49 protein-coding genes and 5 pseudogenes (2 of these 54 only partly in view) are annotated in these 56,654 nt (G+C 65.5%); 25 read left to right on the top strand and 29 right to left on the bottom strand.

The window, feature by feature from the left end; translation table 11 throughout:
- Positions 1-90, top strand: the final stretch of a protein-coding gene (locus ACQCSY_RS23950; protein WP_427136349.1) for a hypothetical protein. Its footprint begins 399 nt before the window's first position; only the last 90 of its 489 coding nucleotides appear in the window; its start codon lies beyond the left edge, outside the window; it ends in the stop codon at positions 88-90.
- Positions 87-1,376, top strand: a complete 1,290-nt coding sequence (locus tag ACQCSY_RS23945) for an ArsB/NhaD family transporter (protein WP_427136347.1) — start codon at positions 87-89, stop codon at positions 1,374-1,376. Before ACQCSY_RS23950 ends, ACQCSY_RS23945 begins: the two co-directional genes overlap by 4 nt.
- A gap of 266 nt (positions 1,377-1,642) precedes the next feature.
- Here ACQCSY_RS23945 and ACQCSY_RS23940 read toward each other — a convergent pair whose 3' ends face one another.
- The 11 genes from ACQCSY_RS23940 to ACQCSY_RS23890 form a co-directional block, all read right to left on the bottom strand.
- Positions 1,643-2,329 carry a haloacid dehalogenase type II gene (locus tag ACQCSY_RS23940; RefSeq protein ID WP_427136345.1) on the bottom strand — a complete coding sequence of 229 codons (687 nt, stop codon included), beginning with the start codon at positions 2,327-2,329 and terminating at the stop codon, positions 1,643-1,645.
- A gap of 48 nt (positions 2,330-2,377) precedes the next feature.
- Positions 2,378-3,040 carry a TIGR04282 family arsenosugar biosynthesis glycosyltransferase gene (locus ACQCSY_RS23935; protein ID WP_427136343.1) on the bottom strand — a complete coding sequence of 221 codons (663 nt, stop codon included), beginning with the start codon at positions 3,038-3,040 and terminating at the stop codon, positions 2,378-2,380.
- Positions 3,040-3,705, bottom strand: coding sequence for a glycosyltransferase family 2 protein (locus ACQCSY_RS23930; protein ID WP_427136341.1), 666 nt, complete (start codon positions 3,703-3,705; stop codon positions 3,040-3,042). Before ACQCSY_RS23930 ends, ACQCSY_RS23935 begins: the two co-directional genes overlap by 1 nt.
- A 103-nt stretch (positions 3,706-3,808) precedes the next feature.
- On the bottom strand, positions 3,809-4,813 hold the full coding sequence (locus ACQCSY_RS23925; protein WP_427136340.1) for an Rv1681 family radical SAM protein: 1,005 nt from the start codon (positions 4,811-4,813) through the stop codon (positions 3,809-3,811).
- Positions 4,807-5,619 (bottom strand): Rv1680 family SBP-like protein, encoded by an 813-nt coding sequence (locus tag ACQCSY_RS23920; RefSeq protein ID WP_427136338.1) that lies wholly within the window; start codon positions 5,617-5,619, stop codon positions 4,807-4,809. Before ACQCSY_RS23920 ends, ACQCSY_RS23925 begins: the two co-directional genes overlap by 7 nt.
- The gene (fadE16, locus tag ACQCSY_RS23915; protein WP_427136336.1) at positions 5,616-6,764 is read right to left on the bottom strand and encodes an Rv1679 family acyl-CoA dehydrogenase; all 1,149 of its coding nucleotides are present in this window, start codon (positions 6,762-6,764) and stop codon (positions 5,616-5,618) included. The genes ACQCSY_RS23920 and fadE16 overlap by 4 nt, the downstream gene beginning before the upstream one ends.
- Positions 6,748-7,158, bottom strand: a complete 411-nt coding sequence (locus ACQCSY_RS23910) for an Rv1678 family membrane protein (RefSeq protein ID WP_427136334.1) — start codon at positions 7,156-7,158, stop codon at positions 6,748-6,750. Before ACQCSY_RS23910 ends, fadE16 begins: the two co-directional genes overlap by 17 nt.
- Entirely contained in the window at positions 7,155-7,691 is a 537-nt protein-coding gene (locus tag ACQCSY_RS23905) for a DoxX family protein (protein WP_427136332.1), read from the bottom strand. The genes ACQCSY_RS23910 and ACQCSY_RS23905 overlap by 4 nt, the downstream gene beginning before the upstream one ends.
- Before the next feature lie 444 nt (positions 7,692-8,135).
- Positions 8,136-8,912, bottom strand: a complete 777-nt coding sequence (locus tag ACQCSY_RS23900; protein ID WP_427136330.1) for a glycosyltransferase — start codon at positions 8,910-8,912, stop codon at positions 8,136-8,138.
- 69 nt (positions 8,913-8,981) lie between these two features.
- Entirely contained in the window at positions 8,982-9,425 is a 444-nt protein-coding gene (locus tag ACQCSY_RS23895; protein WP_427136328.1) for a glycosyltransferase, read from the bottom strand.
- A 142-nt stretch (positions 9,426-9,567) separates the two neighbouring features.
- The gene (locus ACQCSY_RS23890; protein WP_427136326.1) at positions 9,568-10,461 is read right to left on the bottom strand and encodes an ABC transporter permease subunit; all 894 of its coding nucleotides are present in this window, start codon (positions 10,459-10,461) and stop codon (positions 9,568-9,570) included.
- 90 nt (positions 10,462-10,551) lie between these two features.
- Here ACQCSY_RS23890 and ACQCSY_RS23885 point away from each other — a divergent pair.
- From ACQCSY_RS23885 to ACQCSY_RS23865, 5 genes and pseudogenes are all read left to right on the top strand, one after another.
- A pseudogene (locus ACQCSY_RS23885) lies at positions 10,552-10,671 on the top strand (carbohydrate ABC transporter permease); the annotation flags it as partial.
- Positions 10,672-10,707: 36 nt separating this feature from the next.
- Positions 10,708-10,839, top strand: coding sequence for a hypothetical protein (locus tag ACQCSY_RS23880; protein WP_427136324.1), 132 nt, complete (start codon positions 10,708-10,710; stop codon positions 10,837-10,839).
- A 102-nt stretch (positions 10,840-10,941) separates the two neighbouring features.
- Entirely contained in the window at positions 10,942-12,207 is a 1,266-nt protein-coding gene (locus ACQCSY_RS23875) for an FAD-binding protein (RefSeq protein ID WP_427136322.1), read from the top strand.
- A 121-nt stretch (positions 12,208-12,328) separates the two neighbouring features.
- Positions 12,329-12,571 (top strand): annotated as a pseudogene (locus tag ACQCSY_RS23870) (transketolase-like TK C-terminal-containing protein); the annotation flags it as partial.
- Between the two features lie 27 nt (positions 12,572-12,598).
- A pseudogene (locus ACQCSY_RS23865) lies at positions 12,599-12,766 on the top strand (transaldolase family protein); the annotation flags it as partial.
- A gap of 152 nt (positions 12,767-12,918) precedes the next feature.
- On the opposite strand, the gene ACQCSY_RS23860 reads toward ACQCSY_RS23865, so the two are convergent.
- Positions 12,919-14,316 (bottom strand): IS1380 family transposase, encoded by a 1,398-nt coding sequence (locus ACQCSY_RS23860; protein WP_427136320.1) that lies wholly within the window; start codon positions 14,314-14,316, stop codon positions 12,919-12,921.
- A gap of 126 nt (positions 14,317-14,442) precedes the next feature.
- Between ACQCSY_RS23860 and tal the strand changes: the two are divergent.
- Positions 14,443-15,399, top strand: a pseudogene (tal, locus tag ACQCSY_RS23855) (transaldolase); the annotation flags it as partial.
- Between the two features lie 462 nt (positions 15,400-15,861).
- On the opposite strand, the gene ACQCSY_RS23850 reads toward tal, so the two are convergent.
- The 4 genes from ACQCSY_RS23850 to ACQCSY_RS23835 form a co-directional block, all read right to left on the bottom strand.
- Positions 15,862-18,030 (bottom strand): glycogen debranching N-terminal domain-containing protein, encoded by a 2,169-nt coding sequence (locus ACQCSY_RS23850; protein WP_427136318.1) that lies wholly within the window; start codon positions 18,028-18,030, stop codon positions 15,862-15,864.
- 381 nt (positions 18,031-18,411) lie between these two features.
- A complete protein-coding gene (locus ACQCSY_RS23845) occupies positions 18,412-19,239 on the bottom strand; it encodes an IclR family transcriptional regulator (RefSeq protein ID WP_427136316.1) in 828 nt (275 codons plus the stop codon).
- Positions 19,240-19,322: 83 nt separating this feature from the next.
- Positions 19,323-20,579 carry an aminopeptidase P family protein gene (locus tag ACQCSY_RS23840; protein WP_427136314.1) on the bottom strand — a complete coding sequence of 419 codons (1,257 nt, stop codon included), beginning with the start codon at positions 20,577-20,579 and terminating at the stop codon, positions 19,323-19,325.
- A gap of 58 nt (positions 20,580-20,637) precedes the next feature.
- Positions 20,638-21,972, bottom strand: a complete 1,335-nt coding sequence (locus tag ACQCSY_RS23835; protein ID WP_427136614.1) for an MFS transporter — start codon at positions 21,970-21,972, stop codon at positions 20,638-20,640.
- Positions 21,973-22,222: 250 nt separating this feature from the next.
- Between ACQCSY_RS23835 and glyA the strand changes: the two genes are divergently transcribed.
- From glyA to ACQCSY_RS23795, 8 genes and pseudogenes are all read left to right on the top strand, one after another.
- A complete protein-coding gene (gene glyA, locus ACQCSY_RS23830) occupies positions 22,223-23,578 on the top strand; it encodes a serine hydroxymethyltransferase (RefSeq protein ID WP_427136312.1) in 1,356 nt (451 codons plus the stop codon).
- The gene (locus tag ACQCSY_RS23825; RefSeq protein ID WP_427136310.1) at positions 23,575-24,795 is read left to right on the top strand and encodes a sarcosine oxidase subunit beta family protein; all 1,221 of its coding nucleotides are present in this window, start codon (positions 23,575-23,577) and stop codon (positions 24,793-24,795) included. Before glyA ends, ACQCSY_RS23825 begins: the two co-directional genes overlap by 4 nt.
- Before the next feature lie 11 nt (positions 24,796-24,806).
- Positions 24,807-25,100 (top strand): annotated as a pseudogene (locus ACQCSY_RS23820) (sarcosine oxidase subunit delta); the annotation flags it as partial.
- A 17-nt stretch (positions 25,101-25,117) separates the two neighbouring features.
- Positions 25,118-28,075 (top strand): sarcosine oxidase subunit alpha family protein, encoded by a 2,958-nt coding sequence (locus ACQCSY_RS23815; protein WP_427136308.1) that lies wholly within the window; start codon positions 25,118-25,120, stop codon positions 28,073-28,075.
- Entirely contained in the window at positions 28,068-28,703 is a 636-nt protein-coding gene (locus tag ACQCSY_RS23810) for a sarcosine oxidase subunit gamma (protein ID WP_427136306.1), read from the top strand. Before ACQCSY_RS23815 ends, ACQCSY_RS23810 begins: the two co-directional genes overlap by 8 nt.
- Positions 28,703-30,118 (top strand): L-serine ammonia-lyase, encoded by a 1,416-nt coding sequence (locus ACQCSY_RS23805; RefSeq protein ID WP_427136304.1) that lies wholly within the window; start codon positions 28,703-28,705, stop codon positions 30,116-30,118. The genes ACQCSY_RS23810 and ACQCSY_RS23805 overlap by 1 nt, the downstream gene beginning before the upstream one ends.
- Positions 30,119-30,121: 3 nt before the next feature.
- Positions 30,122-31,000 carry a formyltetrahydrofolate deformylase gene (purU, locus tag ACQCSY_RS23800; protein WP_427136303.1) on the top strand — a complete coding sequence of 293 codons (879 nt, stop codon included), beginning with the start codon at positions 30,122-30,124 and terminating at the stop codon, positions 30,998-31,000.
- A 280-nt stretch (positions 31,001-31,280) separates the two neighbouring features.
- The gene (locus ACQCSY_RS23795; RefSeq protein ID WP_427136301.1) at positions 31,281-31,724 is read left to right on the top strand and encodes an SRPBCC family protein; all 444 of its coding nucleotides are present in this window, start codon (positions 31,281-31,283) and stop codon (positions 31,722-31,724) included.
- A gap of 611 nt (positions 31,725-32,335) precedes the next feature.
- On the opposite strand, the gene ACQCSY_RS23790 is transcribed toward ACQCSY_RS23795, so the two are convergent.
- The 3 genes from ACQCSY_RS23790 to hisC all read right to left on the bottom strand — a co-directional run bounded on the left by ACQCSY_RS23790 (position 32,336) and on the right by hisC (position 36,091).
- Entirely contained in the window at positions 32,336-33,424 is a 1,089-nt protein-coding gene (locus ACQCSY_RS23790) for an IS630 family transposase (protein ID WP_427136299.1), read from the bottom strand.
- Between the two features lie 103 nt (positions 33,425-33,527).
- Positions 33,528-34,940, bottom strand: coding sequence for an amino acid permease (locus ACQCSY_RS23785; RefSeq protein ID WP_427136297.1), 1,413 nt, complete (start codon positions 34,938-34,940; stop codon positions 33,528-33,530).
- Between the two features lie 53 nt (positions 34,941-34,993).
- Positions 34,994-36,091 carry a histidinol-phosphate transaminase gene (gene hisC, locus ACQCSY_RS23780; protein WP_427136295.1) on the bottom strand — a complete coding sequence of 366 codons (1,098 nt, stop codon included), beginning with the start codon at positions 36,089-36,091 and terminating at the stop codon, positions 34,994-34,996.
- Between the two features lie 93 nt (positions 36,092-36,184).
- Here hisC and ACQCSY_RS23775 point away from each other — a divergent pair, with 93 nt between their 5' ends.
- Both ACQCSY_RS23775 and ACQCSY_RS23770 read left to right on the top strand, forming a co-directional pair.
- Positions 36,185-36,688, top strand: a complete 504-nt coding sequence (locus ACQCSY_RS23775) for an Lrp/AsnC family transcriptional regulator (protein ID WP_427136293.1) — start codon at positions 36,185-36,187, stop codon at positions 36,686-36,688.
- Between the two features lie 119 nt (positions 36,689-36,807).
- The gene (locus ACQCSY_RS23770) at positions 36,808-38,463 is read left to right on the top strand and encodes a thiamine pyrophosphate-binding protein (protein ID WP_427136291.1); all 1,656 of its coding nucleotides are present in this window, start codon (positions 36,808-36,810) and stop codon (positions 38,461-38,463) included.
- 255 nt (positions 38,464-38,718) lie between these two features.
- Here ACQCSY_RS23770 and ACQCSY_RS23765 read toward each other — a convergent pair whose 3' ends face one another.
- The 5 genes from ACQCSY_RS23765 to ACQCSY_RS23745 form a co-directional block, all read right to left on the bottom strand.
- Positions 38,719-38,976: a hypothetical protein gene (locus tag ACQCSY_RS23765; RefSeq protein ID WP_354184670.1), complete on the bottom strand. Its 258-nt coding sequence runs from the start codon at positions 38,974-38,976 to the stop codon at positions 38,719-38,721.
- A 645-nt stretch (positions 38,977-39,621) separates the two neighbouring features.
- The gene (locus ACQCSY_RS23760) at positions 39,622-40,575 is read right to left on the bottom strand and encodes an alpha/beta hydrolase (RefSeq protein ID WP_427136289.1); all 954 of its coding nucleotides are present in this window, start codon (positions 40,573-40,575) and stop codon (positions 39,622-39,624) included.
- A complete protein-coding gene (locus tag ACQCSY_RS23755) occupies positions 40,572-42,059 on the bottom strand; it encodes a flavin-containing monooxygenase (RefSeq protein ID WP_427136287.1) in 1,488 nt (495 codons plus the stop codon). Before ACQCSY_RS23755 ends, ACQCSY_RS23760 begins: the two co-directional genes overlap by 4 nt.
- Positions 42,060-42,091: 32 nt before the next feature.
- Entirely contained in the window at positions 42,092-43,246 is a 1,155-nt protein-coding gene (locus tag ACQCSY_RS23750) for an alcohol dehydrogenase catalytic domain-containing protein (RefSeq protein WP_427136285.1), read from the bottom strand.
- A gap of 132 nt (positions 43,247-43,378) precedes the next feature.
- The gene (locus ACQCSY_RS23745; protein WP_427136283.1) at positions 43,379-44,821 is read right to left on the bottom strand and encodes a PucR family transcriptional regulator; all 1,443 of its coding nucleotides are present in this window, start codon (positions 44,819-44,821) and stop codon (positions 43,379-43,381) included.
- A gap of 125 nt (positions 44,822-44,946) precedes the next feature.
- On the opposite strand from ACQCSY_RS23745, the gene ACQCSY_RS23740 reads away from it, so the two are divergent.
- From ACQCSY_RS23740 to ACQCSY_RS23725, 4 genes are read left to right on the top strand one after another with little or no spacing between them, the layout of a single operon-like run.
- Positions 44,947-46,314 (top strand): aminotransferase class III-fold pyridoxal phosphate-dependent enzyme, encoded by a 1,368-nt coding sequence (locus ACQCSY_RS23740; RefSeq protein ID WP_427136281.1) that lies wholly within the window; start codon positions 44,947-44,949, stop codon positions 46,312-46,314.
- Between the two features lie 34 nt (positions 46,315-46,348).
- Positions 46,349-47,533 (top strand): CaiB/BaiF CoA transferase family protein, encoded by a 1,185-nt coding sequence (locus ACQCSY_RS23735; RefSeq protein WP_427136279.1) that lies wholly within the window; start codon positions 46,349-46,351, stop codon positions 47,531-47,533.
- Between the two features lie 51 nt (positions 47,534-47,584).
- Positions 47,585-48,787, top strand: coding sequence for an acyl-CoA dehydrogenase family protein (locus ACQCSY_RS23730; protein WP_427136278.1), 1,203 nt, complete (start codon positions 47,585-47,587; stop codon positions 48,785-48,787).
- Positions 48,784-49,017, top strand: a complete 234-nt coding sequence (locus ACQCSY_RS23725) for a hypothetical protein (protein ID WP_427136277.1) — start codon at positions 48,784-48,786, stop codon at positions 49,015-49,017. The genes ACQCSY_RS23730 and ACQCSY_RS23725 overlap by 4 nt, the downstream gene beginning before the upstream one ends.
- Before the next feature lie 481 nt (positions 49,018-49,498).
- On the opposite strand, the gene ACQCSY_RS23720 is transcribed toward ACQCSY_RS23725, so the two are convergent.
- Positions 49,499-50,455 carry an IS1595 family transposase gene (locus ACQCSY_RS23720; protein ID WP_427132201.1) on the bottom strand — a complete coding sequence of 319 codons (957 nt, stop codon included), beginning with the start codon at positions 50,453-50,455 and terminating at the stop codon, positions 49,499-49,501.
- Positions 50,456-51,570: 1,115 nt separating this feature from the next.
- On the opposite strand from ACQCSY_RS23720, the gene ACQCSY_RS23715 reads away from it, so the two are divergent.
- Positions 51,571-52,998, top strand: a complete 1,428-nt coding sequence (locus ACQCSY_RS23715) for an amino acid permease (RefSeq protein WP_427136275.1) — start codon at positions 51,571-51,573, stop codon at positions 52,996-52,998.
- Between the two features lie 536 nt (positions 52,999-53,534).
- The gene (locus ACQCSY_RS23710) at positions 53,535-54,113 is read left to right on the top strand and encodes a recombinase family protein (protein WP_160669421.1); all 579 of its coding nucleotides are present in this window, start codon (positions 53,535-53,537) and stop codon (positions 54,111-54,113) included.
- Positions 54,114-54,554: 441 nt separating this feature from the next.
- Here the strand turns inward: ACQCSY_RS23710 and ACQCSY_RS23705 are convergent, their stop codons facing one another.
- The 4 genes from ACQCSY_RS23705 to ACQCSY_RS23690 all read right to left on the bottom strand — a co-directional run bounded on the left by ACQCSY_RS23705 (position 54,555) and on the right by ACQCSY_RS23690 (position 56,357).
- Positions 54,555-55,007, bottom strand: a complete 453-nt coding sequence (locus tag ACQCSY_RS23705; RefSeq protein WP_427136273.1) for a heavy metal-responsive transcriptional regulator — start codon at positions 55,005-55,007, stop codon at positions 54,555-54,557.
- 312 nt (positions 55,008-55,319) lie between these two features.
- Positions 55,320-55,538 carry a hypothetical protein gene (locus ACQCSY_RS23700; RefSeq protein WP_427136271.1) on the bottom strand — a complete coding sequence of 73 codons (219 nt, stop codon included), beginning with the start codon at positions 55,536-55,538 and terminating at the stop codon, positions 55,320-55,322.
- Between the two features lie 94 nt (positions 55,539-55,632).
- A complete protein-coding gene (locus ACQCSY_RS23695; RefSeq protein ID WP_427136269.1) occupies positions 55,633-56,166 on the bottom strand; it encodes a DUF2269 domain-containing protein in 534 nt (177 codons plus the stop codon).
- Between the two features lie 5 nt (positions 56,167-56,171).
- Positions 56,172-56,357: a hypothetical protein gene (locus ACQCSY_RS23690; RefSeq protein WP_211881625.1), complete on the bottom strand. Its 186-nt coding sequence runs from the start codon at positions 56,355-56,357 to the stop codon at positions 56,172-56,174.
- Positions 56,358-56,437: 80 nt separating this feature from the next.
- Between ACQCSY_RS23690 and ACQCSY_RS23685 the strand changes: the two genes are divergently transcribed.
- A protein-coding gene (locus ACQCSY_RS23685) for a TetR/AcrR family transcriptional regulator (protein WP_427136266.1) crosses the window boundary here: on the top strand, positions 56,438-56,654 show its 5' end (the start). 491 nt of this gene lie beyond the right edge of the window; the window shows 217 of its 708 coding nt (coding positions 1-217); it begins with the start codon at positions 56,438-56,440; the stop codon falls past the right edge of the window.

Raw genomic sequence — 56,654 nt, 5'->3', positions numbered from 1 at the left:
GATGCCCCTATGTTTGTCACGCTTCCCGCCGTCATCAGCGCCGTCCTCGCCAGCGCCGGCGACCCCGGACCCCGGGGTGCGCCACAGTGACAGCCCAGGTCATTCTTGCCCTGGCTGTCTTTTTCGCCGCCTATGTTCTGATTGCCACTGAAAAGCTTCCGCGGATGACCACCGCGCTTGGCGGCGCAGCGGCAATGGTTCTGATCGGTGCCACGAATGACACGGGTATGTTTTTTTCGCCCGCGTCCGGCATCGACTGGAACGTCATCTTCCTGCTGCTGGCCATGATGATTATTGTCGGCATTCTCCGGCAGACCGGTCTCTTCGAGTTCCTCGCGATCTGGGCTGCCAAAAGGGCGCGCGGGCAGCCGTTCCGGATCATGGTGATCCTGGTGGTCATCACCGCCTTGCTCTCCTCGCTTCTGGACAACGTCACCACGGTGCTGCTGATTGCCCCGGTCACGCTCCTGGTGTGTGAACGGCTCGCGGCCCCGCCCGTGCCGTTCCTGATCGCAGAGGTGATGGCCAGCAACATCGGCGGCACGGCGACGCTGATCGGTGACCCGCCAAACATCATCATCGCCAGCCGCGGGGACCTTACCTTTAACGACTTCATGATCAATCTTGCGCCGATAGTCGCGGTGCTTCTCGTTGTCTTCATCGGATTGTGCCGCTGGATGTTCCGGTCGGCCTTCCGGTTTCATCCGGACCGTGCAGCGCGCGTGATGGCCCTGAACGAGAAGGAGGCGCTCGGCGAAAAGTCCTTGCTGATCAAGTCACTCATAGTGGTGGGCCTGGTGCTGATCGGTTTCATCGCCCGGCCGGTGCTGGGTTTGGCGCCGTCCGTCGTCGCGATGCTCGGCGCGGGGCTGCTCGTGCTGCTCGCCCGGCTCGAGCCGCGCAAGGTATTCGGGGACGTCGAGTGGGAGACGCTGCTGTTCTTTGCCGGCCTGTTTATCATGGTCGGTTCCCTGGTCAACCTCGGAGTCATTGACGCCGTCGGAGAGGCCGCGGCTTCGCTGATCGGGGACAGGCACGACCTCGCCGCGGTCGGGATGCTCGCCGGCTCGGCCGTGGTGTCCGGTGTCATCGACAACATCCCCTACGTTGCCACGCTCGCCCCCATTACGCATGACCTTGTGCAGGCAGGCGGCGCCGCCGCCAAACCCCTCTGGTGGGCACTGGCTCTTGGTGCGGACCTCGGCGGCAACGCGACCGCCGTCGGAGCCAGCGCGAACGTCGTCGTCATCGGAATAGCCAGGCGCTATAACCACCCGATTTCCTTCTGGACCTTCACCAAGTACGGGCTGGTGGTCACCGCCGTCACCATCGGGCTCTGCGTCCCGTACCTGCTCATCCGGTACTACACGTTCTAAGAGACCCGGGTTTCACCACCACAGCGTGCAGGGCTGAAGAAAACAGCATCGGGCACGTACGCGCCTGCAATTGACGCGCCCGCGGATTGGAGAAAGATCTCGGTGAGTTCCGCAGCTCACCTGCCGTTCAGTTCAAGACAGCATCGCGGCATACACCCTTCCAGCGGGAGCAGGCAGCCCGTGCAGGACTTCCGGAGTCCACTTCCCGACGACGACCAAAGAACGCAGCTCGGGCTGCCGGCCCTGCGGACGCTGCCTGACGTGGACTACGCCGGCCCGGCCGGAGCCAACGCCCGGGCCAGGCCGCCGAGGCCCGTGATGGTGTGGTCCGGGGCCCTGAAGTAGGCCGGGTACGTTTCTCCGGAACGGTTCAGCCAGGCGGTACCAAGTCCCGCCCGCGACGCGCCGTGGATATCCCACGGATGCACGGCCACGAGCAGCATCTGATCCGGGGCGACCCCGCAGGCCGAGGCCGCGTGCTCATAGGAGGCGCGGGCCGGCTTCCATGCCTGTGCGTCTTCCACGGAGAGCAGCAGGTCAAAATCCTCCCGGATCCCCGCCGTGGCAAACAGTTTTTCCGCGACCTGCGGGGATCCGTTGGTCAGGGTGACCAGCCGGTAGCCTGCCGACTTCAGTGTCCGGACCCCGTCCGCGACATCCGGATGCAGTCCGAGCGCTGCCATGCCACTCATGACATGTTCCACCGCTTGATCCAGGTCCCTGTCCAACGCCGTACGTCCCAACAACCCGCGCAGGACGTCGGCGCCGATGTCAGCGAACCGGGCACTGTCCCCGGCCGCCGCAAGGGCGAATCCGTCCCGCAGCAGTGCGGCAAACCACAGTCTGGCCAACGGAGCCGGAGCACCGACCTCAGCGAACCGGGCACCCATCGGGGACATGTCCGAAAGCGTCTCGTTCACATCAAACACAATGACTGACGGTGCGTTGTTCATATGGTTTCTCCTTCGAAGCAGCCCGCAATGCCGAAGTTCAGTGGGGTCTCAGGGTCTTCCGGCCGGGCGTTGTGCCAGTGCTGCCTGCAGGGCCCGGGTGAATCGGCTGTGGGGGATTTGTGCTGAGACTTGAGCCGCGGTGCCGATGGTGTCCACGTCGGTCAGTTGGGGGAGCAGACGGACCCTGTGACCGGCCTGGAGCAGGCGTTCGAGCTGCCGGGCTCCGGTGGTCGGCGCGGACATGGGCACGCCGCGGGTCAGGTCCCCGTCGGGGTTGCGCAGTGCCAGTGCCCAGAAGCCGCCGTCACCGGCCAGGCCGATCCAGCTGTCGACGCCGGGTGCCGGTTTGAGGCAGGCCGCGAGGTGATCGGGGCGAAGCTGGGGGGTGTCCATGCCGATCAGGACCGTGGTGCCCCATCCGTATCCGCGGGCGGCGTCGAAGACGGCGGCGAGGCGCTGGTCGAGGTCGCCGTCGGGTTGCCGAAGCAGTTCAAAGCCTGCAGCCAGGGCCGGGCGTCGGTCGGTGGTGTAGGCAAGGACCCGGCGTGCCACGGGCAGGGCCGCGACGGTGGCCAGTGTGTCATCCAGGCTCGCGGCGGCTACGTCCGCGGCCAGGGCATGGCTCAGGGGCGGTGTCAGCCGTGTCTTGACCTGTCCGGGTATGCATTCCTTGGCCATGACGACGAGGGTGAGCGGGGAGGCCGGGTGCATTACCTGCTCCGCAGCTGGCGTGACATGTCGATCACGGCCGTGATGGTGCCCCGCACGGTGCCGGTGACCTTGGACCGTCCGGTGCGTGGCCGGTAAGCAACCGGGATTTCCTCAATCCTCCACCCGGCGCGCGCGGCCTTGAGGACCATTTCCAGTGGGTACCCGCTGCGCCGGTCCTGCAGATCCAAGGCCAGCAGGCGTTGGCGCGAGGCCACGCGCATGGGGCCGAGGTCATGAATGCTGATATCCAGGCGCCGGCGGAGCCGGCGGGCCAGGACGGCGTTCGCCAGCCGGGCGTGAAAGGGCCAGGAGCCCCCGGCGGGCCGTCGTCGTCCCAGCATCAGGTCCGTCCGTCCCGCCAGCACGGGTGCGGCAACGCGGAGCAGGTCCTCCCCGCCCATCGACCCGTCGCAATCGCAGAATGCCACATAATCCGACGTTGCGGCGAGCAACCCGGCGTGGGCTGCCCACCCGAAGCCCGTCCGCGGCTCGAACACCACGGTGGCCCCGAGTGCGCGGGCAATGGCGGCGGAGCCGTCGGTGGACCCGTTATCCACCACGATGGGGCGGAAGGTGGCAGGCAACCCGGCCAAAACACGCGGCAGCGCGGCCGCCTCATTCAGGCAGGGCAGGACAACGTCGATGCCCGCCCCTTTTTCGGTCATGTTTTAACCCCGGTCCCTGAAGGGCGCGGCGGGGGCGCGGTGCCCGCGGCATCCCCGGCCCGGGGAGGGGGGCGCCGGGTGGCCCGGCGCATGGCTGGTGGGTTCAGGCGCAGGGGAACCATTGGCTGGCGGCGTCGGCGCGGGCCCGTTGGTCTGCGAACCGCCGGCGCACCTCGTCGATGGCCGTGGCCAGGGGAAAGATCTCCGCAGTTACCAACTGGTCTGTATCGTCGGCTCCGATCGGGTGCCAATAGACGCCCTCGGCGGTGACCGTGACTTCCGGGACCAGGGATTCAACCGTTAGTTCGATGCCGGTGTCGGCGTTGCCGCGGTGGGCCAGTGCCCGGATGACCTGGTCGACGGGGTCGATACCGAGTGAGTCGAGGTACTTGTGGAACGGCTCGAGTTCGTGGGTTTGGGCGGCGGGCAGCGTCGCTGCCACCCTGACGCGGAAGCCCTCGTCCTGGGCGATCCGGATCCCGGCGACGGCGCGCTCCCACGATCCTTTGCCGCGGTGGCTGTCATGAACCTCCGGAGTAGTTGAGTCAAGGCTGATTTGCAGCGTCAGCCTGGTGCGGTCCATCCGGCGCAGCCGTTCGAGCCGGTGCCCGCGGAAGAGCATCCCGTTCGTCAGCAAGGTGGTCGGCAGCGCCGCGGTGCAGACGGCGACGAGTTCGTCAAGGTCCGGCAGCAGGAATGGCTCACCGCCGGTCAGGATGAGTTCGCTCACGCCCGATTCAACGGCCTCCGCCGCCAGCCGGCGGATGCGGTCGATTCCGAGGGCGCGCCGGGCGGTCTGTGGTGAGGATCTGGCGCAACAATAGTCGCAGGCCAGGTTGCAATCGAAGTTCGTGTACATCCACAGCCGGGTCCCGGGCAGCCGCCCGTCCTCCACTCCCGCGAGCGGGTCGGGGGCGCGACCGCGCCGGACGGTGACCGCACCGTCGCGGATGCCAACGAGTTCGTTGCCGGTCCGTGCGCACCAGGCAGACAGAGTGTGCGTTGCCTCGTCGTGGCCGCCGGGGCCAAGGGGTACGGTGACGGTGGAGCCGGCGGGCACGGCGGCGATCCGTTCCAGGATTTCCAGTATGACGGCGGGATCTACCATCGGGACCCGATCCTTTGCTCCTGGACGGCGTCGAACAAGATCTCGTATCCTTCCAGCCGGGGGGCCACCCAGCGGCGGAGGCCTTCCAGTTCCAGGATCGTGCGGTGTGAGGGGATGTCCCAGTCCATCGCGAACAGGTGCTCGGCCCATGCCGTGGCACGTTCCTCCGAGAGCGCGGGCAACGCCGTGAAGTTGCAGTGGCTGTAAACGGGCGACAGCCACAATGCTTCGAAGGCGCCGGGCATCAACTCGTCGCGCCCGATCGACTCCCAGGTGTTGATGCCGATCGCGGCGGCGTCGGCGCTGTCATCGAGGACCGCGCGCAGGGCATCGAGCTCGCTGCGGCCGGTGTCGCCGTGCTTTCCGACATCGCTGTCCAGGCGCAGCAGGTCCACCGATCCGTCGCCGAGCCCGGCCTGGGCAAGGAAGTGGACCGGCAGGATCGCGGCCTGGGCGGAGTCCCGTGAGCCCAGCGCCAGCCGGCGTCCTCGCAGGTCCGCCAGCCCTGACAGCCCGGAACCTGCACGGGTGACGAAAACGGTCCGGAAGACGGCATCCGTGTCCCGCATGGCCAGCGCACGGCACCGGCCTTGGGTCTGCGCGACAGTACGCACCCACGCCAGGTTGGTGTTCCAGGCGATGTCAATGGTGCCCGCCAGCAAGGCGTCCACCTGGCGCCCGTAATTGGAAAACAGCATGAAGTCCATCTCGGCCGGTGTCCCGGCGAAATAGTCCCGGATTCCTTCCCAGATGGTGACGACGGTGGGGGTGTAGGCGACCGAACCCACGATCAGCGGAGCGCTCACGCCCGCTCCTTCGCTGCGGAGGGAGCGTCGAAGAGCGGCTGGCCCGTGATTGCCCTCCCGTAGAAGTCGTACAGCACATCGGCCGTCGGGGCCATCACGTGTCCGGCCCGGGCATCGCGAAAGTAACGGTCAATCTGTAGATGCTCGGAGAACGCCGCACCCCCGCAGACCCGCATCGCGGCGTCCGTGATACCGAGGGCCGCGTCGTTGGCCGCGGCCTTGACGCCCAGCACGTGCAGCATGGTGTCGTCCTGTGGCTCGGCCATCCGGCCGGCGGCCTGATGCAGGTAGGCCGTTGTGACGGCCAATTCAATCGACATTTTTGCCAGCCGCGCCCGGACCGTCGGCAGCGACGACAAGCTTTCGTCGAGGTGTTCGAAGCGGGCGGCGCTGGTGTGCCGGATTGCGGCTTCGACGGCGGCGCGTGCCAGCCCCACCGACACGGATGCGTTGCCAAGGTTGAACCACGGCAGCACAGTCTGCAGCATCAGGTCCATCCCGCCGCCTTCCCCGCCCAGCCGCGTGTCCTCGGGCACTTCGGCCGCGAAACGCATCGGCGTCGAGGCATTGCCCCGCAGCCCCATGCCCCGCCACGCGCCGGCCACCTCGACGCCGGGACAATCGGCGGGGACCGCGAACAAGTCCACGGTGTCCGCGCCGGGCGTCCGGGTCGAGGCGATGTACACATCGGCGTATCCTGCCGAGGTCACCCAGCTCTTACGCGCGTCGAGGACGATGCCGGCACTGTTCCGGCGTGCCCGCGAGACGGGGGCCCAGAAATGGGACCGGGACCCGGCTTCGGAAAATGCCAGCGATCCGAGGACCCGGCCGCTCGCCATGTCGGCCACCAGGCCCGGTGAACCCGGCGGCGGTGCGGCCGCCACGGGCATCGCGGCGCTGATATGCATGAGGTAGATCATTGCTGTTGAACCACAGGCGCCGGCGAGGGCACTCAGGACCTCAACCAGCTCGTGCGGTCCGCCCCCAAGGCCACCGGATTCCGGCGGGAGGGTCAGGCCGAGTAACCCGGAGTGGCGCAGGGCCTCGACGGCCTCGGCCGGGAACCGGGCCGCGGCGTCGACGTCGTGGGCGTTGGCGCCGGCAATGGCGAGTACCGGTTCAAGCCGCTCAGTCAGGTTTAGCATTTGCGGTCCTCTTCTGGTCACTAGACCCGGGATGTTCGGCAGATGAGGTTCGCGGCGTCAGCGTCACGGCCAGCAAACCGATTCCCAGGCCACCCAGCAGCGCGACGGTGGAACCGTCCCCGGCGAGCCAGTTGATGCTCTGGTCGGCCTGCAGCAGTTGAACCAGCGCGCCCGCCAGCAGAGCGGCACCGGACGCGATCGCGAGCCAGCGCAGGCGCAGGATTCCGGCGATCACTGCGGCAACTCCGCAGATGAGCAGCAGGACGAGTCCCGTCCCCCGGATGTGGACGAATTCGACCTGCGCCGGGCCGCCACTGGAGAAGGTAAACACGGAACTCAGGAGGGCGGCGCCGCCCAGGGCGAGCACGGGCAGATCGATGTGGCGCCCGGTCACGAGAGCCTCGCGAGGAGCTTGTCGAAGCGTCGGGTCGATTGCTCCCAGCGGGGCCGGAGGACTCCGTCGACCCCGTAACAGCGCCCGGCCGCAGTCGCAAAAATGGCTATGTGGACCAGGATCATCAGATAGTAGGACCAGTGCCATTCATTCGGGGCGTTGAGGACGGACATGGTGATCGCCAGCGACTGGATCACTCCAACGACCGCCCAGAACCGGGTGGCAAGGCCGATCAGCAGGAACGCACCCAGACCCGCTTCGATGAGCAGCGTCATCCACCCGAACAACGGGAAAGCCGGCAGAACTGTGTGTTCAATGAACCAGGTAAAAGGCGGAAACACCGGGTGGTCTACGGCGAAGCGGGTGAAAAGATAGAGTCCGGTGTTCTCGCGTTCGCCGAAGTCCGGCGGCACCTTCCAGGCGACGTTCTGAATCCACAGCAACGCCACGCCGACCCGGACGACGAAGATCCCGCTGCGGGCCAGCCGTGAGTCCCCGCCCGCCTCAACGGGGGCGGCCGTCGCAGCAGCCATGACCGGCTCCGTTCCCATGGCTCCCATTAAGGACCCGCGGCCGGGGACGCGCAACATCAAAGTCCTTACATATCCCGAACGGCCTCCATTACATACGGCAGTCAGGGTGCCGGGGCGTATGGGCGTACGGCGGCCGGATCGACCAGGGTTCGGGGACCAAGGCGCGGCAAACTGGGCGCTAAAGCCGTAAGAGGGCGTCCGGTATCGATCGTTACCGGACACCGCGGGAGACCTCGAGGCTCATGCCGGTGGCGGCGACGTCGTTGAATTCGGGTTCCCGCGGGTGCGGGTGCCGTCGACTCCGACCAAGACGGCATCCCGGATGTCTACGAGACCGACCAACGCACTTGATTCATTCCCGACAGGGACGAAACGAGGCCCATTCCCGGACGGAAGGAACCTCTTTTCCGGTGCCAGTTGGCGGGCCGGCGGTTACGGGACGGATCAACCCCGTTGGGGTGCCGCGGCAATGTGCTCCAGGGCAGTCACCGCTGCCGATACGCCGTCCTCGGCACGTACCCGGAGGCCCAACTGTTCGGCGGCGCGTGCCGTGCCGGTATCTGTGGTGGCGGCGGTGATGGCGGCAGCGAGGCCGGCTGCCGTGAGGTGGCGTTGCGGCTGTGGCGCGGGAGCGACACCGCGGCGGAATGCCAGCCGGGCCCAGAACGGCTGGTCGGCGACGAACGGGCACACCACTTGCGGGCGCCCGGAGGCGAATGCGGCACCGCATGTGCCAGCGCCGCCGTGGTGCACCACGGCAGCCATGTGGGGGAACAACTGCCGGTAGTCCACCTCCTCCACGGACAGAACGCCATCACCTCGCGTGCTGTTCAGTCCGCCCCATCCTGCACCGATCACCAGGCGCTTCCCTGCCAGGCGTGCGGCCTCCAGGACCAGAGCGGTGCTGCGCGCGGGGTCACGGCCGGACATCGAGCCGAACCCGACGAACACCGGCGGGTCGCCGGCACCGAGGAAGTCCGCGACGTGCGGCGGCAGCGGCTCTTCCGGGGACGGGAGGATCCAGTAACCGGTGGTGTGCACCGCGTCCGGCCAGTCCGACGGCCGGGGCAGCACCGCGGGACTGAACGCGTGCAGCACCGGGGCCCGGCCGTTGTCCGGCCGGCGCAAGGGGTCGTGCCGCCCGCGGCGGCGCGGGAGACCGAGGGTGTCCTCGCGCCACCGGTCGACGACCCGGCCGAAGATCGCAGCGGGGGCCTTCATCCCCAGGAACGTGGCCCGATTGACCACGGCAGGCAGCCACGTCGGCAAGCCCACCCCTGGCCAGGCAAACTAGGCAAACTCCCGGGTCGGCACGTACATCGGTATCGGCACCGCCAGCACCGCCGGCACACCAAGCGCCTCAGCCACATGCTGCCCGGCGATGATCTGGCCGTTGTGCACCACGACATCCGCACCAGCGCCCGCGCCATACGAAGCGACGGCCCAGCAGTCAGCCAGCACTTGGGTGAACATCGCCGGCATAGTCCGTGCCTGCCGCAGCCGGACCCGGATCCCGCCCTCGATCAGCGCACCGGCACCTGCCGGGTCGTCCATCAACCGCATCGGGCCGTCGTCCACGCCCGCGAACGGCACACCATGCGCAGCGGCGAACCCGGCGAACCGGTGCGGCGCCGCGAGCACCACTTCGTGCCCCGCAGCGAGCAGTCCCCGTGCCAGCGCTATGAACGGTTGGACGTCACCACGCGTCCCCAGTGTCATGATCAGGACTTTCATTGGTAAGTCTCCTCTCGGGTGCGACGGCGGCGTGTGCCCGCCGGCAGGGCCGAAGCAAGCTGGACAATGGTGCCGGCCAGGCTTCCCGGCCCACCTGCATCCGGTGCACGGGAGGCGAAGCGTCGCGCCGGCAGCGCATGTGTTAGGCGGTGAGGTCCCGCTGCCGGATCAGATAAGCGGCCAACCCGGTCCCGGCGGCTGCGATGATGGTCATGCCCACAGCCCCGGCCGGGTTGAAGGATTCTATGGGCATGGCGGAGGAGTGGCGGAACGGGCTCAGGTCCTGCAGCCACACCGGCAGGCCAAGAAGATCGCCGAACTCGCCCAGGATCAGGCCAGCGGCGAGGAATCCCCATCCCAGCGGAATGCACAGGCGTGGCGTGGCGGCGAACACGACCGCGGTCAAGGCCAGGAAGACTGCCGCGGCCGGGACGTGCGCCAGGGCCGCCGGCACCAACAATCCAGCCGGTCCGTTTCCTGCCCCGGACAATCCGATGCCGATGGCGGCCGCAGCGCCGGCCGTTGCCGTCACGGCCAGCACGGAGGCAACCGCCACAACCAGGGTCGCGTTCAGCCACCGCGCCCGGGACCTCGGTGCGGCAAGGAGCAGTTCGGCCCGGCCCTCCACCTCCTCGGCGCGCAACCGAAGTACCGTCTGGATGCCCGCGGCCGCCGCGAGCACGCCCGCGATACCGAGCATGGCGGTGATGAACAGATCGAGCACCACCGCCCTCGTGCCGGGCACGAGCCGGCTGATCAGCTCCTGCAGCGACGCGTTGCCGGCCACCGCCTCACTGGCCAGCGGCCCCAGACCTCCCGCTACGGCACCTATGGCCGCGGCCCCAACGCACCAACCGGTCAGCGTTGAGCGCTGCAGACGGAAGGCCAGTCCCAGAAGCGACATGCCGCCCACCCCGGCCCGGGCCCTGCCCACGCGCGGGGGCAGCAGGCTGGCGCCCAGATCCCTTCGGTTGCGGACCAGCACCGCGCCCGCGCCCAGGATTGCTGCCGCGGCAACCAGGGCCAGCACGGGCATCGGGTCGGCTGTAACAAACGGCCGGGACCGCTGGCCCCAGCCGATGGGCGAGAGCAGTGAGGGCCAAGCCGGCGTGACGTGCAACAGATCGGCATCTTCCTCGCCAAAGTCTGTGCCGCATCCGTCGCCATCTCCCTGCCCGTGCTGATCGCGGGATTCGCGGCCCAGGACAAACTCGTCCAGGGACTCTCCCTCGGCGCCGTCAAATAACACCGCCACCACCCTCCCCGGGACAGGATTGCCCGCATGAGCACTCTCACGCAACAACCGGCGCCGCCGCCGGCAACGGTGCGCGCTTCGCTTCTCCAACGGCAAGGCAAGATCAGCCTCAAAACCGTTGACGTGCCGCGCGCGGAAGACGACCCCGCTCTGCCCTGAAGCCCTGAGGCCGTCAGCAGTCAGCGGCTCGCGGCGGTGAATAAGCAAGCGCAGATTTCTGCACCAAATACCTTCATTTCAAGCTAGGCAAGGACGCGGACCGTGAGTGAAGAACGTAACTGGGCAGGCAATTACAGTTACAGGGCTCAGACTATCCACCGCCCGGGCACCGTTGAACAGGTTCAGGAACTGGTGGCCGGGGCCGCGAAAATCCGCGCCCTGGGCTCACGCCACTCATTCAACGACATTGCCGACTCCGCCGGGGCGCTAATCTCGCTGGAAAACCTCAACCCTGCCATCTCCGTCGACGCTGCAGCGAGCTCCGTCACCGTGAACGGCGGGATGAAGTACGGAACCCTGGCGGCGGAACTGCAGGGCCAGGGGTTTGCCCTGCACAACTTGGCGTCCCTTCCGCATATCTCCGTCGCCGGCGCCATCGCCACAGCCACGCATGGTTCCGGGGACCGCAACGGCAACCTGGCCACCGCGGTATCCGCCCTGGAGATCGTGACTGCCAGCGGAGAAATTCTCACAGTCTCCCGCAGCAGCACACCGGACTTTGCCGGGATGGTGGTCGGGCTCGGTGCACTGGGCATCGTCACCAGGGTCACACTGGACATTGAACCAACATTCGACGTGCGGCAGGACGTGTTCGAAAACCTGCCGTGGTCCCAGGTTTTGGAAAACTTCGACGATGTGACCTCCAGCGCCTACAGCGTCAGCCTGTTCACGGACTGGCGCGGCGACACCGTCGGGCAGGCCTGGTTGAAGAGCCGGATAGCCGACGGCGAGGTTCCTCTGAGAGGCCGGTCGGAGTTCTTCGGCGGAACGCCAGCCACCGAGGCCCGACACATCTTGCCCGGCGTCTCTGCTGATAGCTGCACCCAGCAACTCGGGGTTCCGGGTCCCTGGTCCGACCGGTTGGCGCACTTCCGGATGGCGTTCACGCCTAGCAGCGGCGAGGAGCTGCAGAGCGAATACATTGTCCCCCGGCAACATGCTGTGGAGGCCATCGAGGGCATGCGCGCCCTCTCCGATCAGATCTCCCCGCTGCTGCAGGTGGCTGAAATCCGAACCATGGCCGCCGATGACCTGTGGCTCAGCCCCAACTACCAGCAGGCCGGGATCGGGCTGCACTTGACCTGGAAGCAGGAACAAAAGGCTGTGGAGAAGCTGCTACCGCTGATTCAGGGCAAGCTGGCCCCCTTCGCTGCCCGCCCGCACTGGGGAAAGCTGTTCCACGCCGAAGCCGCGGCCCTTGAACCCCTATACGCCAGGCTCGGGGACTTCCAGTCTCTGGCCGAGCGGCTGGACCCGAAGCACAAGTTCCGCAATGACTTCCTGGCCCGCAACATCTTCGGCGCCTGAATAGGAGGCCCATTGCACGGGAAGCGACACCATACACACGCTCAACGAACAACGCCGCCTACTGTTACCGCCACAACGATCCTTAGCGCTACTTTTCCGCCCAATGGTCCCCGACCCCCGGTTCCACGCCCACGACGCCGCCTACCGCGAGCAGGTCCTGCCCGCCGCGGTCAAGGCCAGGGTCTCGGTCGAGGCCGGAATCGCCCAGGGCTGGCGGGAATGTGTCGGGGATGCCGGACGCTCGGTGTCCTTGCAGCACTTCGGCGCCTCCGCGGACTACAAACGCCTGTTCCAGGAATTCGGCATCACCGCGGACGCTGTGGTCGGCGCCGCCAAAGACTCACTCGCAGCAGCAACCGCATAGCGGGAACGACAGTAAGGACAGAGCATCATGACAAATTCAACGCCCACCTCCCGACTTTCCCAGGCCGGGGTCTCCATCTGGCTGGACGACCTCTCCCGGGAACGGCTGACCTCCGGCAGCCTGCAAAAGCTCATCGATGAAAAGAACGTCGTCGGCGTCACCACCAACCCGAGCATCTTCGAAGCCGCCATCACTAAGCCTGAATCCACCGGTCGGCTGTCGCTGATGGCCGGATTCTGATTCAGTCTTGTTTTCGGGCCGGGGGCAGGGTGGATGGCAGGACCTCGCTGTCCGGTGGTGTTCCACTGTTTCTTTCGGTTGCGCCGTATCGGCTGGATTGACAGGGTTCAGGCCGGTTTGGGCGGCGGGAAGATCGTGTCGAAGAGCTTTTCCCAACCGTCCTGCCACGGCCAGTTTTCGGGCAGATGCAGTCTGATACGCCGGGCCGAAGATGCGGTCCGGGCGGCGACGTTGATGATTTTGGTCCGGATCGTCACGGTGGTGGCTTTGGCGAAATGCCCTCCGGCGAGGGTGCCCGCGGCGCGGGTGAGGTTGAACGCCATGGCCGCGGCGGCGAGCCAGGCGGCGTTGGCGTTGAACTTTCCTGAGGGTAGGTGGGCCAGCGGACCGGCGCGCAGATCGGAATGGACCTGCTCGATCACCGCGTGGGCGCGGTGGGTCTTATCCGCCTTGACGGTGTCCAGGACGTCTGCGGCGACGGTGGTGAAGAACGCGTGAAACCGGTGGGTGTCGAACAGGGTTTCCTGACCCGTGACGGCCTTGGGGTTCAGTTCCGGAACCCTGCGGACCACCAGCCTGCCGGTAACGCGGTCTTCCTTTTTCTTGGAAATGAACGCGGTGAACCCGATTTCGGCGACCTCGGCATCGGAGATCCAGGTGTTGGATTCCTCGTCGAAGATCGCATTGGTGTATTTGATCTTCTCCCACGCGGAGTCCGGGATCTTCGCGATGGCTTTCTTCACGTGCGGGTCCATCCGGGCCGTGATCGAGACTTTCGCGCCGGCCCGTGCCGCGGCGGTGACGACCGCGTGGTTGTAGAACGCGCTGTCCGCGCGCAGCAGCACCATGCCGTCCGCGTCCGCCGGGCGCAGCCGATTCACGTTGGCGAGGGTGTCGGCCACGAATTTGCCGGCCCCGCGCGCCGAACTGGTGGCGCCTTTGCGCAGCCGCGCCCCGGTGATGACCGGTGCGGCCTCGTTGGTGGTGACGGTCCCGATCAGCGCGTTCAGGCCCTTGACGCCGTTGTACCCGTAACCGGTGCCCTGTTTCTGATAGCCGTAGGTCGCCTTGACCGTGTCGTCGATATCGACCAGTGCCAGAGCGTCGATCCCGGCCGTGACCGGGGCGGCCCTGGCCAATGCGGGCAGCCAGCGGGAGGCGACCGCGTCGAGCTGGCGGACATGGCCGAAAGTGAACGTCCGCAGAAACGATCCCAGCGTCGAAGGCGCGTAGGTGCCCTTGAACAGTTTCCCCATCCCACCGTGGCGCAGCAGTCCCATGTCATCGATGGAATCGGCGCCGGCAACCATCCCGGCGACCAGGGCCGTGATCTTCAACCCCGCGTTGGCACCGAAATAGTCCGGCAGTTTCAGATGCTCATCGACCAGTTCCCCGAGCCCGGTTTTCCCGGCCAGACCCATGACCGGGACCAGCCCCGCGGCCGACACGAGATTCGGATCATCAAAAGCGCTGGAAATAGCCGACTGGGTATGGAAAAGTTGCATCTACGGAATGCTCCTCTGCAAGGCGAAAACGGAACTCTAGACAAGTCCTATTTTCCCTGATCAGAAGGGCATTTCCGGTTTAAAACGCCGGACCGGCCCAAACCCAACCGGTGGATTCAGGCTAAGGGTGAGGCCTACAAGGAGCAGCTGGCCGCACTTGCCGGCCGCGGCGCCGACGCCGCAACGGCCGTATTCGAAATAACCACCGAGGATGTGACCAACGGCTGCGATCTGTTCGCGCCCATCGCCGCAGCAACCCAGGGCGTTGATGGCCGGGTCTCCATCGAGGTTGACCCGCACCTTGCCAGAGACACCGCGGGCACCATCAAAAACGCCAAGAAGCTCGCCGCAAAGGTCAACCGGGACAACGTCCACGTCAAGATCCCCGCCACGGTGGAGGGACTCGAGGCCATCTCCGCGACGCTGGCTGAAGGCATCAGCGTCAACGTGACCCTGATCTTCTCGCTGGAACGCTACCGCGCCGTCATCAATGCGTTCATGAACGGCCTGGAGAAAGCCAAGGACAACGGCCACAATCTGTCCAGGATCCATTCGGTCGCGTCCTTCTTCGTATCCCGCGTGGACACCGAAATCGACAAGCGCCTGGATGCTCTGGGAACGGATGAGGCAAGGGCCCTCAAGGGTAAGGCAGGCCTCGCGAATGCCCGCCTCGCCTACCAGATGCACGAAGAGCAGTTCTCCTCCGAGCGCTGGAACGAGCTGGCTCACGCCGGCGCCCATCCGCAGCGTCCGCTCTGGGCATCCACCGGCGTCAAAGACCCGGCCTACCCGGACACCATGTACGTGACCGAACTCGTCGCCCCCGGCGTCGTGAACACCATGCCGAAGAAGACCCTGGACGCCACCTTCGATCACGGCGTGGTCACCGGCGACACAATCACCGACAGCTACGACGAGGCGAACACGGTCCTGAACGACCTCAAACAGCTCGGCGTGTCCTACAAGGACGTCGTCGCCCAGCTGGAAACCGAGGGCCTGGACAAGTTCGTCGCCAGCTGGAACGAACTCCTGGACCATGTTCAGGATGCCCTGGACACAGCCGCAACCGGGGTTAAGGACTAATACGAAAGTAGAAGGTGATCAGGCTAGGGGGTCCTGGCCCACGGTGCTGATCCGGGTGTATCCAAGATGTGCCATGACGGCAGTCTGCCCTATAAATCCCTACAAATGCGCCTGAGACACTCCCGGGCTAGGAGACGACTTATCGAGACACGACGGCTTGGTGGAATGACGGGGGAGTATGTCATTTTTCGAAGTCGTCTGCACGGCAATTCCTTAGCCGCAAAGGGAACGATTATCGGACGATCGTCACAGTTGGCCGCGATGGTACGACACGGAGCGAGTTGCCTGTGACTGTTAGCTTCGTTTGACGGTTCTGGGGCCGTTCAGGTCTGTAAGTTGGCTTCCACTCGGGTTTGGCCCTTCAGGAAAGACTGCGGACAGCATACGGGCAGCGGCAGGGCCAAGCCGGGATGTGGGGAGCGGCAGGCCTAAGTATGCACAGCCAGTGTTCCGGCAGAGGGCCTAGCTATCCTGCCTTGGCTTCGGGTGCGGCCTGGCTTGCTCCACGAGGTCGGTCATCCATGGCCGGTGCCCGCGATGAAACGTCATGTCCTCGGGCAGGCCTTGGACCGAGGCTGTGGAACCGGCGACGTCGATGGTGATGCGGCCGCGGCCCATAGGTGCGTTGGTGATGTGCAGGTGGCCGAAAGACTCCGGCAGCACCGGATCCATCCACAAGCCGCCTTGGGAAACATGCGCGTCGTACTGCATCAAGCTCGTTACCAGCAGGATCGGGGCGGTTGCCGCCCATGCCTGCGGTGAACACGCCGTCGGATAGGGCACGGGCTGGGCGATCTGTTCCCGGCTGAAACCGCAGAATAGCTCCGGCAACCGTCCGTTCGAGTACTCGGCCGCCTCCAGCAATGCTGTGGCGATCCGTTGCGCCTCCGCCACGAAGCCGTAGCGCATCAGGCCGGCCGCAATCAGCGCGTTGTCATGTGGCCAGACGGACCCATTGTGGTAGCTCGCCGGGTTGTAGGCGCCCATGTCGCTGGCCAGGGTCCGCACGCCCCAGCCGCTGAACATTTCCGGGGACATCAGGCGTTCGGCTACGAGCGGCGCCTTGTCCGTGTCCACGAGGCCGAACCACAGGCAGTGCCCCATGTTGGATGCGCAGGCGTCGACCGGACGCTTCTTGGCATCCAGTGCGACGGCGTAGTAGCCGCGCTCGGGCAGCCAGAACTGCTCGTTGAACTGTTTCTTCAGCCGTTCCGCGCGTTCCGCGAGCTCGGCCGCCAGAGACGCATCACCGGCGTCGTACGCCATCCACGCGCGCGCCATGTACGCGCTGTAGACGTAGGCCTGCACCTCGCATAAAGCGATCGGCGGTTCCGCCAGGGTGCCGTCCGCGAAGTTGATGCCGTCCCATGAATCCTTCCAGCCTTGGTTGATCAGCCCGCGGTCATTGAGTCGCTCATACTCAACAAACCCGTCGCCGTCTTTGTCCCCGTAGTCCCGGATCCAGGCCAGTGCACGGTCTGCATGGGGCAGCAGGGCGGCGATGGTATCGGCGGCGAAGCCCCAGCGGCTGACGGCCCCGAGCACGCTCACGAACAGCGGTGTCGCGTCGACACTGCCGTAATAGGCGGACTTGCCGCCCAGGGACAACCCGCTGGAGACATCGAGTCTGACCTCGTGCAGGATCTTGCCCGGTTCCTCCTCGCTCATTGGGTCCACCACTTTTCCCTGGCGGTCCGCCAGCGTCTGCAGGGTGCCCAGGGCCAGGGACGGGTCCACGGGCAGCGCCATTTCTGACGCCCACAGCGAGTCCCGCCCGAACAGGGTCATAAACCACGGCGCCCCGGCGGCAACAACGACGCGCTCCGGATGTTCCGGATCCTCGATCCTTAGGGCGCCCAGGTCGTCGTAGCTGCGTTGCAGGGTCCGCTCAATGGAGTGGTTGCCCATGCGCAGCACCGGAATCCTGGCCACCCACTCCTGCCGGCGCCGATCGCGCGGCGACAGTCCACCCGCATCCGGATGCATGAACGGTGTCACCGGACCAGGCCCCTCAACGGCCGGCACCACCGTGAGCACAGTTTGCCAATGAGCCTGCGGCGCCACCACCGCCCGGTAAGTCAGAGAATCTGCCTCGACGTCGGCGCCACCGGCCGCGATGACGACCCCCTTGCGGACATCCTCCCAGGCGGCCCGGATGGTGAGCGAATCACCATCCGGCTGGCGGATTTCATCCCAGTGCCGCTGGATCCGCGCCTCCTTCACTTCGAACAGATCGGCGAAATCCGCTTCGACGCTGAGGCGGATCACGCATTCGACCGGATCCAGCGAATAATTCCGGACCGTGATCTGCTCCACGAGGCCGGCTCCCACTTCGCGCAGCCGCTCGACAATCAGCGGGCTGTCCGCATAGCCGTCCGAGCGGGGAACCCGGCCGACAAACAGTGCCCGGTACGGTTCCTTCGTCTCCGCCGCCAGCGGCTCCAGTGACTGGCCGTTGATAGTCAGGCTCCAGCAGGAAAGGATGCGGGTGTCCTGAACGAAAACCCCATGCGGATGGCCTGGACGGATGTCCCCGTTCGGCAAAGAGATACAGAAGGACGATCCCTCCACCAAAGTGACCGCCCCGGTCCCCAGCGGCCCTGCGGCTGTATCGGCATTCCATCCCGCCACGTCCGGTCCCTTCAACGGGTTGGCACGGTGCGGCAACGCGGGCCCCGGTCCGACTGCCGACCCCCGTATTCGTTGGTTCAATCGACGCTACGCTCGTCTGCTGCCCGATGCCAGAGCCGACGCCGGCAAACGTCTCGATCCCGCGGCTGCTGTTTGGCCACAGCACCTCCTCGGTCACCGAGCCGTGAGGTGGTTGGTCCAGGGATGTCGAACCATTGAAAAGCCGTCGACAGCAACGGCTACGGCATTCTTGATCTGTCCGGATCTGTCGCCGCGCTAACTGGAGCTCCGGCGCCAGGTTTCAGCTGGTTTTCCCGAGGCTGTTCAGCCTTAACGTGGTTGGCAGGCACTCCGGCGACAGTAGGCCGTTGCGAGGCAACCCTAGCTTTGGTTCCGGATCTCAGAACTCCCGGGTGCCAGTCCGCCCAGGCGCGCGGTGACTCGGTGCGCCGCGGCTGCGCACGATTCTCCCAGGCTTTGCAGTCTGTCCCGCGAGACTCGGAATCGGGGGGCCGGGATGAGGACGGCCGCAACGATATCGCCGCGGTGGTCATATACCGGTGCGGCCACGCCCACTTCATCGATGGAGGACTCGCCGTAGTTGATCGCCCAGCCCCGTCGGGCGTTATCTTTGAGCCGGATCAGGTAGGCCTCGACGCCGGTGTCATCCAGACCCGGATACGTGATCGCGCCGCTGCGCAGCAGGGCCACGACCCGTTCGGCGGGTTCCGCCGCGAGGAAGACCTGCACGGAGGAGCTCATGGCATCGTTGTAGCGGGCACCTAACGGCGTTGTGTGTTTGATCTGATGGTGGCTGGCGATCTGCTCCACGCACATCGATTCGGTGCCGTTCCACACCATCAGTGCACTTGTTTCGCCGGTCTGTTCGGCGAGTTCACGCAGGACAGGATAAGCAACGCGGCGTTCTTCCAGTTCGGCCAGCAGCGGTCCGGCGACGGCGATCAGCCCCAGGCCCAGGCGGAAGCGCCGCGTCTCCGGATCACGTTCCACCAGGTGCTCCTGTTCGAAGGTGGAAAGGATCCGCGAAACGGTGCTTTTGTGCAGCCCGACTCTGTTGGCGATCTCGGTGACTCCGAGCAGCGGTTCATCCGCGGTGAAAGTTCGCAGGACGGCGATGGCGTTGACGATGACGGACGTGCCCTTGGTGTCGCCGTTTCCGTTGGTGTCAGGAGATTCTGCTGGGGTCATGGTGTTTACCATCATTCCGTATGAGGGCCGAAAAGCGGCGCCGCGTTGGACGTGGCGCCGCTTCTTTGCAGGTCATGGGACGGTCAGGCACCCACGATGTTGTACTCCGGGCCGAACGGGAACTTGGTGATGTTCTCGGCCCCGTCTTCACCGACCACCAGGATGTCGTGCTCGCGGTAGCCGCCTGCGCCGGGCTGGCCGTCCAGGACCGTGATCATCGGCTCCATGGAGACCACCATCCCGGGTTCCAGGACGGTGCCGATGTCCTCGCGGAGTTCCAGTCCGGCTTCGCGGCCGTAGTAGTGGCTCAGGACGCCAAAGGAGTGGCCGTAGCCGAAGGTGCGGTTGGCCAGCAGGCCGTGGCCCACGTAGATCTCGTTGAGCTCGGCGGCGATGTCCTTGCAGACCGCGCCCGGCTTGATGAGTTCCAGGCCGCGCCTGTGGACCTCGACGTTGATGTTCCACAGTTTCAGGGAGCGGGCGTCGGGTTCGCCGTAGAACAGGGTGCGTTCCAGCGCGGTGTAGTAGCCGGATGTCATGGGGAAGCAGTTCAGCGACAGGATGTCGTGCTCCTGGATCTTGCGGGTGGTGGCCCAGTTGTGCGCGCCGTCTGTGTTGATGCCGGACTGGAACCAGACCCAGGTGTCGCGGATCTCGGAGTCCGGGAAGGTCCGGGCGATCTCGTGGACCATGGCCTCGGTCCCGATCAGGGCCACCTCGTATTCGGTGATGCCCGCGGTGATGGCGTTGCGGATGGCCTCACCGCCGAGGTCCCCGATTCGGGCTCCGTGCTTGATGACCTCGATTTCCTCGGCCGATTTGATCATCCGCTGGCGCATGGCCGCCTGGGCCACGTCCACCAGGGTCGCGGAGGCGAAGGCGGCCTGGATCTTGTTGCGGTTCTCCAGCGGCAGCGAGTCGTCCTCGACGCCGATCCGGCGGGCGTTGATGCCGCGGGTCCGCAGCACTTCCTGGATGGCGTGGATGTAGTTGTCCCGGCGCCAGTCCGTGTAGACGAGGTTGGCGCCGTAGCTGCGGCGCCATGGCATGCCGGCGTCGATGTTGGCCGTCACGGTGACGGTGTCGTCCCTGGTGACCACCATGGCGTAGGAGCGGCCGAAGTAGGTGAAGAGGAAGTCGGAGTAGTACTTGATGGAGTGGTAGCTGGTCAGGACGACAGCGTCCAGGTCCTTCTCGACCATGATGCGGCGCAGCCCTGCCAGGCGCCGCTTAAACTCGGCATCGGAAAACGTGAGGCTGACTTTCTCGCCGTTGTTCAGGATTTTGAGGCGGTCCAGCTTGGCGACGTCGTTGACGGCTTCGGTTTCGGTGCTGGTCATTGTGGTGATGCCTTTCTTTGGTGCGGTTCTGTAGATGAAGATTTTGGTGCCGGCCGGACTATTCGTGGCGCAGCGGCTCTTTGCTGGTTTCACGGGAAAGGATGACGGCGACCAGGGAGATGACTGCGGCGCCGACCAGGTACCAGGCCGGAGCCAGATCGCTGGCCGTGGCCGCGATCAGCAGGGTGGCCATGAACGGGGCGGTGCCGCCGAAGAGAGCGTTGGAGAGGTTGAAGCTGACCGCGAAGCCGCTGTAGCGGACGCGGGTCGGGAACATTTCCGCCAGGAAGCTGGGCAGTGTTCCGTCATTGAGGGTGAGCATGGCGCCCAGCAGGATCTGGACGAGGACGATCACCAGGAAGTTCCCGGTTCCCAGCAGGGCGAAGGCGGGCACCGTCAGCACGATGAACGTGATGGATGCGGCGATGAGGACCTTTTTGCGCCCATAGCGGTCGGAGAGCATTCCGGTCAGGAAGATGAACCCGATGTACGTCAGCAGGGCGATGGTGGTCGCCAGATAGGATTCGGTTGCGCCGAGGCCCAGCTCCGAGGACAAATAGGTCGGCATGTAGCTGAGAATCACGTAGAAGCCGACGGCGTTGAGCAGTACGGCTCCGACTGCCTGCAGCAGCTGCCGCCAGTGGTTCCGGAACAGGCTGGAGATGGGAGCCTTGATGGCCTCGCCCTCGGCTTCCAGTTCGCGGAACACGGGGGTGTCCTCGAGCCTGGTCCGGATGTAGCGTCCGATCAGGCCCATCGGGGCGGCCAGGAGGAACGGCAGGCGCCAGCCCCAGCTTTGCATGGCCTCGGAGCTGAGCAGAACGGTCAGCAGACCAGCGAGCAGTGAACCGAGCAGCAGGCCTGCTGCGGTGCTGGCGGGAACGACCGCGGCGTAGAGTCCGCGCTTGTTGGCTGGCGCGTACTCCACCAGGAAGGCAGAGGCGCCGGCGTATTCACCGGAGGCGGAGAAGCCCTGGGCCACCCGGACGATCAGGAGCAGGATCGGAGCCCAGACGCCGATGGCGTTATAGCCCGGGATCAGTGCGATGCAGAACGTCGCCGCCGACATGATCAGGATTGACACGGAGAGTGCGTTCCGCCGGCCGACCCGGTCGCCGATACGGCCCCAGACGAAGCCGCCCAGCGGCCTCACCATGAACGAAATGGCGAACAGGGCGAAGGTCAGCAGAAGCCCGGTCTGAGGATTGGATTGGGGGAAGAAGACCGCGGAAATTGTCGCGGCCAGATAGCCGTAGACGGCGTAATCGAACCACTCGACGAAGTTGCCGATGAAGCTTGCCATGATGACCCGCCGGCGGGTGTCCTTGCTGACCCCGTCACCGTTGACGTGCAGTGGCTGGCCGTTCGCCGGCAAGGGCGGGCCCGCCGGCATTGAGGTTGTTTCGTTACTCATATGTCCACCAATGATTTGGGTTGCATTCAACGCAACGCTGTTGCATCAGACTAGGCGTGACGCAGACCACAGTCAAGACATTTTTCTGTACGCTGCGTTAATTTATCCGTGAAGAATGAATTGCCGAAAGTGATTGACCCAACACTCCAGGTGGCTCTAGAGTTGCATTCAACGCAACACGGTTGCAAATTTCATCCGGTTGTTTCACTTTGAACTGAAAGAGGTCACCATGACGGGCACCGTCAATGAATCCCTGGCCGGAGTCGACACGGAGGTTGCGCAGGCCATCGGACAGGAACTCATCCGCCAGCAGTCAACTCTGGAGATGATTGCCTCCGAGAACTTCGCGCCGTCCGCTGTCATGGAGGCACAGGGCTCGGTCCTCACGAACAAGTACGCGGAGGGTTACCCGGGCAAGCGGTACTACGGCGGCTGTGAGCACGTGGACGTGATCGAACAGCTCGCCATCGACCGGGTGAAGGCCCTGTTCGGCGCAGAGGCCGCCAACGTCCAGCCGCACTCGGGCGCGCAGGCCAACGCCGCGGCCATGTTCGCCCTCCTGGATCCGGGCGACACGATCATGGGACTGTCCCTGGCCCATGGCGGCCACCTCACCCACGGCATGCGCATCAACTTCTCCGGCAGGCTCTACAACGTCGTCCCTTACCACGTGAGCAAAGACGATCATCTGGTGGACATGGCAGAGGTGGAGGCCCTGGCTCTGGAGCACCGCCCCAAACTGATTGTGGCCGGCTGGTCCGCCTACTCCCGGCAGCTGGACTTCGCCGGGTTCCGCCGGATCGCCGACCTGGTGGGCGCCTACCTGATGGTGGACATGGCGCACTTCGCCGGCCTCGTGGCCGCGGGACTGCACCCGAACCCGGTCCCGTACGCGGACGTCGTCACCACCACCACGCACAAGACCCTGGGCGGCCCGCGCGGCGGAGTGATCCTCAGCAAGGAACAGTACGCGCGCAAGATCAACAGCGCGGTCTTCCCCGGACAGCAGGGCGGTCCGCTGGAACACGTGATCGCGGCCAAGGCCGTCGCCTTCAAAATCGCCGCCTCCGAAGAATTCAGGGAACGCCAGGAGCGCACCCTGGAAGGCGCCCGGATCCTGGCCGCCCGGCTGTTGAAGGACGACGTCGGAGCCGCCGGCATTTCGGTGGTGAGCGGCGGCACCGATGTGCATCTGGTCCTGGTGGATCTCCGCAACTCGGAGCTGGACGGCCAGCAGGCCGAAGACCGGCTGCACCGGATCGGCATCACGGTGAACCGCAACGCGGTGCCGTTCGACCCGCGCCCGCCGATGGTCTCTTCCGGCCTGCGGGTCGGTACCCCGGCGCTGGCCACGCGCGGCTTCGGCGCCCAGGAATTCACCGAGGTGGCGGACATCATCGCGACAGCGCTCACATCCCCCGCGGTGGATGACCTGCCCGGCGAGGCGACCGAGGCCGGCCTCCGCCGCCGCGTCAGCGCCCTGGCGGCACAATTCCCGCTCTACCCGCACCTTTCTCTTGACGGCGCCGGCAGCGGCGCAGCGGCAACAGGGCTTGAGGCAGAACTGATTGGAGCAGCACAATGAGCACGGACCAGCTTCCGGAACACCCGGACTTCCTCTGGCACAACCCCGAGCCGAAATCCTCCTACGACGCCGTGATTGTCGGCGGCGGCGGGCACGGCCTGGCCACCGCCTACTACCTGGCCAAGAACCACGGCATGACCAACATCGCCGTCCTGGAAAAGGGCTGGCTGGCCGGCGGGAACATGGCCCGGAACACCACCATCATCCGCTCCAACTACCTCTGGGACGAGAGCGCCGCCATCTACGAGCACGCCCTCAAACTGTGGGAGATCCTGCCCGAGGAGCTCGAGTACGATTTCCTGTTCAGCCAGCGCGGCGTGATGAACCTGGCCCACACCCTGGGCGATGTGCGCGAGAGCATCCGCCGGGTCGGGGCGAACAAGCTCAACGGCGTCGACGCCGAATGGCTGGACCCGGCCCAGGTCAAGGAACTCTGCCCGATCCTGAACATCAACGACAACATCCGCTACCCCGTCATGGGCGCCACCTACCAGCCCCGGGCAGGGATCGCCAAGCACGACCACGTCGCCTGGGCCTTCGCCCGCAAATGCGACGAGCTCGGCGTGGACATCATCCAGAACTGCGAAGTCACCGGCTTCCTCAAGGACGGCAACCGTGTGACGGGCGTCAAGACCAGCCGCGGCACCATCCACACCGAAAAGGTCGGCCTGTGCGCGGCCGGCCACAGCTCCGTGCTGGCCGAAATGGCCGGCTTCCGGCTGCCGATCCAATCCCACCCGCTCCAGGCCCTGGTCTCGGAGCTGCACGAGCCGGTCCACCCCACGGTGGTGATGTCCAACCACGTCCACGTCTACGTCTCCCAGGCGCACAAGGGCGAACTGGTGATGGGCGCCGGCGTGGATTCCTACAACGGCTACGGCCAGCGCGGTTCCTTCCACGTCATCGAGCACCAGATGGCCGCCGCCGTCGAACTCTTCCCGATCTTCGCCAGGGCCCATGTGCTCCGGACCTGGGGCGGGATCGTGGACACCACACTGGACGCCTCCCCGATCGTGGGCACCACGCCGGTGGAGAACATGTTCGTGAACTGCGGCTGGGGGACCGGCGGCTTCAAGGGAACCCCCGCGGCGGGACTGACGTTCGCGCACACCATCGCCACCGGAACCCCGCACACGCTCAACAAGCCCTTCGCGCTGGAACGCTTCGAAACCGGTGCCCTGATCGACGAACACGGCGCCGCCGCCGTGGCCCACTAGAAAGGCCGGCCATGCTGCTGATCCCCTGCCCCGACTGCGGCCCCCGGGACGAAACCGAATTCTCCTACGGCGGCCAGGCCCACGTGGCCTACCCCGACAACCCGGCCGCCCTGAGCGACCGCGAATGGGCCGAGTACCTGTTCTACCGGGCCAACACCAAAGGCGCCTTCGCCGAACGCTGGCTGCACAGCACCGGCTGCCGGCAATGGTTCAACATGCTCCGCGACACCGTCAGCTACGACATCCAGGCCGTCTACCGGATGGGCGAACCCCGCCCCGACACCGGCACCACCACCCCCGCTTCCCCGGAAGGAGCACTCAAATGACCGCTCAGCCGCAGCCCGCCCGTCTTAGCACCGGCGGCCGCATCGACCGAAGCGTCACCTGGCGGTTCACCCTGGACGGCCGCGAATTTACCGCCCACCCGGGGGACACCCTCGCCTCCGCGCTCCTGGCCAACGGCCGCCTCCGGGCCGGCAACTCGCTGTACGAGAACAGGCCCCGCGGGATCATCGCAGCCGGGGTGGAGGAACCCAACGCCCTGGTCAAGGTGGCCGCCCGCTTCCCCGGTCACGTTGCGGAGTCCATGCTGCCTGCCACCACCGTGTCGCTCGTGGACGGCCTCAACGCCGAACTGCTCAACGGCCTGGGCCGGCTGGACCCGAACGAGGACCGTGCCGAGTACGACAAGAAGTACGTCCACACCGACGTCCTGGTGGTCGGCGGCGGACCCGCCGGCCTGGCCGCAGCACGGGAGGCCGTCCGCACCGGCGCCCGGGTCATCCTGATCGACGACCAGCCCGAACTCGGCGGGTCCCTGCTGTCAGGTTCCGGGCTCTCCGGGTCCACCGATCCGGCACGTGGTGAGACGATCGAGGGCCGGCCGGCACTGGACTGGGTGGCCGACGTTGAAGCCGAACTGATCTCCGCGGCGGAATGCACCGTGCTGAACCGCACCACAGCCTTCGGCTCCTACGACGCCAACTACGTCATCGCCGCCCAGAACCGCACCGACCACCTCACCACCCCGGCCGCGCCCGGCGTGTCCCGCCAGCGGATCTGGCACATCCGGGCCGCACAGGTGGTCCTCGCCCCCGGCGCCCATGAACGCCCGCTGGTCTTCGAGAACAACGACCGCCCCGGCATCATGCTCGCCTCCGCGGTCCGCAGCTACCTCAACCGCTACGCGGTCAAGGCCGGGTCCCGGGTGGTCATCAGCACCACCAACGACAGCGCCTACAGCCTCGCCGCCGACCTTCTGGCCGCGGGCATTACCGTCGAGGCAGTCGTGGACGCACGCGGGCAGCTCAGCGAAACCGCCGCCGCAGCGGCAGCCACCGGCACCCGGGTGCTGATCGGCAGCGCCGTCGCCAACACCACAGGCCAGGAACGGCTCCTGGGCGTCACTGTCCGCAGCATCAACGACGACGGCGAACTCACCTCAGGCATCGAACAGCTCTCCTGCGACCTGCTGGCCGTCTCCGGTGGCTGGAGCCCGGTGGTGCACCTGCACAGCCAGCGCCAGGGCAAACTGCGCTGGGACGAGGACCTGGCAGCCTTCGTGCCCGGCAGCGTGGTTCCCAACCAGCACGTGGCCGGCTCGGGCCGCGGAAGCTTCGAACTCGACGACTGCCTGGCCGAAGGCAGCTCCGCCGGGGCCGCGGCAGCCATCGCCGCCGGCTTCAGCTCCGCCGTCGAACCCTCAACGCCGGAGGCGCCGCGCCCTTCCGCCCCGATCCGCCAGTTGTGGCTGGTGCCCGGGCAGAACGGCGGACCGGAGGACTGGCACCACCACTTCGTGGACTTCCAGCGCGACCAGTCCGTCGCCGACGTCCTGCGCTCCACCGGGGCCGGGATGCGCTCGGTGGAGCACATCAAGCGCTACACCTCGATCAGCACCGCCAACGACCAGGGCAAGACCTCCGGCGTCAACGCCATCGGCGTCATCGCCGCGGCCCTCAAGCACGGCGGCGGCGGAACGGCCGGGATCGGGGAGATCGGCACCACCGCCTACCGGGCCCCGTTCACGCCGGTCGCGTTCGCGGCCCTGGCCGGCCGCCAGCGCGGCGAACTCTTCGATCCCGCACGCGTGACCTCCCTCCACCCCTGGCATGCGGCACGGGGCGCCCTGTTTGAGGACGTCGGCCAGTGGAAGCGGCCCTGGTACTACCCGCAGGCCGGCGAGGACATGGACTCCGCGGTGCTGCGTGAATGCGCCGCCGTCCGGGATTCGGTGGGGTTCATGGACGCCACCACGCTGGGCAAGATCGAGATCCGCGGCAAGGACGCCGGCGAATTCCTGAACCGCATCTACACCAACGCGTTCAAGAAACTGGCGCCGGGTTCGGCCCGTTACGGCGTGATGTGCACGCCGGACGGAATGATCTTCGACGACGGCGTGACCCTGCGCCTGGATGAGGACCGCTACTTCATGACGACCACCACCGGTGGCGCCGCGAAGGTCCTGGACTGGCTGGAGGAATGGCTGCAGACCGAGTGGCCGGAACTGGACGTGCACTGCACCTCGGTGACGGAACAGTGGTCCACCATCGCTGTCGTCGGACCGAAATCCCGTGCGGTGCTGGCCAAGCTGGCCCCGCAGCTTGCGGCAAACGGCGGGTTGGAGGCTGAGGCTTTCCCGTTCATGACCTTCCGGGAAACCACCCTGGCCTCCGGCGTGCGGGCGCGGATCTGCCGGATCTCGTTCTCCGGCGAGCTCGCCTACGAAATCAACGTTCCGTCCTGGTACGGGCTCAACACCTGGGAAGCCGTGGCAGCGGCCGGTGCGGAATTCAACATCACCCCGTACGGCACCGAAACGATGCACGTGCTGCGGGCCGAGAAGGGCTACCCGATCGTCGGCCAAGACACCGACGGGACCGTTACCCCGCAGGATGCCGGCATGGAATGGATCGTCTCGAAGGCCAAGGACTTCATCGGCAAGCGCTCCTACTCCCGTGAGGACGCCCAGCGCCATGACCGCCGACACCTCGTCAGTGTCCTGCCGGTGGACGGGACGCTCCGGCTGCCCGAAGGCACGCAGCTCGTGGAAAAGGGCATCACCGTGAACCCCGCCTACGGCCCCGTGCCGATGCAGGGGTTCGTGACCTCCAGCTACCACAGCGCCGCCCTGGGAAGATCATTCGCCCTCGCACTGATCAAGAACGGACGCAACCGGATCGGTGAAACCCTGGTGGCCGCCGCCGGAAACCAGCTGGTCGACGTCGTCGTAGCAGAAACAGTACTTTTTGACCCTGAAGGGAACCGCAAAGATGGCTGATACAGCAGCAATCGCAAATTCAAAAAAAATCCGGACTATCCGACAAAGCCCGGCGTCAGTCCTGAGAGAAGCCTTTGAAGCAGGGTCTGTTGCGGGCATCGTGGAACTGCAGGAGCTTCAGTTTCTGACCATGGCGGGCGTCAGAGTGGATCCAGACACCGAAGCCGGGACGCGGGTTGCCTCCGTGACAGGAGGCCTGCCGCCGCGTTCAGGTGAAGTACGTAGCACGGGCGACACCGCCGTGCTGTGGCTCGGTCCCACCGAATTCCTGGTCGTGGCGCCCACAGATGCCCACGAGTCCCTCGGCGGCGACCTGCTCCAGGCACTGCGTGCAGCGCTGTCAGACGGCGAAGGCCAGGTGGTTGACCTCTCCGCCAACCGCACGACGTTCGAACTCAGCGGCCCGCGGGCGCGCGCCGTGCTGGAAAAGGGATGCTCCCTGGACCTTCACGCCCGGGTCTTCAGCTCCGGGACCGCGCTGTCCACTGAAATCGGCAACATCCCCGCCATCCTCTGGAAGACCGGAGAAGAGGTCTACCGAATCTTCCCCCGGGCTTCCTTCGCTGAGTTCCTGGGCCGCTGGCTCCTCGATGCCATGCGCGAATATGCCTCTCCCGAGGTCCCCTGATGGCACTCAGCGTCCTGGACCTCTTCTCCGTTGGCATCGGGCCCTCGTCCTCCCACACGGTCGGCCCGATGCGGGCAGCGAAACGGTTCGCCGACGGGCTGAGCGACGAGGGCCAACTCCCGGCCACCGTCCGGGTCCAGGCGGAGCTGTTCGGTTCCCTCGGTGCCACCGGCCGGGGCCACGGATCGGACAAGGCCGTAGTACTCGGGCTCCAGGGCCAGGACCCAGAGACTGTGGACACCGGCACGGCCGATGACCAGGTGGCGGCAGCCGCCCTGGACGCCGAACTCCGTCTCGCCGGCCACCACCGCGTCGACTTCAACTGGGACGAGGACGTGGTGCTGCACCGGCGCAAGTCCCTGCCGGCGCACCCCAACGGCATGACCTTCCGGGCACTGGACTATTCCGGGGCAGTGCTCCGGGAACGCAGCTACTACTCGATCGGCGGCGGCTTCGTCGTGGACGGCGACGCACAAGGGGCGGACCAGGTGGTGGCAGACGACACCGTACTGCCCTACCCTTTCACCACCGCCGATGAGCTCCTGGACATCTGCCGCCGGGAGGACCTGTCCATTTCCGATGTCATGCTCGCCAACGAACTGGTCTGGCGCAGTGAGGCCGAACTCAGGGAAAAGCTCCTGGCACTGTGGGCGGTCATGCGCCAATGCGTGGACAACGGCTGCAATGCCGAAGGCATCCTGCCCGGCGGGCTGAACGTCAAACGGCGCGCTCCGTCTCTGTTCCGGACACTGGCGGCGTCCGCCGCCAGCGCGGACGCCGCAGCCGGCAGCCCGTCCCTCGCCCAGGTGTCCGCTGACCCGCTGCTCGCCATGGAATGGGTCAACCTGTTCGCCCTTGCAGTCAACGAAGAGAACGCCGCAGGCGGCCGGATCGTCACCGCCCCCACCAACGGCGCGGCCGGGATCGTTCCCGCCGTGCTGCACTACTACCTCAAGTTCGTCCCCGGAGCCAACGACGACGGCGTCATCCGCTTCCTCCTGGCCGCGGCAGCCGTCGGGATCCTGTTCAAGACCAATGCCTCCATCTCCGGCGCCGAAGTCGGCTGCCAGGGCGAGGTCGGCTCGGCGTGCTCCATGGCGGCCGCCGGGCTCTGCGAAGTCCTGGGCGGTACCCCTGCGCAGGTGGAGAACGCCGCGGAAGTCGGCATCGAGCACAACCTCGGCCTGACCTGCGATCCCGTCGGCGGGCTCGTGCAGATCCCCTGCATCGAACGCAACGCCATCGCCGCCGTCAAAGCCATCAACGCCGCGAGGCTGGCGCTGCACGGGGACGGCAGCCACAAAGTATCCCTGGACAAGGCCATCAAAACCATGCGTGAGACAGGAGCCGACATGAAAACCAAATACAAGGAAACCTCCCGCGGAGGCCTCGCGGTGAACGTGATCGAGTGCTGAGCCGTGGAAACCACGAACAACAGCACCCCTGAATACGTTCTGACTCTCGATTGCCCGGAACAGCCGGGAATCGTGCACGCCGTTTCCGGCTTCCTGCTGGAACACAGCTGCGACATTGTGGACAACCACCAATACGGACAGCGCGGAGATGGATCGGAGGGCCATTTCTTCATGAGGATGCATTTCGCGTCCAACGGAGTCGACACCTTGGAAGAATTACGGTCCGCGTTCGCGCACCTAGCGGAACGGTACGGCATGAGCTGGCAGCTGGAGCGCCACGGGTCCCGGCGCAAGGTGCTGATCATGGTCTCCAAGTTCGGCCACTGCCTCAACGATCTGCTCTTTCGTGCCAGGATAGGCGAGCTCCCGGTGGATGTCGTCGCCGTCGTGTCCAACCACACGGACCACCAGACCCTGGTCGAATGGCACGGCATTCCGTTCTTCCACATCCCCGTCACCCCCGACACCAAGGCCAACGCGGAGGCAAGACTTCTCCAACTCGTGGACGACCTGGACGTCGAACTCGTGGTCCTGGCGCGCTACATGCAGGTCCTCAGCGATAATCTGACCCGGAGACTGGATGGTCGTGCCATCAACATCCACCATTCATTTTTGCCCAGTTTCAAAGGCGCAAAACCATACCACCAGGCGTATGCCCGCGGCGTGAAAACGGTCGGCGCCACCGCACACTACGTCAACAGCGAGCTGGACGAGGGGCCCATCATTTCGCAGCAGGTAGTGGAGGTCGACCACACCTACGGCCCCGAAGACCTCGTCGCCGCAGGCCGGGACACCGAGTGCAAGGCACTCAGCAATGCCGTGCGTTGGCATTGCGAGGGACGGGTGATACTGCAGGGGAACAGAACCGTGGTGCTCAGGTAGGCACCCCGGAGCGTCCCGGGCTGCCGACCCACGACCGCGGGAGGCGGAGGCGATTACGGCCCGAGGGAACAGGCTCGCTCCGCCCGGTTTTGTCGGATACCAACAACGGCGCCAACGCCTTCCAGATCCTAGGAAAGTAGACGCCCAGGGCTGCACTTCGAGAAGGCGCGACACGCCGCCGATTTTCGTTCCATAATTGTTCCCCTTAGGGCGTCCCGCGGAGACCGTTCAGAACAACTTTCGGGACGGTGAAGACCCGCTCGGCTGTCATACTCTGACGATGGCTGTCTCCTTCGAATGCACTACCCGGTCGCGCATACCCAGGCCGGAGTTTTTTGATCTTGCCCGCAGCATCGACGCGCACAAGGGCTCGATGGCGCGGTCACGTGAGGAGGCCGTCGCTGGGGTCAGGACCGGCCTGATCTCGTTGGGGCACGAGGTCACCTGGCGGGCCTGGCACTTCGGTGTCCCGATCCGGATCACCGAGATGCGCGCCCCGGACTATTTCGTCGATGAACAGGTCAGGGGCCCGTTCCGGCGCTTCCGGCACGTCCATGAATTCCGCGAGGATTCCGAGGGGACCCTGATGGTGGACCGGATCGAGTTCGCGGCCCCGTTCGGTCCAGTCGGGCGGGTGGTCGAGAAGCTGGTGCTGGCCGGCTACCTCCAGAAACTCATCGAGACAAGGAACCGGTACCTCACCGCGGACGCGAAGCACGGATAACGCCTCCCTTCTACCGGGTACGGTCCGCCTGGCAGTCAGTTGCCGATTTGGGAACTGGGGGACCCTGGCCACGGCGCCCGCCGGTCATCTCAGCAAAGGATCCTTTACTGAGATGGCAGCGGACGAAGTGGCTGGAGTCCACATTTCGTCAATCGGCAACTCACTACCGGAGGTTGGTTGTCACATTCAGAAGTCGCGTGCACGTTATGTCAGAAGCCCTCTGCACCGTCGATCCGGGATGCCGTTTCCAGATCTGGCTCCATGATCGGGTGGTCTTGGACGAGCCAGACGCTGACTTCGTCACCCTAATGGACGGCCCCCTTCCCGCCCCTCTTCGAGCCAGACCCAAAAAATCGAGGCATCCGCGGCAATAGCGTCGATGAAACCGATACGGGCGGACTCCTCTTCCCGTCGAATACCAACCCTGTCTCCCTGTCTCAGCTGTGTCCACGCACTGGTCCCGGATGTCCGAGTGGGCGAAGGTGGTCCTAGGACGCCATTGTGCCTTTGGCTCTCAAGTCGACCCCCTTACCAGCCGCGGTCGGCGAGGCGGTGGGGCTGCGGGATTTCGTCGACGTTGAGACGGTGTGGACAACGGCTAGTGGTGTGTCTCAGTTTTGCTTAACGGCTTCGAGTGCGACACGGCCGCGGGCTACCTTTGCAAGGATGCTGTCGGCGGTCGCGGTCCAGACCAGGGGCTTGGGCTCGTTGTTGTGGGAGGCGAGGTAGTCCTCGATCGCTGAGATCAGATCCGGTACGGAGTGGAAGGCGCCGCGCCGCAGGGCCTTGTCGGTCAGCTCGCGGAACCACCGCTCGACCAGGTTCAACCAGGACGAGGAGGTCGGGGTGAAATGCAGGTGAAACCGGGGATGTTTGTCCAGCCAGGCTCTGACGTTGGCGTGTTTGTGGGTGGCGTAGTTGTCCAGGATCAGGTGCACGTCCAGTTCTGCCGGCACGTTCTTCTCAACCGTTTTGAGGAACGCCAGGAACTCGCCGTGCCGGTGTTTGGGCAGGCAGGATCCGATCACCTTGCCGGTGGCAACGTCCAGGGCGGCGAACAGGGTCGTGGTGCCGTTGCGCTTGTAGTCGTGGGTCATCGTTTCCCCGCGGCCCTTCTTCATCGGCAGCGAGGGCTGGGTCCGGTCCAGCGCCTGGATGGAGGACTTCTCGTCCATGCACAACACGATCGCCTGCTCGGGCGGATTCAGATACAGGCCCACCACATTGATGAGTTTCTCCTCAAACCTCGGGTCCGTGGAGAGCTTGAACGCCTCAACCCGGTGCGGCTTCAGCCCCCGGGCCGCCCAGATCCGCTGCACCTGCGCCGGGGAAACCCCGGACCTGGCGGCCATGGTCCGCACCGACCAGTGCGTCTGCCCGTCCGGCTTCGAGTTCCGCGTCAGCTCGACGATCTCGTCGATCTTGGACTGCGGGATCACCGGCTTCCGGCCCCGTCCGGCACGGACCCTGCCCAGCTTCGCCAGCCCCTCCTCCTCGAACCGGGCCCGCCACGCGCGCACCGTCCCCGGGGTCACACCGGCAACCTTCGCGATCCACTCGTTCGCCAGCCCGTCCGCGGACATCAGCAGCACCTGGGCCCGCTGCACCTCGCGATGGGAGGCCGTCTGCGACTTCGACAACACCTCCAACGCGGCACGCTGACCATCTGAGACCGAAAGGGCGGGAGCAGGATTCGTCATGCCATCAGATTAACAGACCACCCATTATCTATTTTGGAGACACACCACTAGGAGCAGGACAACTGTATGTGCACCGAACCCCAAAGTGGTTACAGCACCCGATTCAGTCGACGAGCACCGAAGCCTTGGCTTTCTCCGATGCTTCGACACGGCCCGCAATCTTCCTAGAACGGTGGTGCAGCCAGTTCGCCACCGCCAGCACCCCCACAAGAAGAAAAGTGCTCAGGAGCTGGGGCCGGGAATCCTCTCCGATGAAGCCCACCGTGAAGATCGCCGCGAGGATGAGGAGGCCAAAGCCCGTCAGCCACGGGAAGCCGGGCATCCGCAGGGGAAGCTCCGTTCCTTCGCGGTCGGCGCGAAGGCGCAGCGCGAGCTGGGCCAGGAGCGCGGACGTCCACACCAGCAGGCAAGTCGAGCCCACAATGTTGAGCAGGACGGGAAGGACCTTTTCGGGGAAGGCCAGCTCCAGCACAACCGTGACCACACCGAAGGCAACGCTGGCCAGGACCGCGACCACCGGTACCCGGGCCTTCGACACGGAGGCAAGCAGGCGCGGCGCCTCGCCCCGCTCAGCCAGGGAGAATGCCATCCGGGAGGCACCGTAGAGGTTGGCGTTAAGGGCGGAGAGCAGTGCTGCCACGGCTACCAGGGTGATGGCGGTGGCTGCGCCGGGCATGCCCGCGGCGTCCAGCACCGCTGCGAACGGGCTCTTCAGCCCCGCCGAACCCACGGGAACCACAGCCGCGATGATGAAGATCGCGCCGATGTAGAAGATGAGGATGCGCCACAGCACCGTCCGGACTGCCTTCTTCACGCTGCGGGCCGGCTCGGCGGTTTCAGCTGCCGCCACCGAGACGATCTCAGTGCCGCCGAACGCGAAGGCCACCACGAAGAGTGCCGTGGCAATCCCGGCGAACCCGCTGGGTGCGAATCCGGCACCCGTGAAGTTGGACAGGCCCGGCGACTGGACGCCCGGCAGCCAGCCGAAGAGCAGGGCGGCGCCCACCAGGAGGAAACCGACGATCGCCGCCACCTTGAGCAGCGCAAACCAGAACTCGAACTCGCCGAAGTTCTTGACGCTGGTGAGGTTGACGGCGGTGAGCACCACGATGAACACAAAGGCCATCAGCCACACCGGCAGGGCGGGGAAGATGGTGGCCAGCAGGCCTGCCGCACCGAGCGCCTCGGCGGCGATGACAACCACCAGCTGCAGCCACCAGAGCCAGCCCACCGTGGCACCGGCCACCGGCCCGTAGGCCTTGGCGGTATAGACGGAGAAGGCACCGCTGTCCGGATTGGCGGCAGCCATCTCGCCGAGGGCCCACATCACCAGGATGATGAGCGTGCCGGCCACGAGGTAGGAGATCAGCACCGCCGGGCCGGCAGCCTGGATGCCCGCGCCGGAGCCGATGAAGAGGCCCGCGCCAATCGCGCTTCCCAAGCCCATCATGGTGAGCTGGCGGGGTTTAAGGGCCGCGCCGAGGGCGCGGGCAGACGTCTTTGTCTGTTGTTCCATTGAGGATTCCTCTGGTTGTAGGTGGAACGGGTTGGTAAAAGCTGAGTCAGTTGTCAGGCTGCGTGGGCTTCCAGGAGCCTGAGCACGCGGTCGTTGGAGGCGGGATCGGCAACGGTGATCCGCACGCCGTCGCCCTGGTACGCGCGGACCAGGATGCTTGCGCGGTCGAACGCGTCCACCAGCCCCGCGAGGAGGCTTTCATCCGCGCGGATCCACAGGAAATTGCCCTGGCTCGGCTGCAGTTTCCAGCCCTGGGCTTCCAGCTGCGCTGCCATCCGGGCGCGCTCCTCCCTGACGGCGGCCACCCGCGCTTCCATCTCCTCGCCCGCGTCCAGCGAAGCGATGGCCGCCTTCTGGGCCAGCGCGCTCACCGCGAAGGGAAGAGCGGTCCGGCGCAGTCCTTCCGCAATGACCGGCGCCGCCACGGCGTATCCCACGCGCAGACCGGCGAGTCCGTAGGCCTTCGAGAAGGTCCGCAGGATGCAGACGTTCGGGTACCGGCGGTAGAGCGCCAGGGAATCGGGGCCGCTGCCCGCTGCGGCGTATTCCACGTAGGCCTCGTCGATCACCACGAGGATGTCGGAGCGGACGGATTGCAGGAAGGCCTCGATGCGTTCGTGGCTGATGGGCACGCCGGTGGGATTGTTGGGGGTGCAGAGCAGGATGACCTTGGTGCGGTCAGTGACGGCCGCGGCCATGGCATCGAGGTCGTGGCCCTCAGCCTCGTCCAGCGGGATGCGGACCGGCCGGGCGCCTGCCAGCTCAACCAGGATGGGATAGGCCTCGAAGGAGCGCCACGCGATAATTACGTCATCCCCGGCGTCGCACAGTCCGGTGATGATCTGCTGGAGGACGCCCACACTGCCGGGCCCCACGGCGATCTCCCCGGCGGTGACGCCCAGGTGCCGGGCGATCCGTTCGCGGAGTTCGACGGCGGCCGAATCCGGGTAGCGGTTCATGGTGCCCGCCGCTTCGGCCACCGCAGCGGCGGCGGCAGGCAGCGGTTCGTAGTGGCTTTCATTGCTGGCAAGGGCTGCGACGTCCGCCCCGGCGCTGCGCCGGCCCGGGACGTAGGGCGGAAGTCCGGCCACCGCCCCACGAAGGGTGGGGAGCGCGGTGTCCGGTGCGGTCAGGAGCTGATCACGGGTCATGAAGATTGATCATGATTGTGACCCCGCCCACAATGCAAGATACCCTCAACCCATTGGGACTTCTGCTCAACTTCAAGTGACTGTGGTGAAAATATGACCATTCCCAACTCCCGCACCCTGGATTCCCTCGACGGCAGGATCATCCTGGCCCTCGACAAGGATCCCGAAGCCAGCGCCCTGGCACTCTCCCGGACGCTCGGCGTCGCACGCAACACGGTCCACGCGCGGCTGGCTAGGCTCGAAGGCAGCGGCGCCCTCCGCTCCTTCAGCCGGAGACTGGACCCCGCCGCGCTTGGCTATGACCTGATGGCCTTCCTCTCACTGTCCATCAGCCAGACGCGGACAGGCGCAGTGGAAGACGGGCTCGCCGCAATTCCGGAGGTCATCGAGGTGCACGCCACCACCGGGGACGCGGACCTCATGGCCAAGGTGGTGGCACGCGGCACGGCCGATCTCTACCGCATCACCAACCAGATCCTGGAAATCGAGGGAATCCAACGGACCAGCACGGCCATTTCCGTACTGGAACTCATGCCGCCCCGCTACGACGGCCTCCTGAGCCGGCTGTCAGAGCAGGAATCCCGCGCTTCAACCTAAGGATGGGTGATCCAGGCCACAAGTGGTCACATTTTCACTTCCTACCGGTTCCGCTGCCAAATATCCCAAACAGAACCGGCTCTCTTGCCTATCCGTGAGTCACGCCACAAGCTTCCTGCATGACTACACTTACCGTCTCCGGCCGCGTGGCGCAGGTTCTCAGCAGCTACCTCACCGATGTCTTCGGCGTCATGGGCAACGGCAACGTCTACTTCCTGGACGCCGCGGAGAAGCTGGGCCTTCGCTTCTCCCCCGTCCGGCACGAAGGCGCCGCCATCGCCGCAGCCGACGCCTACTACCGGGCGTCGGGACGCCTCGCAGCAGGCACCACCACCTACGGCCCTGGCTACACCAACGCGCTCACCGCCCTGGCCGAGGCGGTCCAGGCGCAGATCCCCGTTGTGCTGGTCACCGGGGATGCTCCGAGCAGCGGCGCCCGGCCCCAGGACGTGGACCAGGCGGCAATCGCCGCGGGCCTCGGCGCGGCCACCTTCACCGTCACCCGCGAGTCCGCGGGCTCCATCACCCGGCAGGCGGTGGAGTACGCACTCACCAAGCGCACCGCCGTCGTGATTGCCATCCCCTACGACCTCGCGGCACTCAAGGCGGCAGATGAAGAACTTCCGGCGCCGTTGGCACCTACGGTGACGCACGACGCCGGCGACCTCGGGCAGGCAGCCCGCCTGCTCGCCGGGGCCAAGCGGCCGCTGATCCTCGCCGGCCGCGGTGCGCACCTCGCCGGCGCCGCCCCGGAACTCCGCGAGCTCGCCGACCGCCTGGGCGCGCTGACCGCCGGAACCGCCCTGGCGCTCAACCTTCTTCAGGGCGAGGGATACCTCGGCGTCGCCGGCGGCTTCGGCACGGACACCGCGGCCGGGCTTATGGGCGAGGCTGATGTGGTTCTCGTGGCCGGGGCAAGCCTGAGCCCCTTCACCATGCGGTTCGGGCACCTGCTTGGCCCGGACAGCACCGTCATCCAGATCGACACCGCCCTGCAGCCAACGCACCCGCGGGTGGACCTTTTTGTCAGCGCGGACGTGAAATCCGCGGCGGGACGCATCCTCCGAATGCTGGATTGCGGACCTTCGGGCAACGCGTGGCGCGCGGAGGCCCGCAGGCGCCTGGCCGAAGGACCGGCCCACCACCCAGGCGCCGACGAGACCACGGATGGCCGGCTGGACCCGCGCACCCTTGCCACAGCCTTGGACGCCGTGCTGCCGGAGCGCCGCACGGTGGTCCAGGACGGCGGGCACTTCCTCGGCTGGGCACCCATGTACTGGCGCATCCCGCGGCCCCAGGACCTGGTGATGGTGGGGACCGCCTACCAGACCATCGGGCTCGGCCTCGCCAGCGCCGTCGGGGCAGCCCGTGCGGTGGAGGACGGCCGCACCCTGGTGCTGGCCTCGGGCGACGGCGGCTTCCTGATGGGCCTGTCCGACCTCGAATCGCTGATCGGCGCGGCGAGCAGCGCCGTCGTCGTCATCTACAACGATGCCGCCTACGGAGCCGAAGTCCATCAGTACGGCTCCCAGGGCCTGACCGAAAAGCCCATGCTGATCCCCGAGGTGGACTTCAGCGGCATCGCCCGCGCACTCGGTGCCAAATCCGCAATCATCCGCTCACTGGCGGACCTTTCTGCGCTCAGGGACTGGATCGACGCCGGCGCCAAGGGAACCTTCGTGGCCGACTGCCGGATTACGTCGAGTGTCCGGGCTCCGTGGCTGAGCGAGTGGATGGAGGCCTCGCAGGCTGCGAAGGCGGCGGTGGCGGGCTAGCCCCGGGCTTAGTGGCGACACTGCGATCTCATTGCGGACTGCGAGGTGCCAAATAGCGCTGCGAAAAGACCGCCATTTATCGCTGCAAGTCACACCGCCAAACAGCGATCAAGTTCAAATTTGGCCCCGCGCCGCTTCCATCCGTCTCAGCAAGGGATCCTTTCCTGAGACCCAGCTAGCGGCCCGGGAAACGTACGGTTGGCCCGGTCCATGGCGGGAGTCACCGCCAGCGTCGAATCGATGACCGGGTGCCCTTTAGGAAGCGGCCGACCCCTGGCCGGGAACCTCCGTGGCGATGCCGGCCCGGGGGACACGGACGATTTCAAGATCGGCCATGTCCAATAAACGGCGGCCGCCGGTTAGTTCGTCCATGATCCAGAACAGCCCGTGCTCCGGGATCCTCTCTGTCACCCGCCCCTGGTGAACGAGGGCGGCCCCGTACCGGGCCGCGATGAGGTCCCCGGACGCGAGGTCATGGCAGTTCTTAACAACAGTCTCTTCACTCATGGTCATGTGGCCGCTGCCTTTCTAAAGGGTTTCCGTTCTCACAGAGTGCACGTTCAAGGCTGCACGAAAGTTTCCGCCGTGTGAGTTTTTCCGTTCTCACCCCGGGCATCGCCTTTACCCGTTCGGTTTGCGCGGTGCGGCCGGGGGCCACCCAGCAGCAGCACTTTCCTCCCCGGGAAACCACGATCAGAGCCTACGGGAGGAAAAGCCGTGAACGAATCCTCAACCTTGGGCTTCGCCCTGACTTACGCCGTCCCGGGACGTCACGTTCGCCGAGGATGATTCTCAAGCGGCACAGGAAACGCGCCTCGCTGCGAAACCTAGCCATCAGCCTCTGCCAGATGGCCAAAACAACCAACATAGCCAAAGCCACCCGACACGCCGCCAGAAAAGCCCACCGGGACCTAAAACTCACCGGAATCGACCCGCGCCCATGGCCGCGGCGAACTTCTGCGTGAATTCGGCAGCCACGGACTCCTGGACGGACCTACGAGGAAAGTAGTCATAGAGTTTTTTCCTAAATAACGTGAAGAACGGTGAGGGCCCGTCAAGGAATTGACGGGCCCTCACCGTTCTTCGATTGATCAGCTCGATTGGCGGGGCCCGGCTGGCCCCGCCGGTCCTGGGCAGGGAGTATGCCCCCCACCTCAGTCAGGCTGTGCGGTCCCTGATGAAGCCGGCGATGTCGTCGACTGTTTGTTCGCCGCGCTGGATTCGCCCGGCGGACGTGAGCAGTCCGTGGGCGTACCCGGAGAGGTGCTGGTACCGGACCTCGGTTCCGGCCTGGGCCAGCGCTGCGGCGTAGTTTGCCCCCTCGTCAACCAGCGGGTCGTTGTCCACTGTGATGACGTAGGCCGGTGGAAGCCCGGCAGGGAGCTCCGCCAGGGCGGGGCTGATGTCCGGCCGCGTCCGGTCGGTTCCCTGGGGCAGATAGTGGTCCGCGAACCAGGCGATGGTGTCCGCAACTAAGGGGAAGCCATGAGTGACCCGGTTATACGACGGAGCAGACATCGTCAGGTTGACCATCGGGTAGATGAGGACCTGCGCCGCGATCGGCCTCGGATGAGCGCTTTTCGCGTTTTCGATTGCCAGGACCGCGGCCAGCTGCCCGCCTGCACTGTCGCCGACCAGGACGGCCTTGGTTATCTCCAGGCCGTGAACCGGCCCTGCGGTGAACAGCCAGTTCAGCGCAGCCCTGCTGTCGTCAATTGCCGCGGGGTATAGGTGCTCCGGGGCGAGCCGGTAGTCCACCGCCACGACCGGCAGGCCCGTGAGAGCAGCCAGACGCCGGCACAGCCCGTCATGGGTGGAGAGACTTCCCATGACCCATCCGCCGCCGTGGAGGAACAGCACGACGGCGGTGGGCCCACGCTGGGCCCGCGGCTCATACACCCGTACCCCAAATTCCTGCACCCCGACGTCGGACACCGAGGAAAGCGAATCGCCGTCGAGACCGTTTGCGGCACAGCCGCGCTCGTACATCTCACGCACCTCGTCCACGGGGTAGGTGTGGAACGGGCGTCCACCGGAGGCCCGGAACCTCTCCAGAACGGCTGTTGCGTCCTCGGCTACGGGCCTTCCGCTGAACAGATCCTGGCTGGTCACTTGCCCGAACCGGCCGCGGCCAGCTGGAGGTAGTCCTCGAGCTGGAGGTCCTGTGTGTGGGTCCGGTATTCGTTGACGGTCCCGGACCAGTTGTTGATGACGCGGCCCTCCTCGTTCTTGTACCAGGAGGAGCACTCGGAAGAGAAGGCGGACTTATCGAGCTCTTGCTGAACGTGGGTGTTGAAATCGTCAAGCACGCCGCGGTCAACTTCCAGTACCCTCGTCTCGTCGGCCGCGATGTACTCAACAGCCTGCGCGATGTAGCGGTGCTGGGCTTCGAGCATGGACACCACGGAGTTGTGGTTCAGGTTGGTGTTCGGCCCGTAGACCATGAAGAGGTTGGGGAAGCTGTCGACGGTGATGCCGAGGTATGCCTCGGGGGCGTTGCCCCACCTCTCGTCCAGGCGGAGTCCGTCGCGTCCTGCAACGCGCATAGAGCCCTGGAAGGCGTGGCTCTTGAACCCGGTGGCGTAAACGATCACATCGAATTCGTGCTCGACGCCGTCTGCCGTCCGGATGCCACGGGGCGTATATTCGGTGATCTTCTCGGTCACGAGGTCCACGTTGTCGCGGGTCAGTGTGGGGTAAAAATCATCGCTGCGGAGGATGCGCTTGCAGCCGAAGTCGTAGTCGGGTGTGAGCTTGGCTCGCAGGGCAGGGTCCGCCACCTGGCTTTCGAGGTGCTGGCGGGCCTGCTGGACACCTTCCTCGGACGCTGCACTGTGGCGGCGGGTACGTTCGAATCCGGCTTCACGGAGCTCATGGATTTCTTGGCGCTTCGTCAGGTAAAGCTCCGGGTCCGCCAGGAACGCGGCGGTCTCTTCTGCCGTAAAGACGTACTGGTCGCGGGGGAGGATGTAGTTGGCGGAACGCTGGAACACCGTGAGGTTCGAGGCGATCTTGGCTACCTCGGGCACATACTGGACGGCGGTCGCCGCGGAGCCGATGGAGGCGACGCGCTTACCGGTCAGATCCAGGTCGTGGCGCCAGGAGGAGGAGTGGAACACCTCTCCTTCGAAGGACCCAATGCCCGGGATGTCCGGGATGTTTGGCACATTCAATTGGCCCCAGGCTGCCACGACGGAACGGGCCAGGAACTGGGAGCCGTCTGCGGTATGCACGGTCCAGAGACGGCGGTCCTGGTCCCATTCGGTTGCTGTGATGTTCTGGCCGAAGCGGATGTGTTTGCCCAGGCCGAATTCCTCCACCATGGACCGCAGGTAACCCTGCAGTTCTTCCTGGCCGGCGAACAGCCGGGAAACTTTCAGGTTGAGGAAATAGCTGTAGCAGTACACGAGCGCCTGGGTGTCACAGGCGGCGCCCGGGTACGTGTTCTCGCGCCACACACCTCCGACGTCGTCGCCGCGCTCAAGGATCAGGAAGTCCTCGACGCCTTCCTGCACGAACTGGGCTCCCTGGCCCAGGCCTCCGAAGCCGGCGCCGATGACGATGGAGCTGTAAATGTGGTCGTTGGTGATTGACATGGTGTTCTCTCCTCAGGGGAATGTCTGGTGTGTCAGTAAAAGGTGATGATTTGGCGCAGCGCGTGGCCGCCGTCGAGAGTGTCCATGGCCCGGTTGATTTCCTCGAGCGGGATGGTGTCCGAAACAAGGCCGTCAACGGCCAGTTGCCCGGAGCGCCACAGCTCTTCGTAAATCGGGATGTCGTGCTCCGGAACGGCTGAGCCGAGGTAGCTGCCGACGATGGTCCGTGCCTCAGCCGTCAGTGCGAGCGGGTCGATGGAGACGGGCTGTCCAGGGGCCGGCAGCCCTACCGTCACGGTGATACCGCCGGACTTTGTCAGGGCGATGGCAGCTTCCAGTGCGCGGGGGTGTCCGGCGGCTTCAATGACGGCGTCGAACTTCTCACCGCATTCCAGCGCTGCCGCGGAGGTCATGGCGTCACTCGCGCCGAGACTCATGGCGGCTTCCAGCTTGGCCGGCAGCGTGTCAATGCCGACCACGTATTCGACTCCGGCGGCCTTGGCGGTGATGAGCGCGGCCATGCCGACACCGCCGAGCCCGACAATGGCCACCCGGGCGGAAGGCCCGGGCTTGGCGACGTTGAGAATGGCTCCGCCGCCGGTGAGCAGAGCACAGCCCAGCAGCGCAGCGACGTGCGCCGGAACGTCCGAGCCAACGGGCACAACGGAACGGCGGGAGACCACGGCGTACGTGGCGAATGCGGAGACTCCAAGGTGGTGGTGCACGGGCTCTCCGTCTCTGGAGAGTCTCCGGCTGCCACCGAGCAGCGTGCCTTCCGCATTGGAGGCGCTGCCCTGCGCGCACGGGGTCTTGCCGTTCGAGTGGCATCCGGCGCACTCTCCACACCGGGGGAGGAAGGTCATCACGACTCGCTGACCCAGTGAAATGTCAGTGACACCCTCACCCAGTTCCTCCACGATTCCGGCGGCCTCGTGACCGAGCAGCATCGGAACCGGCCGCGGCCGGTTCCCGTTCACCACGGAAAGGTCCGAATGGCACACCCCGGCGGCCTCGATGCGGACAAGGATTTCGCCCTGGCCGGGACCTTCCAGCTCAAGTTCGGCCACACGGATCGGAAGCGTGTCCTGGTAGGGCCGGTCCGCCCCGATGACTTCAAGCACGGCCCCGCGGATGGTCCTCGTGCGGCCGGCTGTCTTCGTGGTTGGCTTTGTGTCTTCGATCGTCACGATCGTCCTCTCAGTGATGCAGTGGAGCTGTGCATTGAGAGTAGGCAACCTGACAACGCCAGTCACCGTGCAGAACGTCGTGACTTGGCATTCTCTTTGTACGATTCGTCAAAAGGCGTGACGGTAGGGCCTTTATTCTTTGTGGGGGGCCTGGGTGCGGCCTCTGAGGGCCAGCCAGAGTTGGGCTGCTACGTCGGGGTCGCCCAGGTCCACTCCCAAGAGCTCCTTGGCCTGGGCAATCCGGTACCGCACCGAGTTCCGGTGCACGCCGATTTCGCGCCCGGCGGCCTCCCATTGCCCGCGGTGGGCCAGATATGCGCGGACAGTCTCGAGAAGGTGGCCCGGGTGCGCCATGAGCGTGTCCACCCATTCGTCGGCCGGCAGATCGAGTCCGTGTCCCACGCGTATGAGCTGTCCGGGAGGGGCGGAGTCCGCAATCTCGGCGACTTGGGCCCGGAGCTCGTGCAGGCGCCGCAGCGGCATCGGGCCGCCCCACGCGCCGCGGGCACCCTTGGGCAGCTTCGGGGAGGGGCTGGACGCTGCCTGAAGCACGAACATAACACCTGAACGTTCGAGCACGAGTCCGTCCGGTTGAGGCTGGGTTGCCAACTCTTCAAGGTCCGGAAGCACCACGACGAATGCTGTCTCGGGCAGCGGATCGGAGTCCATTTGCGTGGCAAGGAGGCGCGCGGCATCATCATGTCCCTCCAGGACGAGCGCTGCGAGCATCCCCTCGGCGCGGCGCCGTTCAGCCGCCGCGCGGCGTTGTCCCGCCGCCCTGGCGGCAAGGAGCGTGGACGCGGTCAGGAACAGGTGGCGCTCCGCAGCACCAAGTTGCCCGCTTCGGCCCAGGGCAAGGTAGCCGGCCCCCGCCGGACCGTCGGATACCGGATAGAGGGAAGCCGTACCGGATGCGAGTTGAATATTGCCCGTCGCCCCTCGGCGGGCGGTCCGCAGCCTGGCAGATTCGCGCGCCAGTTCCGCCAGCAGCCCGGCCGGCAGTTCATCACCGCTGGCAGCCGCCGACGACGGAGTCCCGTCACCTTCCGGCAGGTAGGCAACCCAGGTGCTGAGGGCACGGGAGAGCTCACGGACGATTTCGGGCTCTGCGTCCTCTTCCGCGGCGGCGCGGGTCAGTGCCACCTGAAGGCCCAGCAGGGCAGTCAGTTCGGCCTCGCCGCCTTGCCTGACAAGCTCCCAGTAGGCCCGCGATACGGCCAGGAAAGGGGACTCCCGGGGAACGGTCAAAAGGGGAAGGCCCGATTCCACGCAGGCCGCCCGCAACTCGTCGGGCACCATGGCGTGGCCTGAGCCCAGGCCCAAACCCAGAGCCGCCACGCCGCCCTCGACGAGCCGTCGCACGTAATTTCGCGCTGCCTCCGCCCGTGCATCACCGCTCAGGCCGCCGAGCTGCAGTCCCACGGTCAGAAGCAGTTCGCCTCCATAAAGGAACACGGTCGGATCCTCAAGCTCGGACACATGAACGCCCGTCAGCTCAACGCGGGGGAGCGGGACCGGCCAGTAGGGCACCAAGTCAGGCTTTGCAGCCTCGACAAGCCGAGCGAGGGTGATCATGGCTAAATCATAGGGTACAAACCTTTGTACAATCCGGCTCCTGTGCACTTTCAATAGGATGAATTATCTAAAGACAGCAGGCTCCGCCGTCCTTATCGTGGGATCCAAACACACGAGGAGGACCCATGACCGCCACACCAGAACTCGCCCCCAGCTGCGTCACTGACCCGGCCAGCGTCACAGTAACAGCCCGCCGCCTGCTCACGGAGCTCCCGGGCCCGCGCTCCCGCGAGCTGGAAGCCGAACGCCGGAAGCACGTCACCGACGCATTCGGCATCACCATGCCAGTGTTCATCGACCATGCGCTGAATGCGCTGCTCGTGGACGTTGATGGCAACCACCTGATCGACTTCGCCTCGGGAATCGCGGTGACCAGCGTCGGCGCGGCGAACCCGAAGGTGGCCAAGCGCGCCGCCGCCCAGCTCGATCGTTTCACGCACACCTGCTTCATGGTCACCGAGTATGCGTCCTTCGTCGAGGTGTGCCGGTGGCTCAACGAACACACCCCCGGCGACTTCGAGAAGCGGACCGCGCTGTTCACCACCGGTGCCGAGGCTGTGGAAAACGCGGTCAAGGTCGCACGGGCCGCAACCCGGCGCCCGAACATCCTCGTCTTCGACGAGGCCTACCACGGACGCACTCAGCTCACGATGGCGATGACGGCAAAGGAGAACCCGTACCGGCTCAACTTCGGACCTTTCCCGGGTTCCGTATTCCGCGGTCCGACGGCGCCCGCGCACACCTCACCCGACGGACCCGGGGATGCCCTCGGGCGGGTCGAGGCCCTCCTTGCACAGAACGGACCGGAGACTTTCGCAGCGATGGTCATCGAGCCGATCCAGGGCGAGGGTGGTTTCATCGTCCAGGCTCCAGGATTCCTCATGGGGCTGCGCGAGATCGCAACGCGCCACGGCATCGTCCTGGTCATCGACGAGATCCAGTCCGGCATGGGCCGCACCGGAAAGCTATTCGCGTCTGAGCACGAAGGCATCGCCGGGGACATCACGTTGACCGCGAAGGCGCTCGGCGCCGGCCTGCCGCTCTCGGCCGCAACCGGGCGGGCGGAGCTCATGAACGCCGTGCACACCGGCGGTCTCGGCGGAACCTACGCCGGTAACCCGGTCGCCTGCGAGGCCGCTCTGGCGGTATTCGAAATTCTCGAAGAGGGCACCCTCCTGGAAAATGCCGCCCGCATCGAAGCCGCCGTTCGGCGCCGCTTGGAGCCTCTGGTGGCTCTGGTGGCTCTGGACGGTGTAGCCGACGTGCGCGGCCGGGGCGCCATGATGGCAATCGAGTTCCGCGACAGCTCAGGACCCCGGGGGGACCTTGCCAGCGCAGCCGCCAAGGCAGCAAACGCCCACGGTGTCCTCACCCTCACCTGCGGTACAAACGGAAATGTGATCCGCCTGCTGCCCCCGCTTGGGATCGAGGCCGACGTCCTCGACGAGGGCCTGGCCGTGCTGGAGGCATCTATTCGCTCGGTGCTCTCATGAGTGTTCCGGGAACGCGGCCCGTTCGGGGTCAGTCATGAGGCCGGGAGCGGAGTCCGGGGCGCCGCTGGAGGGGATTCTTGTCGCGGACTTTTCCCGCGTGCTCGCCGGGCCGCTTGCGACGATGACCCTGGCTGATCTTGGCGCCCGCGTCATTAAAGTCGAACGGCCCGGAACGGGGGACGACACCCGCCAGTGGGCTCCGCCTTCCTCTAAGACGGGGGCCACCTACTTCGAGAGCGTCAACCGGAACAAGGAATCCATCACTCTGGACCTGAGCGACCCTGAGGACCTGGGGCTTGCCCGGGAGCTCGCTCGCCGCGCGGACGTTCTGGTGGAGAACTTCAAGCCAGGCGGGCTCGCCGGACTCGGGCTCGGGTATGAGTCGCTCGCCGTGGAAAACCCGGGACTGGTGTACGCATCGATCTCAGGCTTCGGCTCTGCCGGCGGCCGGGATCTTCCCGGGTACGACTTCATTGTCCAGGCGCTCGGCGGGCTCATGAGCATTACCGGTGACCCGGAGGGCGACCCCTACAAGGCGGGGGTCGCGCTGGTCGATGTCCTGACAGCGAAGGATGCCACGATCGGCATCCTGGCAGCCCTTTCCGAGCGTGCCTCCACAGGACGGGGCCGTCGGATCGAGGTCAACCTTCTGTCAAGTTTGCAGGGCGCACTCGCCAATCAGGGGCAGGCGTATCTGGGGGCAGGTGTCGTGCCCAAGCGGAGGGGCAACGATCACCCCTCCATCGTCCCCTACCAGCTGCTGGCCACAGCCGACGCCCCCCTGGCCGTAGCCGTGGGCAACGACGCGCAGTTTGCGCGGCTTTGTAAGGCCATCGGGGCGCCGGAGCTTGCCGTGGACCCGCGCTTCGTGACCAACTCGGCGCGGGTCAGGCACCGCCGCGACCTGGTCCCGCTGCTTGAGTCCGGTCTGGCAGGGGCAGGGGCGGAGGCGTGGCAGGACACCCTGGTCGCCGTGGGGGTACCCTCCGGGCGTGTATCCAGCATCGGAGAGGGCATTGCCTACGCGGAGTCCCTGGGTCTGGCGCCCACCATCGAAATTCACGACGTCGGCGGCTCAGTCATCGGACGACAAATCCGCCACCCGATTACCTGGACACCGCCGCTGCCGCCGCGGACCCACGCACCACCGGCACTTGGGGAGCACACCGAGGACGTCGTGGACTGGCTGCGGCACCCGCAAAATGAGACTTTAACCTAAACCCACCACCCCCCCATTCCCCAGCCGTTCAGGCCCTGGAAGGACCGCCCCATGAGTCTTGCCCACAGTTCAGCCGACCGCGAGGCGGCCGCTGCCGTGGACCCCTCGGACCTGATCTCATTCGACTCCCTCCTCAGCACTGAGGAGCTTGCCCTGCGCGACCGGGTCCGGACGTTCGTACGGGAGGAAATCAAGCCGAACATCGCCAAGTGGTATGAGGAGGCCAGGTTCCCGATCGAAATCGTGCCGAAACTTGCCAAACTCGGCCTGCTCGGCATGCATCTTAAGGGCTACGGCTGCGCCGGCGGAACCGCCGTCGAGTACGGCCTCGCCGCCGCCGAACTTGAGGCCGGCGACTCCGGCATCCGCACCCTCGTGTCGGTCCAAGGTTCCCTGGCCATGTCCGCCATCGCCAAGCACGGCTCCGACGAGCAAAAACAGGAGTGGCTCCCGCGAATGGCGGCAGGGGAGGCAATCGGATGCTTTGGCCTCACCGAGCCCACCGCCGGGTCAGACCCGTCAGCCATGACCACATTCGCCAGCCGTGACGGCGCTGACTGGGTCCTGAACGGCGCCAAGCGTTGGATCGGACTCGCCAACGTCGCCCAGGTGGCCGTGATTTGGGCCCAGACGGACGAGGGCGTGCGGGGCTTCGTCGTGCCCACTGGCACTCCCGGCTTCACAGCCACCCCGATCGAGCCGAAACTCTCGATGCGCGCCTCGGTCCAGTGCGAAATATCGCTGGAGAACGTGCGCCTCCCCGATGACGCGGTCCTGCCCAACGCCTCCGGCCTCAAGGGCCCGTTCTCGTGCCTGAACGAGGCGCGCTATGGCATTGCCTGGGGCACGATGGGCGCCGCACGCGACGCCTTCGAGGACGCTCTCGCCTACTCCAAGGAGCGCCTTCAGTTCGGCCGCCCGCTCGCCGGGTACCAGCTCACCCAGCAGAAGCTCGTGAACATGGCTCTGGAGATCAACAAAGGGTTTCTCCTGGCCCTGCACCTGGGACGGCTCAAAGACGCAGGAAAACTGCAGCCCCACCAGATCAGTGTGGGCAAGCTCAACAACTGCCGAGAGGCGATCGAAATCTGCCGCGAGGCCCGCACGATCCTTGGCGGCAACGGGATCACCCTCGCATACTCACCGCTGCGCCACGCCAACAACCTCGAATCGGTGCGAACCTACGAAGGCACTGACGAAGTCCACACTCTCATCCTTGGCCAGAAGCTGACGGGCGTGGGAGCCTTTCGGTGAGTGCCGCGGTCGGTGCCCCGGCCACGTCGCGCACCGGTCCTGTTCCCCAGGCGGCGACGTGGCAGAACCACGCGGGCGAGACCGTGGAGATCGTCAAAAGCGGACACATAGTTCGCCGAGGCATCGTCGAGGAAGAAATGCCCGACGGCTCGGGTTTATGGCTGGCCGCAGATGCGGCTGACCGCCGAGAGAACTTCCACAAAAGTCTTGGATTCGAGCTTTGGGTTTAGCCCAGAGCGAAGACAGACAACCGACTCTCCTGACGGCGATGAAGTGCTCAGTTCTCGAAGACAGGCGGGAGGGGCTGCCGCCGATGCGAAGGCGGATGAAATGCGGTCGCGTGCTCAGCGGAAGTGCGTACCCGCATTGGGCTATGGCGGCTGCAGCGTACCACTTGCCTCGGCAGATGTCGCCGGCGGCATTTTGCGCAGCTTGCCCCACCTGTGGACCTTTACGCCCTCATCTCCGAACGCGCCTGGAAACGCTGGCCGGGGCGTGAATCGATGATCTAGTTAGCGGCGCCGGCATCAGACGGTGGAACCGGCGAACAGGGTCCTGTTGAAGGAGAACCCGCGGACCGGTTCAGTCAAGAACCCGGGGACCAGGCGGAGTCTGACCTGTGGTTCCTCGAGGTGCGGATACCCGCCGGGGCCGGCAAGCCCAGGGTCCTGCCGGTGTTGTCCGCGCATTTCACGGTTAGTGTGTAGACGGTTAGCTCAGGTCGTGGTTTGGCCCCGGGCCCTGTTCTGCTATTTGGCGATAGGTGGTGGGTGCCTGCTGGGTGCCGAGGCCGAGCAGGGCCTGGAAGGCTGCCATGGGTGTGCCACGCCGGTTGTACCGAAAGGTGAACTCGTCCATGTACACCTGCAGGTGTTCGTTGCTCACTGAGCGGTGGGTTCCTCGGAGCCAGGACTTAAAGTTACTGATCGCGCGATGCACGCGGGGAAGGACCGGGTCGGCATCACCGGCCTTCTTGGCGGCCCGCTGGGAGCGCGGGCGGTAGTCGTAGTCCTCCTTCTTGGCCAACGGTGCGTATCCCATCCAGCCGTCCGTGTGCACTATGGCGCCCGGAGCGACGGTTTCGGCGACGAAACCACACAGCGTCTCGCCGGAGGCGTCGGGGATCACCTTCATCCGTACCCGTCCGGAGCCCATGCCGCGCACTTCCACCGCGACGACAACCAGTGCGGCTTTGGCTGCGAGGTTCCTGCCGCCGCGCCGACCGGTCTCACGGCCCCCTACTTGGCATTCGTCGACCTCGACATCACCTGTCAGCAGGGTTCGTTCGGGGTTCACCATGGCCCGGCGCAGCTTGTGCAACATGGTCCAGGCCGTCTGATATCTGGTGAGTCCGAGCTGACGCTGTAACTGCCTGGCGGAGATCCCCGGGGTTCCCGTCGTCATCAGGTAGGCCGCCCAGAACCACAGATGCAGGGCGGTGTGGGTCTTGTGCAGTACCGTGCCGGCGGTCAGCGACACCTGGTAGTGACACCCGGCGCATTCCCACAGTCCGCGCGCGGCCACAGGCCAGGCGATCCGCCCCTGACAGCGGGGGCAAACGTAGCCCTCAGGCCAGCGGCATTCAAACAGGTAGTCCAGACAAGCCTGCTCGTCGCCGAACCTCGCCTGGAAGTCCAGGATCGTCCGCGGAAAATCCGGTCTCGGCATTCACCCAGCCTACCTGAGCTAACCGTCTACCCACTTCACGGTTTATCATGACGCGGATGATTCCGTCGTCGATACTGGGCGCAGGGAAGCCCTTCATTCACTTGAGTTTTGAGCGCCGTACGCCGGCGTCGTCGTGAGGGTCGATTGGGTGCGCCCTTGATCGGCGTTGCCTTTACCGGGAATGGGGCTTGCCCACATTGGCTGGTGCACGCTAGTGAGTGCCTGCTGGCCACTGCGGGATTCCGGTGATAGGAGTCGCCGGTTGTTGTTGCTTTGTACCAGGGTTTTACGTTTCATGGCGTTACTGTCCTTCTGGGTGAGCGCGAGCGATGGGTCGAATGACGAGACGCCAGTGTCTTAGCGCTGCCGGCTTCGGTGGCGGGCTCTGAGCGAGGGATCGAGTTCATGGACGAGAACCCACCGCGTCTGTGTGCTCTCAAGGGAGGGCATGATTTCCCCCTGTTGCAGGTAGCGGAATGGCTCTGGGCCGTCGTCGGGCCGCCACCAGCCGCTGGTGGGCGCATGGTGACCGGTTGTGGCGGTGACGGTCGACCTTTGGGGACGGTTTGTCTGGAGTTGCATGGGAGCCTCTTCTTTCAGTCCTACGGCCCAAGTTGCAGACCGCCGAAGTAGTTTCTGGGTGGAGGAACAGGCCGTCCATTGAGGGTATGCAGCCCTGTGACACCCGTCACCGTCCAGAACGTCAAGACTTGGGTGTTTGTTTGTACCACTCGACAATCTTGAAAAATGGGCACGGTCCCTAGCGTTCCTGCAGGCGCCAGCGACGAGGCGATGGGTCAGCGCAAGGCGGCCTTCCTCGGAAAGCAAATACCTGAGGACCACCGCAGGGCATGCCGCCGCGAGATTTTCACCCGGCACCGTCCATCATGAGCACCCCTACTGGACCGCGGGGAGACAGTGGCGGCACGCGGCTGACCGGGGGAGGCTCCGTTGGGATCACAGCGGATTCATCCACTGACTGTTCATTGTGCGTTGTGTTCAACGGATGCAAGGGGGTCAGTGCTAATCATCCATAGTCTTAGGGAGTGGCGGCCCTCACACTGGGCAGGAATCGTGTTCGGCATCACACCCCCAACTTAGGAATAACGATACGTATGCAAGATCCCGCGACCCTCGCTGCACCACCACCAACCGCCACCGGCAAGTCCCAGAAGGAGGGCACAAAATCGTCCGTTCACGCAATCCTCCGTCCGCGGCACCTGACCATGATCGCGCTGGGCGGCATCATCGGTGCGAGTCTTTTCGTGGGCTCCGGCACCGTGATTCGTTCCGTGGGCCCTGCCGCGCTGATTTCGTACGCGATCGGCGGAGCGCTCGTCATCCTCGTCATGCGTATGCTCGGCGAGATGTCCGCCAACCGTCCGGTCGTCGGCTCGTTTATGGAGTACGCCCGTGATGGACTTGGCGAGTGGGCCGGATTCACGATCGGTTGGCTCTATTGGTACTTCTGGGTCGGGGTCGTCGCCTTCGAGGCGGTCATCGTGGGACGGATCCTGCACGAATGGATTCCCATGGTTCCGGACTGGAGCTTTGCGCTGGCCGGCATCCTCCTGCTAACGATGACGAACCTCATGTCTTTGCGCTCGTTCGGAGAGACTGAGTTCTGGCTCGCGTCGATCAAGGTCTCGGCCATCATCGTGTTCCTCATCTTCGGCACGCTCTACGTCCTGGGTTTGCTGCCGAACTCGACCGGGTCTGTCGCCAACCTGACAGCGCACGGCTTCATGCCGCACGGCTGGACAGCGGTCCTCAACGGCGTCGCCGTCGTCGTCTTCAGCTATTTCGGCACCGAGATCGTCACGATGGCCGCGGCAGAATCAGAGCAGCCGGCCAAGGCCGTCGCCAAGGCCACGAACACCATCGTGTGGCGCATCGTATTCTTCTACATCGGCTCGGTCGCGATCCTGCTCATGGTGGTTCCCTGGGACGAACTTCCCTCCCAGACGAGCCCCTTCGCGTTCGCGTTCGGTCGCTTCGGCCTCCCGGCGGCCGACCAGGTGATGAACGCCGTCGTGCTCACCGCTGCACTGTCTGTGCTCAATTCGGGCCTGTACTCCGGATCACGGATGCTCTTCGCCCTCTCCAAGCACGGCTATGCGCCCCCCTGGGTCGAAGACCGCAACCGGTCCGGCGTGCCGTGGAAGGCAATCCTGCTCTCGACCGTGGTCGGCTACGTCGCGATCGCTGCCAACTACGTGGCACCGAAGGTAATTTTCGACTTCATCATGAACTCCGCTGGACTCGTGGCGATGTTCGTGTACGCATTCGTAGCTCTGACTCAGTGGCGGCTGCGAAACCGCATGAGCCCGGCTGAGCGGGATGGGCTCAAGCTCAAGATGTGGCTGCACCCGTGGCTGAACATCTCCGTACTTGCCGCCGTGGCTCTCATCGTGGTCCTCATGGCCCTTGATCCCGCCAACGCCCCCCAGGTCTGGCTGAGCCTCAGCGCGCTTGCGGTGCTGCTGGTTATTTTCCCCTTCGTGCGACGGCGGTTGTCGAACCGCACGTCGATCGGCCAGTAGGCTGACCCACTAGCAAGCACCGAACGGCCCGGTCGATTCCACGCCAGGAATCGACCGGGCCGTTTTGTTTTAAGGGGTGCCCAGGGCGCTCACGAGGTCTTGGATTGTGGACTGGGTAGCGTCGATTGGACGCAAATGGCCGCCATGATGGGTCCCATAGCGGCCACTTGTGGCAAATGGGCGCCACGAGATATCCCCATAGCGTCGATTCGACGCAAAGGGCCATCACGAGGGGTCTCATAGCGGTCATCTGCGACGAATGGGCGAACGCCGGGCGCTGTCAATTCAAGCCCATCGATTGCTCCGCAACGGCTCGTGTGAGGACTCAAAACCGCGGCCCGGGCGTCTCGCTAAAGGATCCCTTGCTGAGACGGATGGAAGCCGCGCTGGGCCAAGTTTGACCTTGGGGCCCATTTAGCGGCTTTCTGCGATCGATGGGCGACGTTGATCGGTGTTGCTTTGTCCTAACAACGTGTCTCACTTTGATATTCTCAGGATCAGAGATTTTTGTCCTTTGATAAGACTGGGGGAGTGCGATGGCGCGTCTTGGTTATGCGCGGGTCAGCTTGGCGGATCAGAACACCGATCTGCAGCGTCGCGAACTCGACGCGGCCGGGTGCGACCGCATCTATACAGACCATGGGGTGAGTGGGACCAGGATAAATCGTCCGGAGCTGGACCGGCTGTTGGACCGCCTCGGCCGCGGTGATGAGGTCGTGGTGTGGAAGCTGGACCGGCTCGGGCGCAACACCCGCCACGTGCTGGAGCTGCTCGATGACTTCAAGTCCCGCGGCATCAAGTTCCGCTCGTTGCGGGACGGCATCGCCACTGACCCTGACAGTGAAGTCGGGGGAGCGATCGCCCAGGCCATGGTCACCATCATTTCCGCTTTTGCCCAGCTTGAACGAGACCAGCTCTCCGAACGCACCACGGCCGGCATGGCCGCAGCAGCTGCCGCCGGCCGAAAGGCAGGACGTCGGGAGGTCACCGCTGACCATGAAAACGTACAGCGCGCGCATGAGCTGAAAGCGCGGGGGCTCAAGCCGGCCGACATCGGAAAAATCATCGGGGCCAGCCGCGCCACCGTGTACCGGTACCTGAGCATGGGATCCTGAAGGCGAACGAGGTATCGGTCTCGAAAGTTGCCTCTGTGACCGTCTTTATGGCGCGGATTGCGTGACAACATCCGGGACAGTCGGATTACGGTTCAAAACGCATGCGATGCAAGACAACTCAAAGCCCGGGCGAGCGACATCAAGCGTGGTGGAGCTGTGGGGAATGGCCTACGCGGCATGCTCATCCGGGGTTCTGTATTCTCGGAACTCGATTCAGGCCCCCAGATCGACTGGCTCTGGTTGAGAACTATTTCTGAGAAGCACAGTTCAGGCGTCGATCCGGTGCAGCGGGCATTTCCACCGCCGCCCTCGTCTCGCCGAAGCGAACGGCACGAGAAGTGATTCTCGATTCGAAGCCTTCTCGGAATCCTTCGTTTGCGAGAGGGCTTCCCGTACGAATCCGCGGACTTCAAGGGCGGCTGCAACGCTCATCGGCAGGTCTCAGGCGTTGTTCAGTTGCCGGCCGTGCGTCTGAATGTTTTCCATGCGGCGGTGTCCGGCGTTAACGATCGGGCATCCGTCGTTTGCTTCGCCGGGGGGAGGCTCGGAGTCGCGTGTGGTTAGCAGGGCGGATCTCAGTACGGTCAGGTGGGCGATGGTGTCGTCTATGTCCTGGAGGCGTTGGGTGAGCATGCTGCGGACGGTTGCGCAGGGCGGCGTTCCTGTTTCTTCCTGCATGGCGAGGATGCTCGCTATGTCGTCCAAGGCGAGTCCGAGGGAGCGGGCCCGGCGGATGAATGCCATGGTGTCAATATCGTCGGGGGTGTACAGACGGTATCCGCCTGGGCTGCGCGGCGGGGTCCTGATCAGCCCGCGTCGCTCGTAGAGCCGGATCGCTTTGGGCGTGAGGCCGGTGTCTTTGGCGGCCTGGCCGATCGTGAGCAGGGTTCCCATTTTTCCTCCTTGAATTGACGTTACCCCCAGGTCAAGGTTTTAGCGTGGGATGTACGAGGAGGTGGAAGAAAATGGCTCTACAACTAGGTGAGGTTTACCGTTGTCCGGATGCGTCGTGCGCATGTGAGATTACGGTGACGAAGGGTGCGGCGGAAGGCCACGGCGGGGACAAGAACCCAACGTGCTGCTGCGGGCACAGCATGGAGAAGATCAGCTGAGCGGACAAACGGCAAACGGGTGGCCTGCTGGTACTGGATCTGACGGGATCCGGTTTGGGCGTGGCCGGTGTTGTCGCCGCTGAAATCGTGCCGGTCAAAAGCACGAGGCCGGATTCTCACCGCGCTCGAGGTCGTCTGGCAACTCGGAGGCCTGGCCTCCCTTGGGATCGGCGGCTTTCTCACTGATCGGGAGGATGGTCTTCCCGTTGTCTATGCCTCCCGGCGCTGTACTGCTGACCGCGGCGGCCGCCATCGGCTGGACCTCGCTGCAAGCCGCAGACAAGGACCATAGCGCCACCAGGAACCCTGACATTTGACGCTTTCCTCGTCCCACAACAGCAGGCGGAGCGAGCGGGACTCCCGGCAGGGGTCTTGGCGTTGTCCTGCGGCGGTAGCTGGATCTCATGCTATGGCGAGGACTGCTGTTGTTGGCGTGGTGTGTAGTGCTGCTGTTTACGCAGCCCGTAACGGGTCCGGCCGCGGGGCTTGTAGATCGAAAGGGCGGTGATGACCAGCAGGACCGCCAGTCCGGCTCCTGCCGCGATCACGAGTTGGCCCCTGGCCGCGCCCATGTCTGTGGAGTGCAGGGCCCCGTTTGCCGCTGCGTGGGCGAGGAGTCCGATCAATTGGGTGTGCACCATCAGGACCGCGGTCGCGAAGACCGTGAGCAGGAATTTGATCGTGACCCAGTAGTGGCGGAACAGACCCCACTCCGTGCCCAGGGATTGGATCAGCCCGGTGAGCAGTGAAGCGAAGGCTAACGGGACGATGGCAAACCAGCCGGTCAGGTTCATGGCCACGTATGCTGCGGGCGCCGTCTCGGGGTCCTGGCTGATGAGTCCAGCAAGGGCGAGCACGAGGAAACCGATGACAGCGCCGACCCACCCGACGGAGAATACGACATGCGCGGTGAGCATGAACGTGCGCAGGGCCGGTGTCATGGTCCTCAATGGTGGCCCATCCCGCCGCCGGCGAGATGGATGGCCACAAACAGGACTACGAGGATCAGGGCCGCAATCCCGAACGTCTTGACCCACCGCGGGCGGGCCGGCATATCACCCGTCCTCCTGACGTGCCGTTCCGGCTCGGGGGCCGCCAGCGGGCGGGGGAGTTCGTCGGGATCCTGGTTCATGGCCCCAGTTTATGAGACACAGTGTCCGTGTCAAGCCGGTGTGTCTTGGAAATGGGCGGTGGGGCGAATACAGTGGTCGTGTGCCCAAGCTGTGGAATGAGACGATCCGGACGCACCGCCATGCCGTGATCGAAACCATCCTGGACACCACCTGGAGACTGGTCGCCGAGCAGGGGCTGCGGGCGATCACCATGTCCCAGATCGCCCAGGAGACAGGCATCGCGCGCGCGACCCTGTACCGGTACTTCCCGGACGTCGAGGCCATTCTGCTTGCCTGGCATGAACGTCACATCGCGA

This window comes from Pseudarthrobacter sp. S9 (assembly GCF_050156545.1).
GTDB lineage: Bacteria > Actinomycetota > Actinomycetes > Actinomycetales > Micrococcaceae > Arthrobacter.
This window is presented reverse-complemented; position numbering and strand designations above follow the sequence as displayed.

What these genes read in the sequence shown, in the direction of transcription:
- ACQCSY_RS23730 (WP_427136278.1), top strand. Translation starts at nt 47,585, where the DNA reads ATGAGTCTTGCCCACAGTTCAGCCGACCGCGAGGCGGCCGCTGCCGTG.
- ACQCSY_RS23900 (WP_427136330.1), bottom strand. Translation starts at nt 8,912, where the DNA reads ATGAAGGCCCCCGCTGCGATCTTCGGCCGGGTCGTCGACCGGTGGCGC.
- glyA (WP_427136312.1), top strand. Translation starts at nt 22,223, where the DNA reads ATGACGGGCACCGTCAATGAATCCCTGGCCGGAGTCGACACGGAGGTT.
- ACQCSY_RS23745 (WP_427136283.1), bottom strand. Translation starts at nt 44,821, where the DNA reads ATGATCACCCTCGCTCGGCTTGTCGAGGCTGCAAAGCCTGACTTGGTG.
- ACQCSY_RS23715 (WP_427136275.1), top strand. Translation starts at nt 51,571, where the DNA reads ATGCAAGATCCCGCGACCCTCGCTGCACCACCACCAACCGCCACCGGC.
- ACQCSY_RS23710 (WP_160669421.1), top strand. Translation starts at nt 53,535, where the DNA reads ATGGCGCGTCTTGGTTATGCGCGGGTCAGCTTGGCGGATCAGAACACC.
- ACQCSY_RS23840 (WP_427136314.1), bottom strand. Translation starts at nt 20,579, where the DNA reads ATGACCAGCACCGAAACCGAAGCCGTCAACGACGTCGCCAAGCTGGAC.
- ACQCSY_RS23765 (WP_354184670.1), bottom strand. Translation starts at nt 38,976, where the DNA reads ATGACCATGAGTGAAGAGACTGTTGTTAAGAACTGCCATGACCTCGCG.
- ACQCSY_RS23880 (WP_427136324.1), top strand. Translation starts at nt 10,708, where the DNA reads ATGAGCACTCTCACGCAACAACCGGCGCCGCCGCCGGCAACGGTGCGC.
- ACQCSY_RS23805 (WP_427136304.1), top strand. Translation starts at nt 28,703, where the DNA reads ATGGCACTCAGCGTCCTGGACCTCTTCTCCGTTGGCATCGGGCCCTCG.
- ACQCSY_RS23835 (WP_427136614.1), bottom strand. Translation starts at nt 21,972, where the DNA reads ATGCCGGCGGGCCCGCCCTTGCCGGCGAACGGCCAGCCACTGCACGTC.
- ACQCSY_RS23790 (WP_427136299.1), bottom strand. Translation starts at nt 33,424, where the DNA reads ATGACGAATCCTGCTCCCGCCCTTTCGGTCTCAGATGGTCAGCGTGCC.
- ACQCSY_RS23695 (WP_427136269.1), bottom strand. Translation starts at nt 56,166, where the DNA reads ATGACACCGGCCCTGCGCACGTTCATGCTCACCGCGCATGTCGTATTC.
- ACQCSY_RS23735 (WP_427136279.1), top strand. Translation starts at nt 46,349, where the DNA reads ATGAGGCCGGGAGCGGAGTCCGGGGCGCCGCTGGAGGGGATTCTTGTC.
- ACQCSY_RS23825 (WP_427136310.1), top strand. Translation starts at nt 23,575, where the DNA reads ATGAGCACGGACCAGCTTCCGGAACACCCGGACTTCCTCTGGCACAAC.
- ACQCSY_RS23755 (WP_427136287.1), bottom strand. Translation starts at nt 42,059, where the DNA reads ATGTCAATCACCAACGACCACATTTACAGCTCCATCGTCATCGGCGCC.
- ACQCSY_RS23895 (WP_427136328.1), bottom strand. Translation starts at nt 9,425, where the DNA reads ATGAAAGTCCTGATCATGACACTGGGGACGCGTGGTGACGTCCAACCG.
- ACQCSY_RS23720 (WP_427132201.1), bottom strand. Translation starts at nt 50,455, where the DNA reads ATGCCGAGACCGGATTTTCCGCGGACGATCCTGGACTTCCAGGCGAGG.
- hisC (WP_427136295.1), bottom strand. Translation starts at nt 36,091, where the DNA reads ATGACCCGTGATCAGCTCCTGACCGCACCGGACACCGCGCTCCCCACC.
- fadE16 (WP_427136336.1), bottom strand. Translation starts at nt 6,764, where the DNA reads ATGCTAAACCTGACTGAGCGGCTTGAACCGGTACTCGCCATTGCCGGC.
- ACQCSY_RS23940 (WP_427136345.1), bottom strand. Translation starts at nt 2,329, where the DNA reads ATGAACAACGCACCGTCAGTCATTGTGTTTGATGTGAACGAGACGCTT.
- ACQCSY_RS23785 (WP_427136297.1), bottom strand. Translation starts at nt 34,940, where the DNA reads ATGGAACAACAGACAAAGACGTCTGCCCGCGCCCTCGGCGCGGCCCTT.
- ACQCSY_RS23700 (WP_427136271.1), bottom strand. Translation starts at nt 55,538, where the DNA reads ATGTCAGGGTTCCTGGTGGCGCTATGGTCCTTGTCTGCGGCTTGCAGC.
- ACQCSY_RS23845 (WP_427136316.1), bottom strand. Translation starts at nt 19,239, where the DNA reads ATGACCCCAGCAGAATCTCCTGACACCAACGGAAACGGCGACACCAAG.
- ACQCSY_RS23860 (WP_427136320.1), bottom strand. Translation starts at nt 14,316, where the DNA reads ATGCAACTTTTCCATACCCAGTCGGCTATTTCCAGCGCTTTTGATGAT.
- ACQCSY_RS23815 (WP_427136308.1), top strand. Translation starts at nt 25,118, where the DNA reads ATGACCGCTCAGCCGCAGCCCGCCCGTCTTAGCACCGGCGGCCGCATC.
- ACQCSY_RS23690 (WP_211881625.1), bottom strand. Translation starts at nt 56,357, where the DNA reads ATGAACCAGGATCCCGACGAACTCCCCCGCCCGCTGGCGGCCCCCGAG.
- ACQCSY_RS23890 (WP_427136326.1), bottom strand. Translation starts at nt 10,461, where the DNA reads ATGCCCGTGCTGGCCCTGGTTGCCGCGGCAGCAATCCTGGGCGCGGGC.
- ACQCSY_RS23740 (WP_427136281.1), top strand. Translation starts at nt 44,947, where the DNA reads ATGACCGCCACACCAGAACTCGCCCCCAGCTGCGTCACTGACCCGGCC.
- ACQCSY_RS23770 (WP_427136291.1), top strand. Translation starts at nt 36,808, where the DNA reads ATGACTACACTTACCGTCTCCGGCCGCGTGGCGCAGGTTCTCAGCAGC.
- ACQCSY_RS23810 (WP_427136306.1), top strand. Translation starts at nt 28,068, where the DNA reads ATGGCTGATACAGCAGCAATCGCAAATTCAAAAAAAATCCGGACTATC.
- ACQCSY_RS23935 (WP_427136343.1), bottom strand. Translation starts at nt 3,040, where the DNA reads ATGCACCCGGCCTCCCCGCTCACCCTCGTCGTCATGGCCAAGGAATGC.
- ACQCSY_RS23705 (WP_427136273.1), bottom strand. Translation starts at nt 55,007, where the DNA reads ATGGGAACCCTGCTCACGATCGGCCAGGCCGCCAAAGACACCGGCCTC.
- ACQCSY_RS23925 (WP_427136340.1), bottom strand. Translation starts at nt 4,813, where the DNA reads ATGGTAGATCCCGCCGTCATACTGGAAATCCTGGAACGGATCGCCGCC.
- ACQCSY_RS23930 (WP_427136341.1), bottom strand. Translation starts at nt 3,705, where the DNA reads ATGACCGAAAAAGGGGCGGGCATCGACGTTGTCCTGCCCTGCCTGAAT.
- ACQCSY_RS23795 (WP_427136301.1), top strand. Translation starts at nt 31,281, where the DNA reads ATGGCTGTCTCCTTCGAATGCACTACCCGGTCGCGCATACCCAGGCCG.
- ACQCSY_RS23775 (WP_427136293.1), top strand. Translation starts at nt 36,185, where the DNA reads ATGACCATTCCCAACTCCCGCACCCTGGATTCCCTCGACGGCAGGATC.
- ACQCSY_RS23905 (WP_427136332.1), bottom strand. Translation starts at nt 7,691, where the DNA reads ATGGCTGCTGCGACGGCCGCCCCCGTTGAGGCGGGCGGGGACTCACGG.